We start from the raw sequence: 56,048 nt of genomic DNA, 5'->3' as shown, positions 1-56,048 counted from the left end.
TGACGGCGATGCTCATTGCGCCACTTCTGATGGCGATAGCCGTGCGTCGAGTAGCGCTTGCGCGGGTGCTGCCAGCCCTTGTCTCCGCGGTACTCTGCCCGGTGGTCGCCACGATAGCCACGGCGGTCGTCGCGATCGGCCAGTGAATGGCCGGCGGTGATTAGCATGAGGCTTCCCAGGGCAATGGCGAACAGGTTTTTCAGTGTCATGGCGCAACTCCTCTTGTGTGAATGCACAGCTCCACACTAGCGTGCTCAACCTGAACACAGCCTGAATGACCATGGCGCAATATCCCGCCGGCGTTCAGCCTGCATTCAGCTTCGCGGCGTTATTCTGCTTTCGGAATGGTCCCGAAGGAGAGAGACATGAAGCGGACACTGGCAGGATTGCTCGCACTGTTACCCGCCGTTGCACTGGCCGACCGCCAGAGCAGTATCGTGGAGGCGAAGGTGGTGTCGGCAGAGCCGATTGTGCGTGTCGTCAGCGAGCGTATCCCACACGAAATCTGCCGCGAAGAGCGCGTACGGGTGGTCGAGCGCGGCTCGCGCTCAGCGACTCCGGGTATTGTCGGTGCGGTGGTCGGCGGCACCGTGGCGGGTGTTCTCGGTCGCAACAGTCGCTATCAGCCTGTGATTGCCGGTGCCGGCGCCGTGGTCGGTGCCTCGGTCGGAAGTGATATCGGCAGGCGCCGCCACCACGATTCCTATTACATGACCGAGGAGGTCTGCAGTGTGGAATATCAACGGCGCGAGCGGGAGGAGATCGATGGCTATCGCGTGCGCTACCGCTATAGCGGTAACATCTACGAAACCCGTACCGAGCGTGAGCCGGGAAGGACGATTCCGCTTCGCGTCGAGATACAGCCGCTGTCCTGACCGGATCATGCGCCTGAAGGAGGCCTACACTGTCTCACCGAGAGCTTCGCCGCGCGCCGTTGGCCAGTCTGCTGGTGGCGCTGTTGCTGCTTGCGCCGCCTCTGGCGGCACAACCGGTAGTGCCTTCATGGTTGCGCGATGTCCTCGAGGCGCGTGGCGAGGCCGCCGGGAATCGCGAGGGTCGACGGGATGAGCAGCGGCATAGCGACCGCAGACGGCAAGGCGAGGATGATCCAGACGGTGTCCGCGACGACGCTGCCCGCAGCCGTGCGCTGGACTGGCGCGCTGAACCCCGGGAGCCCCGTCTCGACGCGCGCTCGGCTGCGCGCCGTGCGCAGGATGCCCATGGCGGTCGCGTGCTGGGCGTGAAGCGCACAGGTGACAGCTACCGCGTGCGTCTCCTGCTCGATGAGGGGCGCGTGACCACAGTCACCATCCGCGAGTAGTCGACCATGCGCATGCTGCTGGTAGAGGACGATGACCGTCTGCGTACACGGCTGGCCGACCATTTTCGCGGCAACGGCTGGGCCGTGGAAGAGGCAGAGACCGTGCGCGACGCTGACTTCATGGCCCATGAGGTCCCCTGCGATGTGGCAATCGCCGATCTGGGACTGCCCGATGGATCCGGCGTCAGGTTGATTTCGGGGTGGCGTGCCGCCGGCATCGATTTCCCGGTCATGATACTGACTGCCCGCGCGGACTGGCGGGACAAGGTTGAGGGGCTGGAAGCGGGGGCCGACGACTACGTGACCAAACCTTTTTATCTGGAGGAGGTAGAGGCGCGGGTGCAGGCGCTGCTGCGGCGGGCTGTCGGCCGCCGCACGGCGGCGGTGAGCTACGGCGCACTGGCAATCGATTTCAGCGCGCGACAGGTCACGCTGGAGGGCCGGACGGTGGAGCTTACCGCCTTCGAGTACAACACCCTGGCCTATCTGGCGCATCGCGCCGACGCGGTCGTCTCGCGTAGCGAGCTTGTCGAGCACCTGTATGAACAGGATCATGACCGCGACAGCAACGTCATCGAGGTGTTTGTCGGCCGCCTGCGACGCAAGCTCGACCCCGACGGTGCGCTGCAGCCGATACAGACCGTGCGCGGTGCCGGTTATCGCTTCACCCTTGAGCCCTCAGCTCCGTGAGCCGTCTACCCCAATCGCTGGCGGCGCGCCTGCTGCTTGCCTCGGCGCTGCTCCTGCCTCTGTGTCTTGGCGCCACGAGCTGGTCCCTTGAGCGCGCTCATCGTCTGGCCGCCGAGGCCGCACAAGCGGAACGGCTGCAGCTGCACCTGATGACGCTGCTCGCGCAGGCCGAATTCGACGACGCCCTGCGGCTGCCCACGCAGGTGCTGGAGTCACGCCTGACGCAGCCCGGATCCGGGCTCGTCGCCTACGTGACGACGGCTGACAACGCGCTACTCTGGTCTTCGCCGTCGGCGCTCATGCAGGAACCTGCGGAAATGCTGGCCAGTCTGCCTGCGCTGGCGCCGGGTCAGCAGCACCTGTCCCGCCACGCGGACCACCAGCGCCTGGTCTACCCGCTGATCTGGGAAACCGATGCGGGCGCCGAGGTGCCGCTGCGCTTTGTCGTCATGGAAAGCCTGGCCCCGCTGCGTGCCGATGTCGCGGCCTACCGCCGCAGTCTGCTGCTGTGGCTGGGCGGTACCCTGGTTCTATTGCTGGCGACGCAGCTCCTGGTCATGGCCTGGGGTCTGCGGCCGCTGCGGGACCTCGGTCGGGACATCGCCCGCATCGAACGCGGCGAACGGGACAACCTGCCGGGAGAATGGCCCCGCGAGATCCGTCCGGTCACCGATAACCTGAAGACACTGCTGCACAGCGAGCAGGCGCGCCGCGAGCGCATGCGCAACACACTGTCTGATCTCGCGCACAGCCTGAAGACACCTCTGGCGGTGCTGCGCAGTGCCGAAATCGACGAACGCGGACAGGCCGGCCTGGTGGCGGAGCAGGTGTCGCGCATGGAGGAGGTGGTGGAGTGGCAGCTGCAGCGAGCGGTAGGCAACGGTCATCGCCTGCTCTCGGCGGTGGACCTGTGCCAGCTGGTCGAACGCCTGCGGGGCAGCCTGCTGAAAGTCTATGCAGCGCGGGAACTGACGCTGGAAAATGCGGTTCCGCGGGAATGTCGATTCCGTGGTGACGAACGCGACCTGATGGAAGTCCTGGGCAACGTGCTGGACAACGCCTGCAAGCACGCCGTATCGCGGGTGCGCCTGTCGGCAGGGGTGTCAACCGAGGGGCTTGCCATCACAATAGAGGACGATGGCCCGGGAATCCCCGATGCGCTGCGCGAACATCTGACGGAGCGTGGTATGCGCGCAGACAATCGTCATCCCGGGCAGGGCCTGGGGCTGGCTGTCGCCGCTGATATTGTCGACGGCTATGGGGGCCGGCTGTTCATCCAGCGCAGCGATCTGGGTGGAACGGCCGTGGTATTGCTGCTAGGGCCGGGTCAGGGCTGAAGAAGCTCCGGGCGGCGTCCCGCCCGGAGTGTGTTCGACGCGGGGCCTCAGAAGTCGTCCATTCCCGGAGCGGGCATCGGCGCCGACTTTGGCTCCGGCCGGTCGGCAATCATCACTTCGGTGGTGATGATGAGTCCGGCGATACTGCCCGCGTTCTGCAGGGCACAGCGGGTCACCTTGGCCGGGTCGATGATGCCCATCCCGACCATGTCACCGTAGTCACCGGTCTGTGCGTTGTAGCCATAGCTGCCGGACTGCTCGCGCACCTTGCCAAGCACCACGCTGGGCTCCACCGCGGCGTTATTGACGATCTGCCGGAAGGGCTCCTCCATGGCGCGCAGCGCGATGTTCACGCCGATGGCCTGGTCGTGGTTGGCGGTCTCCACTTTCTCCCTGATCGCATCGGCGATGCGCACCAGGCTCACGCCACCGCCGGGCACAATGCCTTCCTCGACAGCGGCACGGGTCGCGTGCAGGGCATCGTCCACCAGGTCCTTGCGCTCCTTCATTTCTACTTCCGTGGCGGCGCCGACCTTGATGACCGCAACTCCGCCCGCCAGTTTGGCCAGGCGTTCCTGCAGCTTCTCGCGATCGTAGTCGGAGGAGGTGTTCTCGATTTCCGCGCGAATCTGGCCGACCCGGGCCTCGATGTCAGCCTTCGCGCCAGCGCCCTCGACCACGGTGGTATCGTCCTTGGTCAGGACAATGCGCTTGGCGCTGCCCAGGTCTTCGAGGCTGGCGCCTTCCAGGTTCAGGCCAACCTCCTCCGAGATCACAGTGCCCCCGGTCAGCGTCGCGATGTCCTGCAGCATGGCCTTGCGCCGGTCGCCAAAGCCCGGGGCTTTCACCGCCGCGACCTTGAGGATGCCGCGCAGGGTATTGACCACCAGCGTGGCCAGGGCCTCGCCCTCCACATCCTCGGCGACGATCAGCAGCGGCCGGCCCGCCTTTGACACTTCCTCCAGCAGCGGAATCAGATCGCGGATGTTGCTGATCTTCTTGTCGAAAAGGAGGACATAGGGGTTGTCCAGCTCCACCTGCATCTTTTCCTTGTTCGTGACGAAGTAGGGCGACAGGTAGCCGCGGTCAAACTGCATGCCCTCAACCACGTCCAGCTCGTTGTGCAGGGATTTGCCCTCTTCCACGGTGATCACGCCGTCCTGGCCGACCTTTTCCATGGCCTCGGCAAGGATGTCGCCGATGTCCGTGTTCCAGTTGGCGGAAACGGTCGCTACCTGTCCGATCGCCTTGTTGTCCGTGCAGGGCCTGGCCAGTGTCTTCAGTTCCTCCACGGCGGCGCGCACGGCGGCGTCGATACCGCGTTTGAGGTCCATCGGGTTGTAGCCGGCGGTGATCGCCTTGTGGCCCTCGCGCACCATTGCCTGGGCGAGCACGGTGGCCGTCGTGGTACCGTCACCGGCGACGTCGGCAGTCTTTGATGCCACTTCCTTGAGCATCTGGGCGCCCATGTTCTCGAACTTGTCCTTCAGCGTGATCTCCTTGGCGACGGTGACGCCGTCCTTGGTGATCTTGGGTGCGCCGAAGCTCTTGTCGAGGACCACGTTGCGGCCCTTCGGTCCCAGCGTTGCCCGCACGGCGTTGGCCAGCGTATTCACGCCGGCCAGCAGGCGTTCACGGGCGTCGTGTGAATAGTGAATGTCCTTGGCGCTCATGCGGCTTTCTCCAGGCTGTCCTGTTGTTCGATGACGGCGAGGATGTCGGATTCGCGGACGATCAGGACCTCTTCGCCATTGATGGTGTGCTCGGTGGATGCGTATTTCCCAAACAGTACGCGGTCACCCACAGAGACGGCGACGGGCTGCAGCTCCCCGCTGTCGAGGGTGCGGCCGGGGCCGACGGCAATGACCTCGCCCTGGTTGGGCTTTTCCGCGGCAGCGCCGGGCAGGATGATGCCGCCGCTGCTGGTGGTTTCCGCCTCGAGTTGACGCACTACAACCCGATCGGCAAGGGGTCGAATGCTCACGGTCAATTCCTCCTGATAGTGTCAGTACAGTTGCATTCAGAACGTCGGGGGTATCTTGAGCGACACCTCCCGACATGGCGATATGGACGTTGGCTGCAAGTTTTCAAGTGGGGTTCAGGAAAAAATTTTTCGGGGGGGATTTGACCGCAGTCGGCTTTTCCTTATATTGAAGCGAGAAGGTCAGGCACGAAGGAGGTGGCATGCAGGACTGCGATGCCCGGTTGTCAATATCCGAACCGTCTCTTGCCGCGTATTTCCAGCGGCGCCTTGAGGATTGCGCAAAGGAGGTCGATCCCCCACCGCAGGAGGATACCTGCTGGTACCTGAGCCAGCTGCTCGATCGCTTCGGCCGCTCTGAAGATTTTTTTGCCTGGGAGGAAGGCCGCTACGGGCTGCGGCCGCTGGCACTGCTTTACGGGGATGCGAGTGAGGCCCGGGACGACCGCGAGCGCTGCCTGCTTTTGCAGCAGCTGGGGGACATGGCCCTGTTCCTCGGTGCCCTGTTTCCCCTGCGCTACGAGCGGCGCGGTATCCGCCAGGATTACTTTATCGGCATGGGCGGAGGCGCCTACGATTATCTCGCGGAAAACGCGCGCCATGGTCGTCACATCTTTGCGGAACTTTCCGCGGCTTTCGCCACCATGCTGGAACTGGTTGCGCAGGCCTGCACCAGCGACGCCGTGCAGAGCAACGAGGACATTCTGTCACTCTACGAGAAGTGGCTCGAAACGCGCAGTCCCCTGCTAGCCCGCCAGCTGCGTGCTCTGGGCCTGGAGCCGGAGTCGCCGCTGACCCTGCAGTAGGCAGGTGGACCCACCGGTCAATCACGTGATCTGCTAGAAGCGCACGTCCCACTGCAGGCGCAAGCGGTTCTCAGAGCCTTCCCTCTGCAGCATGGGGTCCTCAAGATCGATGCGGCTGAATTCCAGCGACAGCTTGTTTTCATGACCGTCGATATACCAGTTGGCAACGCCGCTGATTTCCTCCGCGTCGTCACTGCCGCGATAATCACCCTGGTTGACGCTCGCGTAGCGCAGGCCGAACTCCAGCTGGGGCGGAACAGCCGGAAACAGGCCGTGAGGCAGCAGTCCAGCCTGAATGAAACCGCCCTCCAGCGTCGTGCGCCGGCGCGGATCCTCGAGGTCGAGGATGCGGTCGACCACTCGCTTGCGGTTGAGCTCGCCTTCCAGTGAGAAGCCGTTCCAGCGCACGCGGAGTTCCGCCATGGCCTGCTCCACGTCAAACTGTCCGTCCTGCGCCTGGTCACTGGGCGTGAAGCCGGGCAGGGAGCGGCAGCTGTTGGCGCCGGAGACGAAGCGGGTGCAGTCGCTGCGATTGGTCAGTGCGGCAATGGCGATATTGACCCGCGGTGTGCGGCTGAAGGCGAGGTCGCTATGTGCCCGGGCAATCGGTCCTCCCAGGGCATTCCACTGCAGGCGCGAGGTATACAGAAAGTCGTCATCATTGTTGTTGTCGGTGCCGCCGCGCCCGTTGAAGATGCCCAGCGTGTAGGACAGGTCGGCCGGCGAGCCCTCAAAGAGCCGACCGAAAAGCTGTGCTCCCTGCTGTCGGTTGGCGGTAAACAGGTCGTGGGCAATGGTTCGCTCGACAAACTGCTGGCGTCCCGAGGAAATCCAGAACTCCATGTTGTAGAGTGCCTTGCCGCGGCCGACCCACAGCGACGTACTGTCGCCGAGTTCCAGGGTCAGAAAAAAATCGCGAATGACACTTTCGTTCCAGTCATGCTCGATATGAAACGCCAGGCGGGGATCAATGACCTTGCCCGAGAGTATGGTGCGGATACGGTTCAGCGCATAGGAGCTGGCAGTGTCATCAAGGTCGGCGAGGTCCCTCGGGCTGTCGTCAAAGGGTGTCGAGTAACGCATCTGTGCCCGGTTCTGCAGGCCCACGCTGTAGCGACCGTCAACCGAACGCCAGCGAAGCTTACGCCCTTCGTAGCGGGCATTGACCGCAACGGCATCTGCCGGGGTCTGTTCCTGCACCGTCGCGACACTGCCTCGTTCCGGCTTCACGACTTCAGATACCACGGCAGTCGCATTGCCTGTGCCGTCTTCACGGGCCTCAAGGCGCTCAAGCCGCGCCTGCAGCTGACGGAGCTGCCCCGTCATGGCGCTTTGCTGGTCAATCAATGCCTGCGCGGAGATATACGTACCCAGCGGAATATGTCCGGCGGCATTTTTGCTGCTGACTTCGCCGGTTTCCGGGTTCAGGTACAGCTGCAAACCGTCAATCGGCGTGTCGGCAATGGAGACTGAGCAGAAGATGGTGAAAAAGCCGAACAACAGGGTTCGCATCGTGATTTCCCCCGTGGGATCGTGGTTTGCAGACCCTCGCAGGTATCCGCTGTCTGAGAGGACGCCAGTGTAGTGGAGAAATATGACAGCGATTTGTCACATGACATTATTGTGACAAAAACGTAACAGTTCATGAAGGGCGGGAGGGAGCGTTGGATTTGCGTTATCCTCAGCACGATGATGTCGGCACTTCATTGGCTCCGAGGACGCCCGGGCGGCGGCGACAGCCTGAGGGTGTGGCGCCAGTATGACTCTGGCGCTGCGCTTTCACTGCTGTGGTTGATATCCCTGCTGATTGCCCGCCCCGTCGATGCGCAGGCGGTCAATGGCGGGATGCAAGCGGGCATGACGGGCTCTTATCGGGCGCGCGTGGAACTTCTCGAAAACCCCTTCCGCCCCGTCGATACGCGCTCGGATCACCTGCTGGTGTCGCGCCTGCTGCTGCATGCAAAGGCGGATGCCGGTCCGTATCGCGCCGGGGTGGAACTGCAGGACTCCCGCGCCTTCTGGTTCAAGGCGGATACGCCGCTCGGCACGGACGACGTCAACGCGCTGGAGCCGTTGCAGGCCTATGTGGGACTGACCCACGGAACCCGGGGGCAGGGTGGCGAACTGGATATTCTCGCGGGCAGATTCACGCTGGACTACGGCTCCCGGCGCCTTCTGGCACGGAATAATTTCCGCAATACGTCCAACGCTTTCACCGGCGTGCGCGCGCAGTGGCAGCGCGCTGATGACTGGTCCGTTTCCGGGTTGTATACCTCCCCCAATGTCAGTCGGGCCAGCGATCGTCGCGCGTTGGAAGACAACGAAGTGAGCGTGGACGCACCGAGTCGCGACCGTTATTTCTGGGGCGTTACCCTGGACAATGTTTCTGCCGGCAGCAGCGGGCGAATCGATGCTTACCTGTTTGGTCTGCGCACGGCGGCCAGTGCCGGTGACCCATCGGATCGCCGCCAGCTGTTTACCCTCGGCGCTCGTGCCCGGGGCGACGTTGCCAGCTGGACCCTGGAGTGGGAAGGGGCGGTGCAGTATGGGCGTTCGCGCGATGGCCGGGCCCCGCAACCCTTCGACCTCGATCATCGTGCATGGTTTGTGCACGCCAGCGCCAGATTGCCCCTCGATGGCGCCTGGGAGCCGGGCCTGAGCCTGCGGTTTGACGCGGCCAGCGGTGACGAGGATCCAGGCGACGGCCGCAACCAGCGTTTCGACAAGCTGTTCGGTGCCCGGGCCTTCGAGCTCGGGCCCTCCGGATTCTATGGTTTGCTCACGCGCAGCAACCTGTTGTCGCCCGGTGCGCGGCTGGATCTGAGGCCGTGGCGTGCTGTGGATATACAACTCGGTTATCGCGCTGCCTGGCTGGAGAGTCGTCGCGATGTGCTGCCTGGATCGGGGCTGGGCGATGCGCGCGGCGCCTCCGGACGCTTCATTGGTCACCAGTGGGAGCTCTCCGCGCACTGGACCGATCCCTCGGGTTCACTGCAGATTGAAGCGGGGGTCACCTACCTCGACAAGGGCGGGTTCCTGAACTCGGTCCCGGGGAACCCGATGACGGGGAATACCGCCTACGGGTACACGCAGGCAACCTATACGTTCTGACATCAGGCCGGGACAGGCGCACGCTGCAGACAATAAATGCCGCCGCGAATCCAGGCGTTGCGCTCCTTGCGCAGGTCTATCACATCCTCTGCCAAAACCTGCATACCCGCCGACGTTGCACTCTGGCGGACATAATCGTTGCTGTGGCAGAAGCGGGCGCTGGACTGCAGCCTGTAGGTGCCTTCGCTCGCCAGTTCGGTGGTCAGCAGGAATCTGCCGCCATCATTCAGGCGCTGTGCAACGCTGTCGAACAGTGGCTGCAGATCGCCCACATAGGGCAGAGCGTCTGCACACAGCACCAGGTCGAAGGTCTCCTCCTGCTCGCTGAGGAAGTCCACGGCATCAATGGCAAACAGATGATCATAGATGCCTTTCGTGGCGGCCTTGTTCAGCATGCCCGCGGACAGGTCCAGCCCAACAAGGCGGGTAACCCGATCCTTGAAGGCAACGCCGGCTAGGCCGGTGCCGCAGCCGATATCCAGGGCATTGGCATAGTGACGACCCTCCTCGGGAAGGCCGTCGAGAAGCTGCCGCAGCTCCCGCGGCCCATCGTAGGCAAGATCCGATGTCAGATGCTGCTCGAAGCGCTCGGCGTAGCTGTCGAAAACGGCCCGGGTGTATTCCATCGGTGCACGGGTGCGCCGGTCGCCGCGCAGCGCCGCCAGCAGGTGGTTCGCCGAGGGCGCATCGGGTGAGAGCGCCAGCACTCGTTGCAGTGCCTCGATCGCGTCTTCCGTCTTGCCTCGGTTGACCAGGCAATTGGCGACGCCAAGCTGGGCGGTCGTGTCTGCCGCGTTCTTCTTCAGAAGCCTGCGGTAGAGTTGTTCTGCCTGCGCAAAGCGGTCGGCGAGGAAGTAGGTCTGTGCCAGGTTGCGATTGGCCTCGTCGAAGTCAGGATCGATTTCCAGCGCATTCTCGTAGCAGATGCACGCCTGCGCGGCGTCCTGCTGGTCGTGCAGCGCGTTGCCCATGTTGTTGTAGGCCTGGGGGTAGAGCGGGCGCAGGTTAAGCGCCTTTTTGTAGGCATTCACCGCCTCTCCGCTGCGTCCGCACTGGCGCAGGGCATTGCCGTGGTTGTAGTGAATCTCGGCGTCGCCACCGGTGGTTTTCAGCAATGCCTGGAAGCATTTCTCGGCATCGTCGAAGCGCCCCAGCTCGCCCAGAGTGGATGCCAGATTGTTGAGTGCCTCGGCGAAGCGTGGCTCCTCGCGCAGCGCCTGCTCGAAACAGGTCGCCGCCTCCTTCTTGTCGCCCAGTCGGCTGCAGATGACGCCGTGCAGATTGTGCAGCGCCGGTTGGTGGGGATGCAGCCGACACAGACGCGCCGCTTCGCTGCGCGCCCGGGGCAGGTTGGACTGCATCAGCGATGCCACCCGCTCGAAGTCTGCCTGGGTCAGCGCGGCGACCTCGCCACGGGTGGCCTGGAGGTCGCGCAGGGCTTTCCTCGCCTTCTTGTTCTGCGGCTGCTGCTGCAGTATCTGGTGGTACAGGCGTTTGGCCGCGTCCACCTGGTTCTGCGCCGCGAGCTGCCGGGCACGCTTCATTGCGTCGTCGGGGGAGAGGGTCTGTCTGGCCATGATTCGCTTGCTTGTGGTCCGAGGAAGATCGAGGTCTGCAACTTTATGCGCTGGGACCGGTCAAGTACAGTTGCCCGCACGAGCCGGTCAGTAAGGGTAGCGTGGTGTCAGCTCGCGCTTGCTGCCCTCACCGGAGCTCTCCCGCACCAGTCTGGGGACAAAATAGCCGGGGCAGCGCACCGCGAGTTCACCCACCAGTTCCCGGGCTCGCGTTTCGTCAACGGCAAAGTGCGCCGCGCCGCGGACCCGATCGAGAAGATGCACGTAATAGGGCAGCACACCGGCGCCAAAGAGCGCGCTGGACAGGCGCGACAGTGTATCCGCGCTGTCATTGACCCCTGTCAGCAGAACCGACTGGTTGAGCAGGGTGACACCTGCCTCCCGCAGGCGCCCGGCGGCGGCAGCGACAGTGGTGTCGACCTCGTTGGGATGGTTGCTGTGCAGCACCATGACCGTGGCTATCCCGGGGCGACAGATGGCCCTGAGCAGTCCGGGTGTGACCCTGTCGGGAATGACGACCGGCAGGCGTGTGTGGATGCGCAGGGTGGTGACGTGTGGCACGGCGGCGAGGGCGTCCATCAGCGCTGAGAGGGTGTCGTCCCGCGCCACCAGTGGATCGCCGCCGCTGAGTATCACCTCGGTAATGCTGGTGTCGGCGCGGATATAGGCAATGGCGTCCTGCCACTCCCTGCGACTGAGCTGGTTCTCGCCGTAAGGAAAGTGGCGTCGAAAGCAGTAGCGGCAGTTCACGGCGCAGCCACTGGCCACGGTCATCAGCAGTCGTCCGTGATACTTGTGGATGATCCCGGGCACGGGGTTGGCAGCACCGGTCTCGCCCACGGGATCGTCGCTGTAACCGGGGTGAGGCGCGTTTTCCGCGCTGCCCGCCAGCACCTGGCGAAGCAGGGGGTCGTCGGCGTCACCGGGCTGCATGCGCCCGACAAAGGCCCGCGGCACCTTCATGGCGAAGTCGTCATCTGCCTGTGCGGAAAATCCCAGCCGCGAAGGCTCAAGACCCAGCGCAGCGGCGAGCTCCGCGGGACTGCGTATGGCATCGCGAAGCTGCTGCTGCCAGCTGTCGTCGGCCTTTGTCTGCAGGGGAATCAGCGTCATGCTCAGCGGGCCAGGCGGTCGCGCAGACTGAAAAACAGCATGCCCGCTACCAGTCCTGGCCAGCGCAGGAGCGTGCCGCCGGGAAAGCGCGGCGATGGCACATCCGCCATGACATCAAAGCGTGAGGCGTGTCCGGATATGGCTTCAGACACCAGTTTGCCTGCCAGCGTTGCAATCGGTACGCCGTGACCGGAGTAACCGTGGGCGTAATACACCTGCGGCGACAGACGCCCGAAATCCGGCATCCGGTTCATGGTGATGGCGAGCGTTCCGCCCCAGCCGTAGTCGATGCGCGTGTCCTTGAGTTCCGGGTAGATCTTCAGCATGTGGGGACGCACGAAGTTCCTGATATCGGCCGGGAAGCGGCGGCTATAGGTCTCGCCGCCACCGAACAGCAGTCGGTTGTCGGCGGACAGCTTCCAGTAGTTGACGACAAAGCGGGTGTCCGTCATCGACGTGTTGTCGCGGATAAGACGGCGGGCGGTGGCTTCTGGCAGCGGCTCCGTTGCCAGCATGTAGTTGTTGATCGGCATGATGCGACCGGCAGTGCGCGGCTCGAGGCGGTCGAGATAGCCGTTGCAGGCCAGCAGGAGAAAATCCGCCGTGACGCTGCCTGCTGCTGTCTGGACGACAACGTTCTCGCCTTCCCGGTAGCCGGTCACGCGGCTGTTTTCATGCAGCGACGCACCGAGCGACTGCGCCGCCGCCGCCAGTCCGAGAGCATAATTCAGGGGATGCAGATGGCGCGCGCCGGCATCCAGCGTTGCGCCGTGAAAGCCCCTGGCAGAGGTCCGCTCAGCCAGCGCTGTTGCGTCGAGATAGCGGATGTCCTCGTAGCCGTAGGCCGTCTGCAGGTGTTCCGTTTCTTCGGCCAGTTCTCTGGCATCGCCGGCGCAGCTGGCGACGTGAAGATTCCCCGTCCTCAGCTCGCAGTCAATCGCAAATTCCTCGACCAGGTCGCAAACCGTGCGCACGCCTTCCAGCCCCAGGTCCCAGAGGGCGCGCGCCCTCTGCATGCCCACCAGTTTTTCCAGCGCGTGCTGGCCGGCGCGCTGGCCGGTGCCGACATGGCCGCCGTTGCGTCCGGAGGCGCCCCAGCCAACGCGATTGGCTTCCAGAACAATCACGCTGTAGCCGAGCTTGCGCAGATGGATCGCGCTGGACAGTCCCGTGTAGCCGCCGCCGACAATACACACATCGGCGCGGGTGCTTTCGGTGAGGGCGGGAAACTCAAGCTGGCGATTGGCGCTCGCGGCGTACCAGGAGTCGACGTGGGCTGGGGCGTTTGACATGGCGTTAGCATAGCGATGGCCGTGATGCGCACAGGATACCACTCTGCGCGCGGCGCGACTTGCCCGCTTCTCGTCTGTGCTGCGATACTGCTGTGAATGCGCGGTCGGACCCCCCCATGGAAGACGATAAACAGATCATCAGGAACTGGATCAAGGAACACCAGATATCGGAAGTGGAGGTGCTGGTTCCCGATCTGACCGGCAACGCCCGCGGCAAGTTCATTCCCGCCCACCAGTTTCTCAATGACACCTACCCCAAGCTGCCGGAGAGCATTCTCGTGCAGACGGTGACCGGGGAGTATTCCGACGAGCACTGGGATTTTGTCGAGCCGACAGATACCGACATGCTGCTGAAGCCGGACGTCAGCACACTGCGCGTGGTGCCCTGGGCGCGGGAACCCACCGCTCAGCTCATCCACGACTGCTACACCATGGATGGCAAGCTGCACCCGCTGGCGTCGCGCACCATTCTGCGCAAGGTGCTCGACGCCTACGCGGCACTCGGCCTGAAGCCGGTGATCGCGCCGGAGGTGGAATTCTACCTGGTCAGTCGCAATACCGACGCCGATATCGAGCTGATTCCCCCGATCGGTCGCTCGGGCCGCCGCGAGTCCGCGCGGCTGTCCTACAGCATTGACGCGGTTTCCGAGTTCGAGGATTTCGTCGAGGATATGTATGAGTATGCGGACGCGCAGCAGCTGCAGGTCGATACGCTGATTCATGAGAACGGCGCGGCGCAGATGGAAATCAACTTCCGCCACGGCGACCCGATGAGCCTCGCCGATCAGGTATTCGTGTTCAAGCGCACGGTGCGTGAAACCGCCTTCAAGCACGACATGTATGCCACCTTCATGGCCAAGCCGATGAAGATCGAGCCCGGCAGCGCGATGCACATTCACCAGAGCCTGATCGACATCAAGACCGGTCGCAACGTGTTCGCCGACGAGAACGGCAAGTTCACCGATACGCTGCTGAGCTACATCGCCGGCCTGCAGCGCTACACGCCGGAGCTGATCAGCCTGTATGCCCCGAACGTCAATTCCTATCGCCGGCTGGCGCCGGACATTGCCGCGCCGATCAACCTGAACTGGGGCTTTGACAACCGCACCACGGCGTTTCGCGTGCCGCACAGCGAGCCGACCGCAACGCGGGTGGAGAATCGCTTCCCCGGGGCCGATGCGAACCCCTACCTGGCCATTGCCGCGAGTCTGGCCAGTGGCCTGCTCGGCATGCAGAAACAGCTGCAGCCCTCCGAGCCGCACAGCGGCACGGCCAACGAGGATGATGTTGAAGTGGCGCGAACGCTGGAGGAGGGTCTGCGCAACCTGCGCATGACGCCGGAGCTTTGCGACCTGTTCGGTGACCTGTTCCTGCGCGCCTACACCGCCGTCAAGCTGGACGAGTTCGAGGAATTCAACCAGGTCATTAGCTCCTGGGAGCGCGAGCACCTGCTGCTGCAGGTGTAGCGGGTCCGCATGCTGACGCGTTCGAGGCTGTACGCGGGGGTCAAGTACCTGACTTACAGTCTGCTGATCGTCAATGTCTATCTGTTTCTGGCAGAAGAGCTGAACGCACTGCAGCACACCTTCATGGATGGTTTTGGCGCCGGTGAGCTGGTTCAGATTTTCTCCACGACCATCGACACCGCAGCCTGGGTGTTTCTGCTGCTGCTGTTCGAGCTGGAGACATCGGTCCTCGAGGACCAGCGTATCCGTGGCTGGGTGCGGCATGGTCTCCACGGCGCGCGCATTCTCTGCTACATCGCGATTGTCTACGCATTCACCGGCTACTGCTCAGTGATGATGGCGCTCTACGATGTCAGTCCCTTGGCCGGAGCGCTGCCCTGTGAGCGGCTGGACGAGACATGGTCGGTGCTGGTGACGCTCGATCACTACACGCCGCTGAATGCGGCGAACTGCGCATCGCTTGGCAGCGCTGCCCTCCAGATCGGCGGTTTTTCCGTTCTGGCCTCCCCGGAGGTACTGCAGTCGGCCCGCTGGCTGGCATGGACCGACGTCATCAATGCCGGTGCCTGGATACTGGTGGTGGTGATCCTCGAGGTCGAGGTCCGGCTGCAGCTGCGGAGGGACCTGTCAGACCGCATTATGCGCACCACCCAGGTCTTCAAGTCGGGGATTTACGCGATCCTTTTCATGGCCGCCGCTTACTGGGGCGTGAAAGGCAGTTTTCTGGATTTCTGGGACGCCAGCCTGTGGCTGTTTGCGTTCATTTTCATCGAGCTCAACGTGTTCGACTGGCAGCAGGAGACCCGGGGCGAGACGCCCATGCACCGATCGAACGCCGTGGCCCGGTAGGCGCTGGCATTGGATACCGAACTTCTGCGAACCTTTCTCGAAGTGCGCAATACGCGGCACTTCGGACGCGCCGCCAGCAATCTGTTCCTGACCCAGGCGGCTGTCAGTGCACGTATCCGCCAGCTCGAGGCGGCGCTGGGCGTCACGCTGTTCGTGCGTGAGCGCAACAACATACGCCTCAGCAGTGAGGGCGAGCGACTGGTGCCCCACGCCGAGACCGTACTGATGGCGCTGGCACGGGCGCGCCGCGATATGTCGCTTGAGGACTCTGGTGCTTACCCTGTCCATCTGCTGGTGCGCAGCGGTATCTGGACGCCTGCGCTGCAGGACAGGCTGGATGCCCTGCTGACGGCGCAACCGGACCTGCTGCTGCGGCTGGACAGTCGGCAATCGGATGTTATCGCCCGCATACTTCTGGACCGCACTGCGGACATCGCGCTGATGTTCGAGCCGCCGGGTGTCCCCGAGCTGGAATGCGCCGCGGTCGGCGACCTTACGCTGCGCCTCTACAGTTCGCGTCGACGCGACAGCCTGCAGCGTGCCCTGGCCGGGAACTACGTTTACCTGAACTGGGGGACGGCCTTCGCGCGCTTTCACTCGCGGCGCTACGGTGAACACGCGGCGACGCGGCTGCAGACCAACATGATCGAGGTGGCTCGGGACCACATCACGAAACAGGGGGGCGCCTGTTACCTGCCGGAAAGCCAGCGGCGGGCACTGGTGGACAGCGGGCTGCATCCGGTGCCGGATGCACCCGTGTTTGAACGTCAGCTGCACATGGCGTGGCACGCCAGTGCGGTACGGCGGGACGTACTGGAGGGACTGGCTGAGAGTTTCTCCGGCCTGCGGATCTAGTGAGCCACGCCGCGTGACCCACTCGCAGACCGGATGCGACCTCCGGTCAGTAATCCTCCAGCTCGAGTTCGTAATCGCCCAGTTCCTCGCGCAGGCGTCTCTCTTCCAGACGCCTTTCGGCGCGACGTCGCTTGGCCGCCAGGCGCTGCTTTTCCGTTGAGAAGGGTGCCAGCGTCTCCAGGGTGTCATCCTCGACATCACCCAGTGCCGGTTCGTACATGTCGTCCATGCCATCGGCGGAGGACAGTTGCTCGCGATCGCCCATGAATCACCTCCCAATGATCTACCCGGACTGATTTCGCGGCAATATGGGGCAGGCTACCCGCCGAGTAAATCAAAAGTTTATTGCCGATACGATCAATATTGCTGATGGATGGGCGGCCCGGTGCCGTCCCTGGATTCCCTTGCCGCTGTGACGTCCCTGTCTGTGCTCGTCCATGAGCGCTCGGCCTGCCGGGCCACCGTAACGAGGGACAGCAATTTGCGTGCCGCCTGGGGTTGCAAGCCGCCGGCGGGCGGCTCCGCGCCATCCGGGATTCCCCTGCTGTGTCCGCTCTGGCTGTCGGACGCGACGGACAGGCCTGGTGGGCCACGTGGTAGGTTCGGTAACGCCCGGCCTCAGCCCCGGATCAGGAGAGGGCGTCGTGGATAGCGGCTGCAACCTGATCCGCGCTGCCGTCCGCCGCGTCCACCACGACATCCGCGTGGTGCTCATAGATCGGACAGCGCTCTGCATACACATCGGCGTAGGTCTGCGAGCCCTCTCTGGCGATGCCGCGCAAGGGATTGGCCGCCACTCGCTGCTCCAGCGTGGCGATGTCTGCCCGCAGATAGACTACCGGCCCTGCGGCTTTCAGGCGATCCATTACCGGGTCACTGAAGATCACGCTGCCGCCGGTGGACACCACGGCGTCCTCAAGGCCGACATCCAGCAGGACTTCCTGCTCGATCCGGCGAAATCCCTGGTTGCCATGCTGCTCCAGAATTTCCTGGAGCGATGCCCCCCGGCGTTGCTGTATGGCAAGGTCGGTGTCGCAGAACCCCAGCCCGCAGAGTTTGGCGAGAATCACGCCGACGGTGCTCTTGCCAACGCCGGGCATGCCGATCAGGCTGATGGTGCGGTGTGTGGTGAAGCGGTTACTCATGCGCTGGGCATCATTCCCGGGAATCGACAGCGACTGAGGATGGCAGCAGGCTTAATGGGCCCAGTCGCGCTCGGCCTTGAACTGTCGGGACAGGTACTCCATCTGGTCGGAGAGGATGCGTTCCTTGGCCAGGAAGTGCCACTCATAGGGGTTTGGCCGGAACGGCACGGCGAGCAGCGGCATGTGGGCTTCCTCCGGTGTCTTGTTGTCTTTCTGCCAGTTGCAGCGCTTGCAGGCGGCAACCACGTTCTCCCAGCGATCCCCGCCGCCGCGTGACACCGGAAGCACATGGTCGCGGGTGAGTTCGCTGCGCTGGAAACGGTTGCCGCAGTAAAGACAGCGCTGATCGTCGCGACGGAACAGCGTGCGGTTGCACAGCGGCGGCGAAAAATTGGAGACGATACGGCCGCCGAGGGCAACAATGGGCTGTACGTCCATGCGCGAGCGCTCGCCGCTGCAGCGCTGGACGCCACCGAAGACCGGCGGCAGGGGCTCCCCGATGCCGTAAACCACGTCGCCGCGGGCGTAAGCCGTGATGGCTTCGTGCAGACTCATCCAGCCGCGGGGCTGTCCCGCGAGATCCAGTTTCAGTATTGCTTGCATGGCAGGCAACTCGGAACGATTGCCTCAACGCTACTGTAATTGCTCGCTCAGTACAATCCATCACCGAAGTCCTTTGCTGGGGTCAGGTCCCATCGGGACCTGACCCCACAAGGGCGCGCCAGCGCCCCTCCGCCTGCACCACGCCGTCGGCAAGAATGCGGCCATGGAAGTCTGCACCCGGTGTTACCGGTCCGACCCCCTCGGGCGTGCCGGTCATGATGATGTCGCCGTCCTCGAGGGTCATGAAGCTCGACAGCGTTTCAAGGATGATTGCCGGAGAGTACAGCATCAGGGAGGCCTGACCGCGCTGTCGCTCCGTGCCGTCAATGCAAAGCTGCACTTCCAGCGACTCGATAGCGACGGAGAGGGGCATAAAGGGACTGAAAAGCGCGGCGCCGTCGAACGCCTTGGCCCTTTCCCAGGGCAGGCCGCGGGACTTCAGGCTCGACTGCAGCTCGCGGCGCGTGAGGTCGAGGCCGAAGCCGACCGCCGCCAGACGACCGCCAGTGACCATGAAGGCGATTTCGCCCTCGTAATGCAGCGGCTCGCCCTGCAGACTGGCGCGCAGCTCACCGCCAATTGCGGAATTTGGTTTCAGGAAGATCACGGGGCTGTCCGGCACCGCGTTGCCAAGCTCCTCGATATGGCGGGCATAGTTGCGGCCCACGCAGACAATCTTCGAGGGTGTTGCGATGCCGTCGCCGACAATGACCGTATTCATGTTTCCTCCACCGGGTGATCGTCAATCGGCCAGACCAGAGCCACGAGCCTGCCACTGGTCGCGGCATCAGGCTGCGCCTCCTCGTTGAGCACGCGCAGCTTGCCGTTGCCGTCGATCGAGAAGAGCGGGAGGAGATTACTGGCGTTTTTCTCGCGGTAGGCAGCCACGTCGAATTCGTCCGTCAGGTTTATCGTTTTTACCTCAGCGCCACGGGCCAGCAGGCTTGCCAGCTTCTGGTAGGTCACGTCGTCCTGGAACAGGCGCGGCACTCGGTATTCGTCGGCGAGCTTCTCGCGCTCTGAGGTCTCCCTGTCCTCGTCATTGCGCAGGCTGAAGACGCGGGTGGGGCCAAATTCCGTGCGATATTTCATGCAGGCAAGGGTATTCCAGCGCGGGCGCCGCGACATGGCAAACAGGCGGCCGATACCGACCAGCTCGAGGTAGCGGTCGGCGTGGGACGAGATGGGATCGCCGTAGTAGGTCTCGAGCCCCGCCATTCGCGCGCTGCGGATTTCCTCGTAGGAGGTGTCCGCCAGCTTCACCCGGAAGCCCTGCTGCTGCAGGGCATGGCCGACGGCACGCGCCACCGGGTTGGCGCCTACGATGAGCATACCGTTCGGCTCCGCCTCGGCAAGGCCGAGCCATCGCGTGGCCAGGCGCGCCGTGAGGCTTTGCAGGACCACCGTTGCGATAATCACCAGGAAGGTATAGGCCACCAGGTCCGTCGCGCCCGGGTATCCGGCGTCAGCCAGACGCAGCGCAAACAGCGACGATACCGCCGCGGCAACAATGCCGCGCGGTGCCACCCAGCTGAGCAGCGCTTTCTGTCGCCAGCTGTAGCTGCCGCCAAGGGTGGAGGCCCAGACCACGATCGGCCTGGCCAGCAGCACCACCGCCAGGACAATCACGCCGCTCCAGCCGGTGGCGAGAATGTCCATGGGATCCACCCGGGCACCGAGGACGATGAACAGCATGGAGATGATGAGTATCGACAGGCTTTCCTTGAAACTCAGTATTTCGCTGACGCCCACGTCTTTCATGTTGCCCAGCCAGATCCCCATGACGGTGACCGTGAGCAGGCCGGACTCGTGGGCGACGAAATCGCTGCCGGCGAACATCATCACCACCCAGGCCAGCGTTACCACATTGACCAGGTATTCCGGGACCCAGTGGCGGCGCAGCACGAAGCCCAGGGTGAAGGCGCCGGCAAAACCGGCGGCAAGGCCGACGCCGATGCTGCCGGCAAATACCTGCCAGGAGTCGGTGCCGGACACCAGGTACTGAAAGACCAGGACCGCCAGCAGCGCCCCCACCGGGTCGATCAGAATGCCTTCCCAGCGCAGCACCTGGCTGACGTCCGCTTTCGCCCGCATTGTGCGCAGCAGCGGATTGATCACGGTGGGGCCGGTGACCACCACCAGCGCGGCGAACAGGAAGGCGATTTCCGGCGAGAAGCCAGCCAGCCACCAGCAGCCCAGCGCCATGAGCAGCCAGTTCAGCAGCGCGCCCCAGCTGACGAGGTTGGTCACCGCCCGGCCATGGCCGCGGAGGTCGCGGAAGTTGAGCGTCATGCCGCCCTCAAAGAGCACCAGCGCGACACCCAGTGACACCAGGGGGAAGAGAAGATCACCGAACTGTTCGTCGGGGCGCAGCAGTCCGGTGACCGGGCCGGCGACAATGCCGAGGATGAGCAGGGCCAGGATCGACGGCTGTTTCAGGCGCCAGGACAGCCACTGGGCACCGACCCCGAGCACCAGTACCGCGGCCAGGATGTAGAGCAGGTTCTGGTCCACCGTCGGCTACGCCAGCGCCGGTGAGGCGGCCACCAGGTGCCGGCGCAGTGCCTCTGGAATGGCGCAGGGTTTGCGGCTTGTCTTGTCGACAAAGACCTGCGTGATGGTACCCCGCACCAGCCGCGTGCCGCTGCGCTGCTCGTGCATGTCAAAGCCCAGGGTGGCGCTGCTGTTGCCAAGGCGCTGGTAACCTACATCGACCCGCACCATGTCATCCATGCGGCACTCGTGCAGGTAGTCGCAGTTGATGTTCGCGGTAAAGACGAAGCAGGGTGCCTGCGCCGGGTCGATCCAGTTGAACCCGAGGCTGCTCATCAAGGCGCCGGAGGCCTCATCCGCGTACACGAGGTAGTTGGCGAAATACAGATGTCCCTGTGCATCGGTGTCGCGAAACCGTACCTTGATGGTTTCGCTGTGCATGACAGTGAAGCGTTGCGTATCTTCCACGACTGACCCCGTAAGCGGTTCGACTGCGTCCGGCGTTCATACTACATCACCCGCTGCCATCCCGCTCGGCCAGCGCCTCCCGCAGTCGTCGGTGCTCGGCTTCGTCAATGGGAAAATTGCGCATCATGGCGGCCGCGAAAAGCTTCAGAACAATGCTCGGTGCGGCGTACAGAATAGCCAGGGTGCGGACAATGCCGTCGCTGTTGTCGCCGCTGGCGTCGAAGCCCACGAGGTCGAGTAAGGGGAAAATGAAGCCCACGGCGAGCGCAAAGGCGAGCTTCGATGCCGTTCCCCAGAGGGCGAAGAAAAGGCCGGGCCGGCGTTTGTTGTTGTGCCAGTCGTCCCACTCGATCAGATCGCCATTGATCGCGTTGGGCAGGGCGAGGTCTGCGCCGATCATCAGACCGGTGCCGGCAACAATCAGAACGTAGTACAGGGTGTCACCGCTGCCAAGGAAGGGTGCGCCGGCAAAAAAGACACAGGAGCCGAGAACCGCAAGACACCAAGTGCGGTGCTTGCCCAGGCGGCGCGCGACCCTAACCCAGACCGGAATGGAAATGGCGCTGCAGAGGAAATACAGAAACAGGATCGGGCCGGCAATGCCGGGTTCCTCAAGGACATGAGTCACGTAGAGCAGAAACAGCGTGGCCGGAATGGCGTTGGCAACGCCGTTTACCAGGAAGGCCAGCAGCAGGCGCCGGAATGGCGATGGCGTGCGCATGAGATCCCAGGCGCCGCGCATGCTGTTGCCGCGGTTGGCGGCAGTACCGGCGTCGGGCACCCGCAGGGCTGCCAGCGGCACCGACACCGCAAGCCCGGCAATGACCAGCCAGGTGATGGCGGCGAGGGAGTCGCGCAGTGTGTCGTTGTTGCTGTTGTCAATGAGCAGCAGTGCCGCCAGTGTGCCACTCAGACCGAAAATGACCCGGGCACCGCTGATACGACTGCGCTGGTGGTAGCTCGCAGACAGTTCCGCCCCCCAGGCGTTCATGGGTACCACGTTCATGGTGCCTGCGATATAGACAGCCATGGCCGTCAGCACCAGGTAGCTGTTGCTGACGGATGCTGGCGGGTTGAACAGCAGCCACACGGAGCCCGCGATCAGTGGTGCGCTGGCGACGATCCAGCTCTTGCGGCGTCCCCAGTGGGCCGGTGTGTAGTCGGACAGATAACCCACCAGAGGGTCGGTGACCAGATCCCAGAGTCGTGCGATCAGCAGTATCGCCCCGACCGCGGTCAGGCTCATGCCCAGGGCCTGGGCATAGAACGTGGGGACCACCACCTGCAGCGCAATGAAGCCCGCAGCCAGCGGGAAAGCCAGGCTGCCGAAGGCGGCCAGGGTTATGGGATCCGGCACCTGGCCGGCGGCGCTGTTCGAGCCAGCGGGTGTGCGTATGTGTGAAGTCATCCTTTTAGTACGCGTCAGCCCGCGTTCGGACCATCGGGTGTGAAGCTGTTCAAACTTTGGTCATGCCACCAGCGGGAATGCGGGAATTCCCCGAAGCGAATCCCTACACTCACTGCACGACAGAAGGAGATGCCGTGTTGACCCTGCTTGCCCTGACCCATGCGCCCCCACTGAAACCCTTCGTGCCGCAGGATTTTGCGGTGCCCAGACAGGTAGCGATACCGGGATTCCGCCTTCAGGCTCTGACGCTGGATCACGCAGCTGCCGATTATGACGCCATCGTCAGCAGCAGTGAGCATCTGCAGGGACTGTTCGGTCGTGGCTGGCCAGCGGGGCTGACCACTGAGCAGCATCGCATCGATCTGGCCTGGCACCAGAAGGAATTCGAACGCCGCACCTCCTTTGCCTACGCGGTGCTGGCTGCGTCGGAGGATGTGCTGCTGGGCTGCGCTTACGTCAGTCCTGGTGACAGCAGTACCTTTGATGCAGAGGTTCGTTACTGGGTGCGAAGCAGTGAGCTTGCCTCGGGATCCCAGGAACGTCTGGGGGCGGCGCTGGCAGACTGGATCGAGGATGTGTGGCCCTTTATCAATCCTCGCTACCGGCCCAGGCTGCGGTCTTCCCGCGCCCGGTTGCACTGATAACGCAGCGACAAAAAAAGGGCGATCGCATGGCGATCACCCTCTCGGCAGCAGCCTGCACGCAACCGGCGTTACGGCAGAATGACGCTGTCGATGACATGAATCAGGCCGTTGGATGCCTCAATGTCGGTCGCCACCACATTGGCGTTGTCGACCATGACGCCGTCGTCGGTCACGGTAATGTCAACCATGCTGCCCTGAACGGTGGTAGCTTCACTCAGCTCCACCACGTCGCTCGCGTACACCTTGCCGGAGACGACGTGGTAGGTCAGGATGTCGGTCAGCTTCTGCTTGTTTTCCGGCTTGAGCAGGCTCTCCACGGTACCTTCGGGGAGCTTGTCGAAGGCCGCATTGGTCGGTGCGAAGACAGTGAACGGACCCTCGCCGGAGAGCACGTCGACAAGACCGGCGGCCTTCAACGCGGCAACCAGCGTTGAAAAATCATCATTGCCCACCGCGATTTCGACGATGCTGGGCTTGCCACCCATCATGCCTCCTTCTTGTTGATCTGCCTGGGCGCCACCGGCGAACAGGCTGGCCGCGAGGGCCACGGACGTCATCAGTCTGGTAGTCAGGTTCATGGGTATTCCTCTCTGTCATGGATGAAAGCAGGCCGGCTGTCGGCCGCTCAGCGCGATGGTCTGCACTTGTGATTGATACGAGAGGCTTTCGGCGCGCGGACCGCGACTGTCCGTCTTCTGCCCAGTTCTTTGCTCAGCGCGGCTGCGGTGGTCCCTTTAGCAGCGCGCGGCTGCCCGCCAGAACCGCGTAGAGGAATGCCAGCGGCAGCACAATGCTCTTGAGCAGGAGCGACATGGCCAGCGTCATGGCGCTGGCCGCGAAGTCATCCACGCGGGCCTCGAGTGCGCTCAGGCGGGCGCGCACTTCTGCGGGCGACACCGAGTTGCGCAGACGCTGCAGCCAGCCCTGTCCGGTCTGATCCGGATCGGCGGACTCCAGGGCCGCGAGTTCGCCGCGGAAGTGCTCCATCGCCGCCCGCTGGCGCTTATCCCGCTCGGCGAGGAAAGCCGCGTCAATCCAGCCGCTCGCCAGCGCACTCACGCCCAGGGCAAAGCGCAGGAACAGCGTTACCAGAAACAGGCGCAGCACGAGATTGGTCGCGACGCCATTGCGACGCGGCTGCAGCAGCGTGATCGCGGAAACGATTGCGGCAACCGTCAGCAGCAGGTTGAACGCCCGTTCTGCGGCCAGCAGCAGCAGAGTCTTCTGCAGCGCCAGCGATCCCAGGGCGAACAGGAACAGCGTGGAAATCCGCTCTATCAGATCATTAATCGGGTCGAGCACTTCACCTGCCGCTACCGTCAGCATGACCGCATGCACTTCCGTGCCCTGCATCACGGAGACCAGTGCATTGATCCCCCTGGCGCTGGCATACGCGGCGCCGGTGGCGAGCAGTGCGCTGTCCACGCTCTGCTCCGAGAGCCCGTCGAGCACCCCCATCCAGGCAAGTAAAGGCCCGAGCACGCAAAGAGCGAGGAGGCAGGTGCGGCGACTGTCGAGAGCGGTGAGGCGCATGGCGGAACGGCTGACGGCTGAAGAAACAGAGGCTAACATGCCGGTTTGACGCCGGCGTAGCAATGACCGGGAGTGCGAATGCGACAGGAAGGCACAGCAGCAGTGCAGCCGTGGATGCGCGATACCCTGCGCGAGGGTTACGCGCGCCTGTCGCGACGGGATTTTGCCGGCGCATCGGACTGCTGTCGGCGACTGCTCACGGCCAGGTCCGATCTCGTCGAGGGCCATTTTCTTGTCGGTCTGATCGCCGCCGAGACAGACAACATACGCATGGCGGTGCAGGCCTTTGGCTCGGTGACCCGGCTGCAGCCGGAGCACGGCGCGGCCTGGGCACAGCTGGCGCGGCTGTTCATGCGCTTGGGACATGTCAATCGTGCGGATGACGCCCTGGCGCAGGCAGTAGCGCACCAGGACGGCAATCCTGTGGTGCAGGACACCATCGCCGCGGTCCACACCCTGCTCGGCGACCCGACAGAGGCGTCGCAATGGCTGTCGCGGGCGCTGGAGCAGCAGCCGCGGAATCTCCGCTTTCTGCTCAATCGGGCCAACAATCAGATGTTCCTGGGGGAGTTTGCCGCGGCGCGGAGCACCCTGGCTCAGGCGCTCGAGGTCAGTCCGGACAATGCCAATGCGCACTGGCTGTTGTCGGGCCTGGCGCGTGCCCGTGACAGTGAGCACGTCGACCAGCTGCAGGCGCTGCTGCAGGAGGGCGCGCGCTCACCGCTGGAGCAGGCCTATCTCAACTATGCGCTGGGCAAGGAACTCGAGGATCTTGAGGACTGGTCTGGCGCGTTTGCCGCCTTTGCCCGGGGGGCAGAGGCGCGCCGCCGGAGCCTGGCGTACGATGAGGCCGCGGAGCGCGACATGTTTGCGGCACTGGAGCAGACCTTCACGGCGGAGTGGCTGGCATCGCGTCCCGACGGTCACCCCACCGGGGCACCGATTTTCGTGGTCGGGCAGCCGCGCACCGGCACCACGCTGATCGAACGCATCATCAGCGCGCACCCACAGGTGCACTCCGCCGGCGAACTGCGTCAGTTCGATGGCTCGCTGCGCCGCCTGCTCAACTGGACCGGTACCCGGCGCAACAGTGCGGAACTGGTGCAGCGTGCCGGCGATATCGACGTGCGCAGGCTGGGCGAGGCCTACATGAGCACCACGCGCAAGCTGCGCGGGCACCTGCCGCGCTTTGTCGACAAGCTGCCGGTGAATTATCGCTATCTGCCGCTGATTCTGGCGGCGCTGCCGGGAGCCCGGATCGTGCATGTTCGCCGCGACCCTATGGATGCCTGTTTTGCCAGCTTCAAGCAGCTGTTTGCCGACGCCTATCCGCACTCCTACCGCCAGGATGAGATGGCGCGTCATCACGCACGCTACTACCGGCTCATGGCACAGTGGCGATCGCGCTTTGGCGGGCGTTTTCACGACATTACCTATGAACAGGTCGTCGGTGATCCGGAGCCGCAGGCGCGAGAGCTGATGCACTTCCTGGGGCTGCCCTGGGACGATGCCTGCCTCGATTTCCATCGCCAGAGCTCGGCAGTGACCACCGCCAGCGTAGTCCAGGTCCGCGAGGCGGCGCACACGCGATCTGTCGGACGCTGGCGGCGTTACGAACAGCAGCTGCAGCCGCTGCGTCGCGGTCTGCAGGCGGAAGCCGTGCCGCTGGTCCTTGAGTAGTCGGCTATTGCTCTGTGCCCTGGCATTGCCGTGTTGTATTGCTCCGCGCTTTTTCGTAATCTCGGGAAAAAGACTGACCGGCGGCGTAGACAGGTAGCACGCGCAAGCGCGTCAAGCGCGTAGAGAGACACCTGCACGACTCGCCCCCCGGCCTTCCGGGGCAGATCAGAGTGACCAACGCCCGCAGAACAATTCGAAAGAGCGCGTGATGCCAGCCCCTGGGGCATCGCCAGAACGAGGGGGTAGTCCATGCCAGGCCAAAGTGTTTTCCTGCCCGATGTCCGGGCGTTCGCCGCTACGACAGACAGCGCACCCACACAGCCAGTTGACGGTTCACACTGTCCGCGCCAGCATCTGGTTCTCGCCGTTTCCACGGCCGTGATGTTGGGCATCGGCAGCAGTGGTACCGATGCCCAGCAGCTGGAAGAAGTCATTGTTACCGCGACCAAGCGCGCGCAATCGGTGATGGACGTACCGCTGTCGGTACAGGCGCTCTCCGGTGATTTCCTGCGCACGGTCAACCTCGATGACGTCAAGGACCTGGTGACATTCACCCCCGGCGTCACCGGCAATTCCAAAGACAGCTTCATGGACTCGATCGCGGTACGCGGCATTCTGACCAACGATTTCGGCAACGGGGGGGATCCCTCGCTGGGCGTGTACAAGAACGGGTTCTACCAGGGCCGCAACGGCGCCGCCGTGACCAGTCTGTTCGATCTGGAGCGCGCCGAAATACTGCGTGGCCCCCAGGGCTTCCTGTTCGGCCGCAACTCCATTGCCGGCGCCATGAATATCATCACTCGCAGGCCGACCCGCGACGAGGCTGACACCTATGCCGATATCCGCATCGGTGAGCGCGATATCTTGCGCGCCGAGGCCGCGACCAATGTCGACATCAGCGACGCGGTTTCCGTGCGTATCGCCGGCCTGCATTCACGGGAAGATGGCTACGTCACCAATATCCGCACCGGCCGGGACTACATCGAACACGACAAGACGGCGCTGCGCCTGACCGGCGTTTATGATGACGGTGGCGACCTGACGGCAACGCTGTTTGTCGAATACGAGGACCGCGAGCAGTCCGGCACCATGTATCGCGCCACGGGCAACGGACCCTCCTATGCCTTTCTGGAAAGCATTTACGGGACCCTTCCGGTGCCGGCCGATCCGCGTGATGTCAACATCGACGAGCCGCGCAGCCCGCCGGTGGATGAGGGCGAGATTTTCCAGATCGGCCTCGAACTCAACTACGACCTGGGCTGGGCAACCCTCACCTCCCTGACCGGTTACAAGGATCACGACTATTACTATTCGGAGGATTTCGACGCGACACCCCTCACCATTTTCAATTACGAGCAGGTGCAGTCGGGAGAGTACTTCGAACAGGAGCTGCGCCTCACGTCCGACACCGAAGGCATGCTGAGCTGGTATGCCGGTGTCTCCTATTACCGCGAGGACATCGACACCGAATTTCTCGGCCAGCAGGACGAGGATCTGTACTGCAACGTCTACTGGGGCAATGACTGCCAGGGCGTGTTTGACTACTACAACAATGCCTACGATGGCGCCTACGCCTACATTCTTTCCGATTACTGGGGCACCTATGACTGGCAGGCAAGTCCCGACGGACTGATCGATGACTGGAACCGTACCCGGGGAACCTTTCAGGGCTGGGCGGCCTATGTCGATCTGCAGTTCCAGCTGTCGGAGCAGTTCGATGCCAGCGTTGGCGTGCGCTATAACGACGATGAAAAGGAGATGTCGCAGGAAGTGCTGACCGCACGCAACCGCAGCCTGCTCGGGCAGGTGGTGCAGACCGGCTTCACCACGCCAGAGGGGCCGGTATCCGACACCCAGTCCTGGTCCAGGGCCACCTGGCGCGGTGTTCTCAACTGGCGTCCGGACAGCAACAACCTGCTTTACGCGAGCCTCACCACGGGCTACAAGCAGGGTGGCTTCAACAGCTTTTCGGTGACGCCGGGGGGGCCGTTCAGCGGCGTCGAGGCCTTGCCCGGCGTGCATCGTCCGTCCTCCTTCGACTCGGAGGAGGTCACGTCCTACGAAATAGGCTACAAGGGCAAGCACTTCGATGGTGCCAGCCAGATTCAGCTGACGGCCTTTGTCTACGAATACGAGGACCTGCAGGCAACCTGCAGCGAGCCCGGTTCGCCGGTAGTTGTGGTGTGCAATACCGGTACGGTGGATGGCCGGGGGGTGGAAGGCGTCTGGAACTACGGCTTCTCCGAGTACTGGAGCTTCGGCCTCGGGTTCTCGTGGTTCGACAGTGAGGGCAAGGGCATTCAGGATTTCTGCGCCAACGGCGAGGAATTCCTGGGCGATCGCAATGCCTGTGAGGGATCACCGCTGCCGGGCATTCCCGAATGGACCGCCTATACCACGCTCAACGGCAATCTGCCGCTGGACTCGGGGGAGCTGTTTGGCAACGTGTCGGCGAGCTGGGAAGACGGAGCGCCGGCAGACTGGGTGCCATTCACCCCCGAGACCGTTGCCGCCGGCATGCGCGACGTGGGCGAGTACACGGAGGTCCAGGCCATGGCGGGCTTCCGTTCGCCCACGGGCTGGGCGCTGGCGCTGTATATCGAAAATCTGCTCGACGATGAGTATTACGACGCGGGCAATGGGCCGACCTCTGCCGCCTCGCCCTATGTGCAATCGGACATCAGCCCCAGCCGTCCACGCACCGCGGGTCTGCGCTTTATGTGGAACCTGTGACAACCCTACCCCCGGCTTCCCGCTGATATGGCCCGCCGCCTCGATATCAGTCGTCGGGATTTCCTCGGTGGCCTTGCTCTCGGTACCGCCGCGGGCGCCCTGGCACCGGTGGAGGCGCTGGCGAGGTCGACTCCGGCGGGGGGATATCCGCCGGCGATCATGGGTATGCGCGGCAGTCAGCCGGGCTCCTTCGACGTTGCGCACGCGGTGGCCTGGGGAGGGCAGCGCTACCCGCGACCGTCGGAACAGACGGATGGAATGTACGACCTTGTGGTTGTCGGCGGCGGTATTTCCGGGCTGGCGGCGGCGCATTTCTACCGCGAGCAGGCAGCTGCCGGCAGCCGGATGCTTGTCCTCGACAATCACGACGACTTCGGCGGCCACGCCCGTCGCAACGAGTTCACGGTTGATGGCCGCCAGCTGATCGGCTACGGCGGCAGCCAGTCCCTGGACACGCCGGGCAGCTACTCCAGGGAAGCCGCCGGTCTGCTGCGCGCGCTCAGTATCGACCCGGAGCGCTTTTACGACTATTACGACCAGGATTTTCATGCCAGTGCCGGTCTCGGGCGCGGCGTGTATTTCGGCGCCGGGCGCTACGGTGAGGATCGGGTACTGCCGGAGCTCGATCTTTACGGCGGCCCCTCCGCGCGGGCGGGCAACGCGGCATTGCTCGCCCGCTATCCGCTTGACGATGCCGCCCGCAGGGACTGTCTAGCGCTGCTTTCAGAACCGGGCAACCCGCTGGCGGCCATGCCCCGGGATGCCCGCATTGCGGCACTGCGCGGCATGAGCTATCGCCAGTTTCTGCTCGATACCGTGGGCGTGCCGGAGGCGGTCTACCTGCTGTGGCGCGATAGCATCCGCGGCTGGTGGGGGGTGGGCTGGGACGCCATCTCGGCCCTGGAAGCCCAGCGCATGGGCATGCCCGGCACCCGGCACGTCGATCTGCCGCCGGTGCCGCAGCGCGAGCCGGAGCGCAACGAGCCCTATATCTTCCACTTTCCCGATGGCAATGCCGGCGTTGCCCGGGCGCTGGTGCGCAGCCTAATACCCGGGGCCGTACCTGGCAGCAGCATGGAAGACCTGGTGCTGGCCCGGGTGGATTACGCAGCGCTCGACCAGGCCGGGCAGCGCTGCCGCCTGCGCCTGAACAGCACTGCAGTGGATGTGCGGCATACGCCGGCCGGCGACGCGGTAGACGTCTGCTACGTGCGCGATGGTCGGGTTGAGCGGGTGCGCGCGAAGCACGTCGTCATGGCCTGCTACAACGCGATGCTGCCGCATATCTGCCCGGAAATGCCCGAAGACCAGTGCGAGGCCATTGCCTATGCCACCAAGGTGCCGCTGGTGTACATGAGCATTGCCGTGCGCAACTGGCGTCCCTTTGCGGAACTCGGCATGCACAGTCTTTCGGTGCCGCAGTCGAGCCTCATGCACGCCTTCGGGCTGGATTTTCCGGTGAGCATGGGCGCTTATCGCTTCGCGGATACGCCGGACCAGCCAACCGTGCTGCACGGGTCCTGGGTGCCGACAGTGCCGGACCGGGGACTGACGGCGCGGCAGCAGCACGAGGCGGGTCGCCGGCAGATCTACGAGACCACCTGGGAGCAGTTCGAGAGCGGAATCATCGAGCAGCTGACTGGTGCTCTCGGCGGAGCCGGCTTCGATCCTGCCCGCGATATCGCCGGCCTGACGGTGAATCGCTGGCCCCACGGCTACGCCTACGAGTACAACGAACTTTCCGATCCGGCGCACTACGGGCCGGACGAGGGACCGCACCGGCTCGGGGCGCGGCAGATGGGGCGCATTTCCGTTGCCAACTCCGACGCCTCCGCCTATGCCTTTGTCGACGGCGCCATCGATGCCGCCTGGCGCGCCACCCGGGAACAGCTGGGATGATGTCTTGAGCGAGAGCGGTGGCCTGCTGTCCCTACTGCCCACGCTGCTGGTGTTTGTCCTGGCCATCTGGAGCCGTCGGCCCATCGAGTCATTGATCTGCGGTGCGCTTCTCGGCCTGGTGATGCTGGAAGGGTCCGGCTTTGTGGCCGGCATGGCGGAGACCTCGCTGAGCGTGCTGACCGACGAGGACGTCGCCTGGGTGATACTGGTCTGCGGCTTCATGGGTAGCCTGATCGCCCTGCTGATGCGCACCGGGGCAACGGCGGCCTTCACGCGCAACCTGGGCAGCCGCATCCGCTCTGCCCGCGCAGCCCTCATGACCACGTGGGGCCTGGGCATTGCGCTGTTCGTCGATGACTACCTTAACTCGCTCGCGGTAGGGGCGGCCATGCGGGACATCACCGACAGGTTCCGGATTTCCCGGGAGAAGCTGGCCTACGTGGTGGACTCCACCGCCGCGCCGATCAGTGTGCTGATCCCGTTCTCGACCTGGGGTGCCTTCTTCGCCGGCATGCTGGTGGCCAACGACCTGGCGGCGGAGGGGCAGGGTCTCACGGTCTACATCTCCGCCATTCCCTACATGTTCTACGCCTGGTTCGCCGTGTTGCTGGTGCCCGTGGTGATTGTGGGTGGCCTGGGCGCCCTCGGGCCCATGGCGACCGCTGACCGGCGCGCGTGGGAGACTGGTGTCATGGTGCCGCCGGAGGCGCAGCACATCGAGGACGCGAACAAGGCGATCGTGCCCAAACCCGGACTGACGCCGCGGCTGTGGCTGTTTGTCGCGCCGATGGTGGCGCTGGTCGCCTGCACCCTGGTTTTCGACAATGATTTCCTGATCGGTATCTACCTCGCCCTCGGCGGCACCATCATCACGGTGCTGGCCCTGCGTCTGCTCGACCTGCACGACACCTTCGATACCGTGATTGACGGCTTTAAGACCATGATCGAACCGCTCGCCGTGCTCGTGGCGGCGTTCATTCTCAAGGAGGTGAACGATGATCTGGGTCTGCCGCGATACGTGGTAGAAAGCGTCGAGCCGCTGCTGACCCCGCAGACCCTGCCGGCAGTGATATTTGTCAGCATGGGTCTGGTGTCCTTCATGACCGGGTCCAACTGGGGCGTGTTCGTGATCGTGCTGCCCATCGTGGCCGCCCTGTCCCGGAACATGGGTGCGGACATGACGCTGGTGATCGGTGCCACCCTGTCCGCCAGTACCTTTGGCAGTCACGCCTGCTTCTACTCTGACGCCACGGTGCTTACCGCCCAGGCCACCGGATGCACGCCGCTGCAGCATGCGCTCACCCAGTTACCCTATGCCCTCATTGCGGCGGCCCTGACGGTCGCCGCCTATCTGTTGATCGCTTTTCTGTCATGACAGGAGATTGCCCATGATGACCTTCAGGCACGCACTTGCCGGGCTGACGCTGACGGCCCTGCTGCCGGTCCACGCTGGCGCCGAGGTGGTGAAGCCCGCCGAAATGAGCCGCGATGATCTCGCTGGCGGGATGTTCGACAGCCCCGACACGGTGGTCACAGAACGCGACGGCAAGCGGATCCTCGATATCACCTCGCTGCTCAGCAGTGACGGCAAATTTGCCTCCGGCATGTACCGCGCCGGCCCATCGCGTTTCGAGATCGATGAGCCCTATGGCGTAGACGAGTTCATGTTCTTTCTCGAGGGCAGCGTCACGCTGACATCCTCCGACGGCAGTCAGCAGGTGATTGAGGCGGGCGAGGCGGTCACCATACCGAAAGAGTGGACCGGGGTCTGGGAAACCGATGGCTACACCAAGATCTGGGTGATCTATTCTGAGGACGGCTCGGCGCTGGAGTAGGGGTATGGTAGGGTTTGAAAAAATGTGAAGCAGTCGCGGATTCGCGGCGCAGGGATAACAACAAATGATTGAACTGACAGTCAACGGCGAAAAGCACAGCACCGAGGCGGAGGGCGATATGCCGCTGCTGTGGTATCTGCGCGATATCGCCAACCTCACCGGCACCAAGTTCGGCTGCGGCGCCGGCTTCTGCGGCGCCTGCACGGTGCACATCGATGGCACGGCCCAGCGCTCCTGCAGCGTCCCGCTTTCCGAAGCGGCGAACCGCGAGATCACGACCATTGAAGGGCTGGCGGTGAACGGCGATCACCCGGTGCAGCAGGCCTGGGCGAAGCATCAGGTGCCCCAGTGCGGCTACTGCCAGCCCGGGCAGATCATGCAGGCCTCGTCACTGCTGAGCGACAATCCGGCGCCGTCGTCGGCGGACATCGACAGCGCCATGCAGGGCAATCTCTGCCGCTGCGGTACCTATCCCCGTATCAAGGCGGCGCTTCTTGACCTGGCGGAGAAAGCCTCATGAGTCGCTATCTCGATCTGTCGCGCCGCAAGTTCCTGAAGACCGGCGCCGTGACCGGCGTCGCGGTGTTCGCGCTGCCGCTGCTGACCCGACAGGGCCCCTCGGCCACGGCGGTGGCCGCTGAAGCGGCTGACGCCGACAGCGATGCGCGGTTGTTCATTGCCCTGCAGGCCGATGGCACGGTGGTTATCACTTGCCACCGTTCGGAAATGGGCCAGCACGCGCGCACCGCCGTGGCCCAGATTGTCGCCGATGAGCTCGAGGCTGACTGGGATCGCATCGCGATCGAGCAGGCCCTCGGCGACAAGCGCTACGGCGACCAGAATACGGATGGCTCGCGCAGCATCCGCTTCAATCTCGAGCGCCTGCGGCTTGCCGGCGCCACCGTGCGTCACATGCTGCGCGACGCCGCGGCCGAGCAGTGGGGGGTTGCGGCGGCAGACTGCCTGGTCGAGCAGCACAAGGCGCGCCACCTGCCCTCCGGCAGGACCCTCGATTTCGCCGATCTTGCCGCCGCCGTTGCCGACAGGCAGCCGCCATCCGCGGATGCGGTGTCGGTCAAGGCGCGCAAGGACTGGCGCTATATCGGCGAGGGCAAGCCGATTGTCGATATGGCGGACATACTGACGGGCAAGGGGACCTTCGCCGCGGACGTGCGCCTGGAGGACACCGTGGTGGCCATCATTGCCAGGCCGCCCGTGGTGCTGTCGAAAGTGCAGTCCGTGGACGCCGCCGAAGCGCGCAAGGTGCCCGGTGTGATCGACGTCATCGAGATGCCCGCGAACACGGAGGCCCCGGTGCAGTTCCGGCCGCTGGGTGGCGTCGCCGTCCTCGCCAGCAACACCTGGGCGGCGCAGAAGGGCTGCGAGAAGCTCGTGATTACCTGGTCGGATTCGCCGAATGACGGCTACAGCTCGGAAGCGTTCCGCAAGCAGATGGAGGCGGCTAACGAGCAGCCCGGAGACGTTCACTACAGCAAGGGCGATGTCGATGCCGCGCTGAAGGGCGCCGCGAAAACGCATACCGCGCAGTATTACGTGCCCCACCTGGCGCAGGCGCCCATGGAGCCGCCCGCGGCCAGCGCGCGCTTCGTCGACGGCGTGCTCGAGGTGTGGTCCTGCACCCAGAATCCGCAGGCCGACCAGAGCCTGATTGCCGGCATGCTGGGGCTCGAGGAGAGCCAGGTGCGGGTGCATGTCACGCTGCTGGGCGGCGGCTTCGGTCGCAAGTCCAAGCCGGATTTCGCCGCGGAAGCGGCCTATCTGGCTCATGAGACAGGACGCACAGTACGTGTGCAGTGGCGCCGTGAGGACGATATCCGCCATGGCTTTTACCACACCGTAAGCGCACAGCGCCTCGAGGCGGGTCTTGACGACGCCGGACGTCTCAAGGCCTGGCGCCACCGCTCCACCTTCCCCACGATCCAGTCCACCTTTGTCGCGGGGGCCGAGGAGCCGGGGTTCGAGACCGATCTGGGCCTGCGCGATCCACCTTATGCGCTGGAGCACATTCAGGCCGAGACAGGCCGCGTGCCCGCGCAGCTGCGTATCGGCTGGATGCGCTCGGTCGCCAACATCTACCACTGCTTTGCCAGCCAGTCGTTCATGGCAGAGCTGGCGGAGGCCGCCGGGCGTGACCACCGCGACTTCCTGCTCGAGGCCATCGGCCCGGATCGCCTGATCGACTTTGCGGCCGAGGGTTCGAAGTTTGCCAACTATGGCGGTGACACCGACGCCTATCCCTTTGACACCGCGCGGCTCAAGCACGTGCTGCGTCGCGCTACCGATCTGGCGGATTGGGGCCGCGACATGCCTGAGGGCTCAGGGCTCGGCCTGGCGGTCCACCGCAGCTTCCTGAGCTACGTTGCTACGGTGGTGGAAGTGACCGTCAGCGAGGACGGTGAACTGACAATCCCGAAGGCGTGGGTGGTCGTGGATGCCGGCACCGTGGTCAACCGCGACTCCGTGCGCAACCAGATGGAGGGCGGGTCGGTGTTCGGGCTGAGCGCCGCGCTGGATGCTGCGATCACCGTGGACAAGGGAGCGGTGCAGCAGTCGAACTACGATGATTATCAGGTGGCGCGCATGCCGCACAGTCCGGCGTCCATTGAGGTCGAAGTGGTCGACAGCGAGGCGCCGCCCGCCGGCGTTGGCGAGCCGGGAACCCCGCCCTTTGCGCCGGCGCTTTGCAACGCCATTTTCGCTGCCACCGGCAAGCGCATCCGCGAACTGCCGATCGGCAAGCAGCTCAGCGCCTGAGGTCTGTCTTTGCCTGAGCCTGCGCCCGGTCCCTTGATTCGAGGGCGCAGGCCGCACTCAGGCTGGCCCTCCTCAGACAGCCCCTGCGGGCCGCCGCCGTAGCTGCACCAGCTGCGCCATGATGGCAACGGCGATCTCCAGCGGTGTCTTGCTGCCGATATCGAGACCGACGGGCGCCTGCAGCCGGTCTATCTTTTCCTGCGGAATATCCAGCGCCTGCAGTCGCTGCAGGCGTTTCTCCGTGGTTCGCTTCGAGCCCAGGGCGCCGACGTACCAGGCCTCGCTCTCCAGCGCCTCCATCAGGGCCATGTCGTCTATCCGCGGGTCGTGGGTCAGGGTGATGACCACGGAAAAACGGTCGGCGGCCTGGGCCCGCACCACGTCGTCCGGCATGCCCGGCAGGCGCGGGACCTCGGGGCCGGTCCACTGCGCCAGGGTATCCGGCCGTGGATCGGTCACCAGCACCTCGTAATCCATGGCCAGCGCCAGCTCCGCCAGTGAGGCGGCCAGCTGCCCGGCACCGACCAGCAGCATGCGGTAGCGCGGCCCGAAGCTCTGGGCGAGCTGTATCGTATCCACCTCAAGGTCGGCAAAATGCGCCAGCGGCTGCAGCACTGTGTGTCCGTCGGCAAGACGCACCTGCCGCTGTATGCAGCGACGCTCGCCGATGGCATCGAGAAGGGCCTGCAGCCACTCGCTGTCATCGGCGCGCAGTGACTGTACGATCAGGTCGAGCTGGCCGCCACAGGGCAGGCCGAGGCGGGCGTTTTCCTCGGCGCTGACGCCATAGCGGATGCGCTGGACGCGCTGTGCATCGAACTCCCCCGCCCGCAGTCGCTCGATCAGGTCCTCCTCCACACAGCCGCCAGATACCGAGCCGGCCTGGGTGCCGGTATCGGTACAGGCAAGCATGGCGCCGGCGGGTCGCGGGGAGGAACCGCTGGTGGCGACGATCGTGACCAGCCAGGCACGCGTCGGCGCCGCGCAGGCGGCCAGGGCAAAGGCCAGGACATCGCTGTCATGGGTGTGCATGCGCGGGCCGCTCAGCGCCGGCCGCGCTGTTCCAGACGACGGGCGAATTCCGCCATCACCAGCTGATACAGCTCATTGCCCAGATACTTGTCCTCCACGCCGCGCTCAATGCTCGGATTGTCGTTCACCTCGATCACGAACACGCTGCCATCTTTCTCCTTGATATCCACCCCGTAGAGGCCGTCGCCGACCACGCCGGCGGCCTTTACCGCGGCGCGGATGACCTTCTGTGGCACTTCGAAGGTGGGCAGGGTATCGAATCCACCGGAGCTTCCGCTGTTGCTGGCGTGGTTGTAGATCTGCCAGTGGTTGCGTGCCATATGGTACCGACAGGCGTAGATGGCCTTGCCCGCCAGCACGCCAATGCGCCAGTCGTAGTCCGTGAAGCAGTAGGCCTGCGCCAGCACCAGCGTGGTCTCCGCGAGGAGCCGGTCGATCTGCTCCCGCAGTTCCTCGCGGCTGTGGATGCGGAACACGCCCCGCGAAAAGGACCCCTCGGGCAATTTCAGCACGACCGGGTAGCCAAAGGCATGCTCGATGCGGTCAAGGTCGACTTCAGCGGAGCTGGCCACGACCAGGGTGGGCAGTGCAGGCACCCCCTTGTAGGAAAAGGCGTCGTGCAGGTAGATCTTGTTGCAGCAGCGCAGAATGGACTGCGGGTCATCGATCACGATCAGGCCCTCGCGCTCGGCGGTTCGCGCCAGGCGGTAGGTGTGATGGTCGATGGCCGTGGTCTCGCGCAGGAACAGGGCGTCGTACTGGAGAATCTGGTCACCCTGGGCCGGCGTCAGCGTTTCGGCGCGAATGCCGACCTCGGCGGCGGCGCGGATAAAGCGCTTGATGGCGCCGGCGTCACTCGGCGGGCTGGGTTCGTCCGGGTTGACCAGGATGGCCATGTCCCAGCGCAGGCGCTTGCTGTCACCGTAATTGCGCCAGAGACCGCGGGTGAACAGGTCGAGAGCCGCGAGGAATTCCCGCCGCTGCTCGGCGCTCAGCTGTGCGTAGCCCATGCGCTGCACGTGAATCCGCCCCGCCAGCTGTTCGCCGGGCAAGGTGACGCGCAGTATCGGCGCCGGAAAACGCTGGAAGATCTGACGGCCGAGTTTCTGCCAGTGTGCCTGTTCACAGGTGCCGAAGTAGAGCAGGGTTTCACGCGCGTCCCGGCTGCGCAGCGGTCGCAGCAGTGACTCCTCGGCATTGAAGCGCACGGCCTGGGGGGCGACATCGCCCATCGACGGGTCATCCCGCTCGCGCAGGTCATTGATGCAGCTGACGCTGGGCAGCACGCTGTGGCGCCGCGCCTCCGCCAGCAGTGAGCAGTAGTAGCCGCGGCTCAGATAGCGCGCGGTGTCGCACAGATTGATGACGCGGGTGCGCGGTTCGTCGGCCTTGGGATAGTCCGAGAGATATTGCTCGAAGCTGATCCAGTCGAGGGAGCTGTCCGGGTCGATAAGAGCGTCGTCGTCGACGACGACCAGTGTTGTACGCATTGGGGTCAAACCGTCATTGAAGGGTGGACGTGCCGTCAGCGTCGATTGTGCCACGGGCCGCGGCTGGTGGCAGCAACTACCGCCAGCCCCGCGCTAGCCGGTAGACTGCGGCTACTGTTAACAAGGGACGATTGCCATGGCGCAGCCAGACAGTGAGCAGCCGGACGGGCTCATTCATGCACTCCTGCTCGACGGGGCCGGCGCTGCGCGCACCCTGGAGTGGCGCGAGGTAGGCGCCTGGCAGCCGGAACAGGGCTGCCTGTGGCTGCATTTCAATTACGAGGCAGAGGCCAGCCGGCGCTGGCTCGATGAGCGCAGCGGGCTCATCGATGTGGCGGTGAATGGTCTGGTGATGGATGAGACGCGACCGCGGACAATCACCCGCGGCGACAACCTGCTGATGGCTCTGCGCGGCGTCAATCTCAATCCGGGATCCGATCCCGAGGACATGGTGTCGTTGCGCCTGTGGTGCAACGGGCAGAAAGTGATCAGCACCTGCCGGCGGCCGCTGTTGTCAACCCACGATATTCTGGAGCGTCTGCAGGACGGCGCCGGACCGCACAACGCCGCCGAGCTCCTGGTCGCCTGGATCGACGGTATCGTCGCGCGCATGGCGGATACCGTTGACGGCTTCGAGGACGCGGCGCTTGAGCTGGAAGACGTGCTGCTCACCGGCCAGCTGGGCAGCCTGCGCCATGATCTTGCCCATCTGCGCAAGCAGACCATTACCGTGCGCCGGTATCTGGCGCCGCAGCGCGAGGCCTTCAACCGGCTGACCGCCGAGGCGATCGGCTGGATCGACGACCTGAATCGCCTGCGGTTGCGCGAGATCACTGACCGTCAGATCCGTCACATCGAGGATATCGATGCGGTGCGCGAGCGCACGGCGGTGGCACAGGATGAAATGGTGGGGCGCCTCTCGGAACAGATGAACGAGCGCATGTACGTGCTGTCCCTGGTGGCGGCGATATTTCTGCCGCTCGGTTTTTTCACCGGCCTGATGGGAATCAATGTCGGCGGCATGCCGGGGGTGGAAGACGGATTCGCCTTCTGGGTCGTGGTTCTCCTGTGCGTGGGGGCGGCCGGATTGCTGATGGCCTGGTTCCGCTTCCGGCGCTGGCTATAGAACCTGCGCCAGCCTCCCCGGGGGGGGGCTGGCGCAGGGGCGTGAGCGGACTGGGTGCCTGGCCGTCTAGCGGAAGGACTTGGTCACGGTCACGCCGTAGGTGCGCGGCGGCATGTAGAACTCGGACGTGACGCCGGTGGGGTCGACAATCTGGTTCGACAGCTGCAGCTCATCGTCGAGGTTCTTGCCCCAGATGTCCACGCTCAGCGAGCCGTCCCCGCTGTACCAGGTAGCGTTGGCGTCGATCAGTGACACGCTCTCCTGGCGCTCGCGCTCACGGTTCTGCGGCCCGAAGAAGTAGTCGTCTTTCCAGCTGTAGCTGGCGCCGACGTCAATGGTGCTGCCACCGGACAGATTGAAGCGGTAATTCGCCGCCACGGTCAGCGCCTGGTCAGGCGCAAACGGCAGGTCATTGCCCGACAGATCCAGGTTGTTGGAGTTGATGAAGCGGTCGAAGGTCGCGTCGCTCCAGTTGTAGCTGGCGCTGACCGTGAGATTCTCCGTGGGTGCGATGTCGAAGCTGGCCTCAACGCCCTTGGATCTGGCCTCGGCATTCAGCAGCGTCAGCAGAAACTGGCTGTTGAGCTCGAAGATCTGCAGGTCGCTGTAGTCCATGTCGTAGTAGGACAGGTTGAACTGCGCGCGGTTGTTCCACCAGGCCGACTTCATGCCAACCTCGATGTTTTCCACGATCTCGGGATCCACCGGTTCGCTGGCCACCGACGCGAGGTTGGTCTGCGACTGGAACGCACCGCTCTTGAAGCCCTCGGAGTAGGTGGCGTAGAGCATGATGTCCTGGGTCGGACGATAGGCCAGGGACACCTTGTGCGTGACCTCCGACCAGGTGTCATTGGCCGATACCGGCGCCTCGAAGGGCGGCAGGATCAGCGGCACGCCGGAGGGGACGGTGCCGAGCAGGTCCAGTGAGTTCTGGGTAATGTCTTTCTTGTCCTCGGCCCAGCGCGCACCGTATGTCAGCGTCAGCTGCGGCGTGATGTCGTAGTCGACCTGGCCATAGACCGCCGCACTCTCGGTGGTATTGTCCTGGACAAACAGCACGTTGCCCTCGCCGGCCAGGCCCAGACCCTGCAGCAGCGTGCTGTACTGGGTGTAGAACTCCTCCTCGCGGTCAACCTCTTCCTTCATGTAGAAGACACCAAACACCCAGTTCAGGTTGTCGGTGGTATGCGACAGCCGCAGTTCCTGCGACCACTGGGAGGCTTTTTCATCCGAGGCATCGATAACGTTGCCCGGCGCCGTGAAAGAGCCCGGGGGCAGCGGTACGCCGGGTGGCGAGGGGGCATCCAGATCGTTCAGCGGTATTCCCGTAAGGTCGTCCATCACGGAGAAGTCACTGCTGCGCCAGGCAGTGATGGAGGTGAGCATGGGGCCACCGAGATCGTATTCGAAACGGGCCATGGTGCCGTAGACGTCGCGCTCCTGACCCGTCTCGAACTGGGTGGCGCAGTGGCGCTCGTCGGCCTGGGCTGCCTGCGGGATGCCCAGCTCCCAGAACGGGGTCAGCCCGGCGATGGCCTTGTCCAGGTTCTGGATGCTGCGGCAGCTGCCGTTGGTTTCGTTCTTCGCGTAATCGGCACCGAGCAGCAGGCTGGCGCGGTCGCTGATGTCGAACAGCAGCTGGCCGCGGACACTGAAGTTCTTCAGGTTGTCCAGGTCCTACCCGCTGCCCGCCGCACCGATAGAACCGCCGATCAGGCGGCTGGCGGAGAAGTTGCCCTCGGTATTGATGTCCTCCGCTGTGATCACGTTGCGCCCGAAGCCGTCGCGCTCACGACGTGAGAAAACCAGCTTGCCGGCCACGCGATCGGTCAGGCCGCCGCTGGCGAGGCCCTGGATGTGGCGCAGGCCGTCGCTGCCCAGTGAGCCGCGAACCCGCAGCTCGGTCTCCTGGGAGGGTCGCGAGGTGACGATATTGATGGCGCCGCCGTTGGTGTTCTTGCCGTACAGCGTGCCCTGGGGTCCGCGCAGGATCTCGATGCGCTCGAGATCGAACAGGTCGAATCCCACACCACCGGTGCGGCCGATGTAGACCTCGTCCAGGAACACCCCGACCGCGGGGTCACTGGCGGCGGAGTCCGAACTGTTGCCGATGCCGCGGATGTAGATCCGCGGTTCGCCGACGTTGAACTGATTGAAGGTCAGCCCAGGAGTGCGAAAGGCAACATCGTTCAGGTTGCTGATCTTGCCGACTTCGATGTCACTTCCGGAAAGCGCAACAACGGACAGTGGGACATCGTTGATGCTCTGGGTGCGCCTCTCGGCCGTCACCAGAACTTCTTCAAGCTGTGGCTGCGCCGCCACCAGCGTGGCGGTGGCAAGCGGGGCCAGCGCCAGTGCGCTGAGCGTGCGGGCAATGGGGTGTTGACGGGTCATGGCAGTCTCCGGTCAATGCGTGGATTATTGTATGACTTGCATTATCGAACCAGAGCATAGTGTAGATGAGCCACTGTGCGATATAAAGGTGCACGCGCGGCTTATTGATGGGAATCTGTCGCTCGGCGCCCCGCTCGGCGCCCCGATCAGTGCGCCCCGGTCATCGTGTCGACATCGATCAGTTCATCGAAGGTGTCGGCATCCAGCGTGCCGTCGGCGAGCGCCGCCTCGCGCAGGGACAGCCCTTCGGCGTGCGCTTTCTTGGCGATGGCGGCGGCGCGGTCGTAGCCGAGGTGCGGTGCCAGCGCCGTCACCAGCATCAGCGACTGTTCGAGGTGCTGCTGCAGGCGCTCGCGGTTCGGTTCGGTGCCGCTCAGGCAGTGCCGGTTGAAGCTGCTGATCGCGTCGGACAGCAGCGCGATGCTTTGCAGCACATTGAAGATGATCAGCGGCTTGAAGGTATTCAGCTGCAGGTGTCCCTGCATGCCCCCGGCGGTGACAGCGGCGTGATTGCCGATCACCTGCGCGCACACCATGCACAGGGCCTCGCACTGGGTCGGGTTTACCTTGCCCGGCATGATGGATGAGCCGGGCTCGTTCTCGGGCAGACTCAGTTCGCCAAGCCCGCAGCGAGGACCTGAGGCCAGCAGACGGACATCGTTGCTGATCTTGTTCAGGCTGACTGCGAGGGTGTTCAACGCGCCCGAGAAAGCCACAAGAGCGTCGTGTGCGGCGGAGCTTTCGAACTTGTTGTCGGCACTGGTGAAGGGCAGGCCGGTGACCTCCGCGACCCGGCGCGCAAACAGGTCGGCGAAGCCGGGTGCGCAGTTGAGGCCGGTGCCGACGGCGGTTCCCCCCTGGCTGAGGGCGTGGATGTCCGTCAGGGCGCTGGCAACGCGTTGCCGCCCCAGATGAATCTGTCGCGCAAAGCCCGAGAACTCCTGGCCGAGGGTGAGCGGCGTGGCGTCCTGCAGGTGGGTGCGGCCGATCTTGTTGATCCGCCACCATTCGCGGCTTTTGTTTTCCAGCGTGGTCTGCAGGCCCTCCAGGGCGGGCAGCAGCCGGCCATGGGTCTCGCGGGCGGTGGCAATGTGCATGGCACTGGGAAAGCTGTCGTTGGAGGACTGGCCGCGGTTGCAGTGATCGTTGGGGTGCACCGGTTGCTTGCTGCCGAGCGTGCCGCCCAGCATTTCACTCGCCCGGTTGGCAATCACCTCGTTGGCGTTCATGTGGGTCTGGGTGCCCGAGCCGGTCTGCCAGACGGAAAGAGGGAAGTGCGCGTCCCAGCGGCCCTGCATGACTTCCGCGGCGGCTTCTGCCAGCGCCTGCGCAATCGCGGGCTCCAGCTCGCCGAGCTCGCCATTGCAGCGTGCGGCGCAGTGCTTGACGATGCCGAGCGCGTGTATCAGGGCGGCCGGCATGGTGTCGGTGCCGATGGCGAAATTGCCAATGGCGCGCTGGGTCTGCGCGCCCCAGTAGCGGTCTGCTGCCACCGCAATGTCGCCGAACGCGTCACTTTCAAGGCGCGTGGTGCCGCTGGATTCCGTGCGTCTCGCCATTGTCTCTGCTCCCTGCCCGCGGTTTTTCTGTCGCAGTGAATTTGTTAGTGTATGCGGGAATCTGTGGTTGCCGGTGCGTTCCCTTACCCGCCTCTTCCGGGTCACACCCGTCGAGAGTGTTCCCGCCGTCTTCCATGCTATCAGGCACGCAGACATTGAACAGGAGACAGTTCGCATGACACAGGCCAAAACCGGCGATACGGTAAAGATCCACTACAGCGGCACGTTGACCGACGGTACCCAGTTCGACTCCTCGGAGGGTCGCGATCCCCTGGAGTTTTCACTGGGCGCCGGCGCCGTGATTCCCGGCTTCGAGAAAGCCGTTGAGGGCATGGCGGTGGGAGAGAACAAATCGGTCACCATTGAGCCGGACGATGCCTACGGGCCGCGCCACGACCAGCTGGTGCAGCAGGTACCCAGCAGTGCGTTGCCCGACGACATCGAGCCTGCCATCGGCATGCAGCTGCAGGGGCAGAGCCCGGAGGGACAGGTGATGAACCTGACGGTGACGGGCATCGAGGAAGACGGCATTACCGTGGATGCCAATCATCCACTGGCCGGCGAGGCCCTGACCTTCGACATCGAGCTGGTGGAAATCGTCTAGGCGAGCCCTCTCGTCCCTGCGTCAGTCGCCCGCGGGTGACTGGCGCAGTTCGAAACACGGCGTGTAGCTATCCGCGTCCAGCTTCATGCGGCCCTGTGCCACGAAGCTCGCCAGCAAGCGGTTCAGGCGCTCCCCGATATCGGGGTCGCCGTGCAGCTGAAACGGTCCGTGGGCTTCCACCGCCTGGACGCCGAAATCCTTGACGTTGCCCGCCACAATTCCTGAAAAAGCGCAGCGCAATGCGCGCACCAGATCGTGCGTGGGCAGACTCGACTCAAGGCGCAGTTGTGCCATGTTGTCGTGTGTCGGCATGAAGGGCTGCTGCAGGGGTTCGGGTATCACCAGATCCCAGTTGAAGCTGAAGGCTTCCTTGCGCTTTACCCGATGGCGGCGCACTTCCTTTACCTGCTCTTTCATGCGTCTGGCTGCGGTTTTCGGGTCGCCGATGATAATCTCGTAATGCCCGGCGATGTCGTCGCCCAGCGTGCTGCGCAGAAAATCGTCGATCTCCTCAAAGTAGCCGGCACTGCAGGCCGGGGCGAGGAAGAACAGCGGCAGCGGCATGCCGGCGTTGGCCGGGTGCAGTTTCACCCCGAGGAGGAACAGGATCTCCTCCGCCGTGCCGACTCCGCCGGGAAACACGATGATGCCGTGGGCCAGGCGGACAAAGGCCTCCAGGCGCTTCTCGATGTCCGGCAGAATGACCAGCTCGTTGACAATCGGGTTGGGTGATTCCGCCGCGATGATACCGGGCTCGGTAATGCCGACGTAGCGGCTGTCGCGGGTGTTCTGCTTGGCGTGGCCGATAGCGGCACCCTTCATGGGTCCTTTCATGGCGCCGGGACCGCAGCCGGTCGCAATATCCAGGCCGCGCAGGCCGAGCTGATAGCCGACCTGCTTGGTGAAATCGTATTCCTCGCGGGAAATCGCGTGGCCACCCCAGCAGACCACCAGTTTTGGCGGCACGTCACTGCGCACGATATTGGCGTTGCGCAGGATGCGGAAAACCGCATCCGTGATGCCGGCGGAGCTGTGCAGGTCAAAGGCGAGCTGGTTCTCTATCTTGTGCTGGGTGAAGACGATGTCGCGCAGGGCGGCGAACAGGTGGTTGCGTATGCCCACGATCATGCGGCCGTCGACAAAGGCCTCCGCGGGAGCGTGCATGACTTCGATCTTCAGGCCCCGGGACTCGGCGACCACGCGCAGATCGAAATCCCGGTAGCGCTGGTATACCGCACGGGCGTCGTCGGTATGCCCGCCGGTGTTGAGTACGGCGAGGGCGCAGCGGCGGAACAGTTCGTGCAGATCGCGGTTGGCGCTGGCCAGGCTGGCCATCTCCTGCTGCGAGAGCAGGTCGAGGCTCTGCAGGGGCCGCACGGACGCGTGGGCGATGGTGTCGGGGCGGGGTTCAGTGCTGATTGTCATGGCGGGACAATAGCCGCAAGTGTGCCACTTTACCAGTGACAGATCAGGCCAGTCGCCGGCCGGGACGGGTCAGCGTCCGGGAAGCCAGCGCGCGAGGGCACGCTGCCACAGTGATCCCCGGCGCGGCGGCGGTGCGTCGCTCGCCTTGCGGTGTGCGGGCGGGACGCCATGTTCCGCGTACCATTGCTCCCACTCGTGCGGGGTCAGCGTTCGCGGCACATAGGACTCGTCGGTATGCTGCTCGGCCTGTCGCTGCAATGAGGTATCTGCCGATTCACCCGGACCGTCGACGATTTCCCGGATTCTGCGCTGCTGTCGTGTTTCCATCTTCCTGTTATAGCGCAATCGCGGATAAAAGGAAGGTCTGTCCCGTGTCCCGGGGCTGTTGACGTTGCGTCCGGAGGCGACCCCGAAAAGCCTTGCAAGTAGCCGGTGGCAAACCGTAAGGTGATGTGGTGGGATCACGTGCAATTCTGCAACGCTGTGCAGAGTGCGCGCCGAGGAACCGGATTTTGAGCGCCGGCACCGGCTGTGTGTCGGCAGGCAAGAGAGAGAAATGTTGACCCGGGAAGAGACACAGCACGCCTGGTCAAGTCTGCTGGAGGCGTCGGTCAGCCTGCGACGGGAGCTGCACCAGCTGCCCGAGCTGAGCTGGTCGGAGCACCAGACAGCGGCGCTGATACGGGAACGGCTAGACAGTCTGGGTATTCCCTGGCGGGCCTGCGCCGATACCGGCACCCTGGCGACGCTGGCGCCCGCCGCGGCGGGTCGCCACATTGCCCTGCGTGCGGATATCGATGCCCTGCCCATCACGGAAAACTCCGGCATGGCGTGGAGTTCACACCATCCGGGATGCATGCATGCCTGTGGCCACGATGGCCACACCGCAACCCTGTTCGCGGCGGCCCAGTGGCTGAAGGCGCAGGAAAATCGCCTGCCCGGCCCTGTCACGCTGCTGTTCCAGCCTGCGGAAGAGGGTGGGCATGGCGCCGACGCGATGATCCGCGAAGGGGCGCTCGAGGGCGTGGACGCCATTTTCGGCTGGCATAACTGGCCCGCCATTCCGATCGGGCACGCCGTCTGCCCGGACGGTGCCGTCATGGCGGGCAACGGCACCTTCCGGCTTGAGGTGCGCGGCCGGGGTGGCCACGCCAGCCAGCCGGAGCTGTGTCGCGACCCCGTGCTCGCTGCATCGGCCATTGTCCAGGCGATGCAGCAGGTGGTGAGTCGGCGCCTGCCGGCCCAGGGCGCGACGGTTGTCAGCATCACCTCGATCGATGCCCGCAGCGGCGTCACCGTGATTCCCGATACCGCGGTGCTCGAGGGCAGTTTCCGCATTACTGACCCCCGCGACCGCGAATCGCTGTCGGCCATGATTACCGAGGTGGCGGAGTCCGCCGCCAGGGCCTACGGTACGGAATGCGACGTGACCATCGACAAACGCTACGACCCCACGGTCAACCATCCGCAGGAGGCAGCAACCATGCGCAGTGCACTGGTGGATGAATTTGGCGCTGGCGCGCTGGACGCGCCGGTGCGGGTGCCGATCATGGCCTCGGAGGATTTCAGCTATTACCTGAAGCACATTCCCGGCGCCTTCGCCCTGATCGGCGCCGGCGACGGGCAGGAGCGCCACGAGGTTCCCTGCCACAGCTCGCGCTATGACTTCAACGACGCGCTCATCGCCCATGTCGCGCGGGTGTACGCGCGCCTCGCGGGAGCGCCGCTGCCAGGCTGAGCGGGAGCCGTCGCGGCAGACCGTCAGCCGCGGCCCCGATCATCTCACCGACATCATTCAACGACTTTCACACGATTATCAAGGAGATATCATGGACGCATTCACCAAGTGGGAATCCGAAATCCGCGGCTACTGCCGCCTATACCCGACCGTCTTCAAATCGGCCTCCAACGCGCGGCAGGTAGACGAGAACGGCAAGTCCTATGTCGATTTCTTCGCCGGCGCCGGGGTACTGAATTTCGGCCATAACAACCCGCGAATGAAGGAAAAGCTGATCGAATTCATCCAGAACGACGGCATTGCCCATGGCCTGGACATGCACACCACGGCCAAGCGCGAGTTTATCGAGCGCTTCGCCGCCACCATCCTCGAACCTCGCGGCTGGGACTATAAGATGATGTTCATGGGCCCCACCGGCACTAACGCCGTGGAAAGCGCCCTCAAGCTCGCGCGCAAGGTCACCGGACGGCAGACGGTCGTGGCCTACACCTCCGGCTTCCACGGTATGACCCTGGGTTCCCTGGCCGCCACCGCCAACAGCTATTTCCGCAACGCCGCGGGGGTGCCTCTGAATCACATACTGCGCCAGCCCTATGGCTGCGAGAAGCCCTGCATCGGCTGTACGCTAGGCTGCGGCATGGACTCCGTGGAGCGTCTGCGCGCCGAGTACGAAGACTCGTCCAGCGGCCTGGAGCCGCCGGCGGCCTTCCTGGTCGAGGCGATACAGGCCGAGGGTGGCGTGCACGTCGCCAGCGCGGAATGGCTGCAGGCCGTTGAAAAGCTGGCAAAAGACCTGGGCGCCCTGTTCATTGTCGACGACATCCAGGCCGGCTGTGGTCGCACCGGCAACTACTTCAGCTTTGACGGCATGGGGCTGGATCCCGACATCATCACCCTGGCCAAGGGCATTGGCGGTTTCGGCACACCGCTGGCCATGAACCTGGCCAAGCCGGAGCACGACAAGCACTGGCTGCCGGGTGAGCACACGGGCACCTTCCGCGGCCAGGGCCTCTCCTTCGTCGCCGGCGTGGAGGCGCTGCGCTATTTCGATGACGACGAGCTCATGAACGACGTCAAGCGCAAGGGTGAAGAGATGCAGTCGCAGCTGCAGGCCATTGTGGACAGCTACCCCGATCACACCTTCCAGGTGCGCGGCAAGGGCATGATGCAGGCGATTGACCTCGGTGATGGCGCCCTCGTGAAGGCCATTGCGGCGCGCTGTTTCGAGAACGGCACGCTGCTGGGCGGCTGTGGCACCGGCGGCTGCACTATCAAGCTGATTCCGCCGCTGACCATTCCCGATGCCGATCTTCAGGAGGGGCTGAACACGCTCAGGGAGGCCATTGCGACAGAGATAGGAGAGGCAAAAGCGGCATGAGACAGCGCGATGACATGACATTCCCTTTCGAGGAGTATGTGCGCCGGCTCACGGATCTGCGCGAGCGCATGGCCGCCAGGCTGCTCGATGCCGTGGTCATTACCGATCCGGAAAACCTGATGTACCTCACGGACTACCAGACCACGGGGTACTCGTTCTTCCAGGCGCTGGTGGTGCCGCTGGAGGATGAGCCCTTCATGATCACCCGGCACCTGGAAGAGTCCAACATCCACGCCCGCACCTGGCTGGAGAAGACCCGCCCCTACCCGGATACGGGTGACGCCATCCAGATGCTGGTGGAGGCGCTGCGCGAATTCGGCCTGTCCACCAAGAATATCGGCTACGAGCGCAACAGCTATTTCTTCCCGGCCTACCACCAGGACGCCATTCACACCACCTTCCTCGACGGTCGCCTGATCGACTGCTTCGGCATTGTCGAGGAGGGACGGGTGTGCAAGTCCGCGGTGGAAGTCGACGTCATGCGAAAGGCGGCGGCGGCCACGGAAGCCGGCATGCGCGCCGGCTTCGAGGCCTGCGCTCCCGGCGTGACCGAGAACGAGATCGGCGCCGCTATTTCCTCCGCCATGTTCCGGGCCGGCGGCGAGCCGCCGGCGGTAATGCCTTACGTTACCTCCGGACCGCGCTCGATGATCGGTCATGCCACCTGGGAAGGTCGCACGGTGCAGCCGGGCGAGCATGTCTTTCTGGAAGTGGGCGGCTGTTTTCGCCGCTACCATACGGCCATGATGCGCACCGTGGTCTGCGGCGAACTCTCCGAAGCGATGCACAGCGCCCAGGAGCGCATGAAGTTTGCGCTGGATGAGGTACACACGCAGCTGCGACCGGGTCTCACCGTGTCGGATGTCGACAATCTGGTGCGCAACATCATTACCGACAACATGGTCGGTGCGCGGCTGATTACCCGCTCCGGTTACTCCATCGGCATCGCCTTTCCGCCGAGCTGGGACGAGGGCTATATCGTCAGTCTCAAGCAGGGGGATTCGCGGGTGCTGCGCGAGGGCATGACGTTCCATATCCTGCCCTGGATGTGGGGTGTAGAGGGTGACAAGACGGTGGGCATCTCCGACACCATTCTGGTAACCGCTAAGGGCTGTGAGTCCTTCTTCACGCTCGACCGCGATTTCGTCGTCAAGCCCGATGGCGCGGCCGGGCAGAAAAACCGCGAACCGGCGACGGCGCTGAAGTCGGTGGAGGCTTCACGGGACGCCGCATCCTGAGTGACCTGCAGGCAAGGAGCCGCAAATCATGTTGAAAGTGATCGACCCGACCACGGGCAAGGACCTGCATGAGCGTCCGGTAGCAGACGCCGCGCAGGTGGAGCGTATTCTGGCAGACGCGCAGTCTGCCTATCGCTCCTGGCAGTACACCAGTTTTGACGAGCGGGCGCAGGTGCTGCGCGCCGTCGCCGCACTGATGCGCGAGGACGTGGAGACGCTCGCGCCGCTGATGACCGCCGAGATGGGCAAGCCCATGCGCGAGGCACGCGGTGAGGTGGAAAAAGCCGCCTGGTGCGCCGAGCACTACGCGGAGCACGCAGAGCGCTATCTGGCGACCCAGACCCTGGCCTCGGACGCGACCCGCAGTTATGTGCAGTACCTGCCGCTTGGCGTGATTCTGGGCATCCTGCCCTGGAATGCGCCCTTCTGGCTGGCGTTCCGCTTTGCGGCGCCCACGCTGATGGCCGGCAACGCCTGCGTCATGAAACACGACCCGCATGTGCCCGCCTGCGCCGAGGCGATCGCATCGCTGTTCGAGCGTGTCGGCGCGCCGGAAGGCATCTTCCAGAATCTGCCGCTGCAGACTCCCGAGGTCGAGGCGGTGATTCGCGACCGGCGGATCCGGGCCGTGTCCTTCACCGGTTCTGATCGCGGTGGCTCGGCGGTAGCGTCCATTGCCGCGTCGGAAATCAAGCCGGCGGTGCTGGAGCTGGGCGGATCCGATCCCTGTCTGGTGCTGGCCGATGCCGATCTCGAGCAGGCGGCGGATGTCATCACCCTGTCGCGCATCATCAATGCCGGGCAGAGCTGTATTGCCGCCAAGCGCATCATCGTCGAGTCATCCGTCTACGAGCGCATGCTCGAGCTGCTGTCGGAGCGGCTGGGTCGCCTGCAGCTGGGTGATCCCCGCGAGGAGGACACGGACGTCGGACCGATCGCGCGGGCGGACCTGCGCGATGAACTGCACCGGCAGGTGGAGAAAACCGTGGCCGCCGGCGCGCGCTGCCTGCTCGGCGGCACATTGCCGACCACACCCGGCTTTTTCTACCCGGTAACGCTGCTGGCAGATGTCACCAACGACATGGCCGCGGGCTGCGAGGAAACCTTCGGCCCCGTCGCCGTGGTCATGCGCGCCGACTCCGCCGAGCACGCGGTAGCGCTGGCCAATGACACTGACTACGGCCTTGCGGCCGGCGTGTGGACGACGGCTGAGCGCGGCGAAGCGATCGCGCGGGAACTGGAGGCCGGGCAGGTGGCAGTCAACGGCATCGTCAAGACCGATCCGCGCCTGCCCAGCGGCGGCATCAAGCGCTCGGGCTACGGGCGTGAACTCGGCCCCCACGGCATCCACGAGTTCGTGAATGCGCAGCAGGTGTGGGTGGGCCCGAAACAGTAACCTGCCCCGGCGACGGCTGCCGGGCCATGCGCCTTGCCGTCAGTCTCTCCGGCAGCTGGCCAGCAGGCGCAGCAGGTGCTCCGATCCCAGCCGCTTCAGATGCGCAATGTTGCGCCCGGGGATGGCGTCAGGCTCGGGGTGGTGAGCGATGGCCTTTTCCACATCGGCCTCGCGCAGCAGGTGCAGCATCGGGTAGGGCGAGCGGTTGCTGTAGTTTTCGGCATCGTCGCGGGCTGTACCTGCAAAGCGGTAATCGGGATGAAAGCTGGCGATCTGCAGCTCGCCGATCGCGCCACAGCTGTCCAGCAGTCCCTCCGCCAGGTCGAGAAACTGATTGTAGTCGTCAAAATCCTGCAGCACCCGCGGGTGGATCAGCAGGCTCGTAGCGACATCAGGGCAGGCCTGCAGGTGCTGGATTTCCGCCTCCAGCGCCTGCAGCAGCAGAAGCTCGGTGTCGGACGACGTGACGCAATAGCGGACGCGACCGGCCTCGACCTCGCGACCGGCAAAGGGACACAGGTTGAGGGCAATGACGACGCGCTGCACCCAGCGCTCGGTGTGGTGGCGGATAGCCTGTTCAGAAGCGGTCACAGTCTGGCCTGTTCATGGCGTGTGGGCCTGATGTCCGACATCAGCGATGGCGGCAGTTTACCGCGCAACGCGCTGTCGGGGAAAAGCGGCGTGCCCGGCGGGCAGGTAGCAGCGCATGCCGGTGCGAAAGACGGAGAGGATCTGTGAGCAGGCAGCCAGACGGGACACAGAACGCCGGGGATCGGGGCAACGGGCGGCGGCGCCTGGAGCCCGGCGCGCGTGGCCGCTGGTGGCGCCTGTTGTGGCTGTTCCCGATTGCCCTCGCGTCGGCCCTGCTGTTCGCCTGGCTGACCTGGATCAGCCCCTATGGCTACGAGGCGCCGGCGGGTCTTGCTGCGATCGACGCCGATCGTGAGCACCGGGTGTTTGTGTACGGCACGCTGCGCCAGCCGCTGGTGCGTCGCCTGGTGACGGGAAACTGGATCGAGACCCGGGAGGCCACCCTGCCGGGTTTCGCGCAGCAGGGGCTCGACCTTGAGCGCCGTCCAGGTGCCGTGACCGAGGGCGAGGTGTTCACGGTGGAGGCTCCCGTTCTTGCTCGCCTCGACCGCTACGAGCGACTCGGTATTCGCTATGAGCGGGTGCCGGCAATCCTGGCAAATGATGAAGAGGCCTGGGTCTATCGTCGCCTGGAAATGGAGTAGCCGCAGCGTTCGCTGGCGGGGCGATCAGCCTCGCTCCAGCGCCAGCAGGGCCGAAATATCAAAGGGTGGCGGGCAGGGGACGAGGTCTGTCTCCGCCTTCTGTATCGCGAGCATGGACATGCGGTCGGCAAGTTCATTGCCCTCGATGCCCGCGTGCCCGGGCACGTGCAGGACGGTGATCCGGTCGACGAGTTCCAGATAGACGGCGTGGGCATCCTGGATCAGGGCCAGGTTCATGATCGGCCCGGTCTTGCGGGTCCAGTCGCGGGATTTCCAGCCGAACGCCCACTTGGTGACGCAGTCGATGGCGTAGCGCGAATCGCAGTGAATGGCCGTTTGCCGGCCGCCCTCCACGGCACTCTTTGCCAGCTTCAGGGCGTGCAGCAGTCCCTGCAGCTCCGCGGTGTTGTTGGTCCCCGCCGGGTTGAACAGGCCGTACCAGAGCTCGCTCAGTGCGTGATCGCGGTACACGGCCAGGCCCGTTCCCGCCGGTCCCGGGTTCGGATCGCAGGCACCGTCGCAGTAGATGTCCACCTCGTGCCAGCGCGATGCTTTCGCCGTCACTTTGTCGCCAGAAGCCTGCGACTTCCTGTCTTTTGAGGCCTTTTTTGTGCCTGTTGACTTGCCGGGGCCGGACTGCAGCGCGGCTTCCGCCTCCGCGCGGCTGGCAAAGCTCTTGTAGCGGGCGCCGGCCACGCCTTTGACCTGTTTTTCTGCCTCCGGCCAGCTTGTATAGATGCCGGGTGCCATCCCGCGCCAGACCACATAGAACTTCTGTTTTGCCACAGTATTACCCGCTGCTTTGAGGCGCACTCGGTGTGAGTGGCTCGTGAATCCGCGGGAGTCTAACAGACTGGCGACTGCCGCCCGGCGCTGCGGCGTCAAGACCTTGTCAACCCGGGCCAGTCGTGTCAGGTTTCCGCTGCCGAAACGTTGTCCAAGGAGTCACACACATGCGTTCAGTCGATCCCACCCGCGAACAGTTCGACGCCTTCAAGGCGCTGCCCCGCGACACACCCATCAACATGCTCAACCTCATCCGCTTCAACGACAGCGCGGTGTACCCGGACGGTGAGCGGGTGACCGGCGCGCAGGCCTACGCCCGCTATGGAAAGCACAGCGGCCCGATATTCCGTAAACTCGGCGGTGAAATTCTCTGGCGCGGCAAGGGGGAATGTCTGGTTATCGGGCCGGCGGATGAGCACTGGGATGTTGCCTTTGTCGCACGCTATCCGTCCGCAGCCGCGTTCATGGCCATGGTCACGGACCCGGATTATCAGGCCATCGTGATTCACCGGCAGGTTGCCGTTGCCGACAGTCGGCTGCTGCGCCTTGCCTCCGAGGATGCAGGTAGCGGGTTCGGTGGCTAGGTCGAGAGGCCGCCGTCGGCAGATAAGCCCCCGTCGGTAGGGTATACTTGCAGCCTTGAAGAATGACTGACGCCAATGAAAGGAGTGATGCGATGAAGGCAATGCGTTTGGGAGTCTGGCTGAAGGTGCTGGTCCTGGTCGTCACCGGCTGGGCGGGCACGGCTCAGGCTGCGGTGATTGGTACGGCAGAGCATCTGCAGGCGGCGCAGCAGCGCACTGATGTCGCGCAGCTGCGCGAGTCGGTTGAACAGCAGCTGCTGCGGCTTGGCGTCACCAACGATGACGCGCTTGCCCGCGTGGCAGCGCTGTCCCGGGAAGAGCTGCAGCTGCTGGCGGACAAGATCGATGAACTCCCCGCCGGCGGTATTGTCGGCACGATAGGTGTGGTCTTTATCGTCCTGCTGCTTCTTGAACTCGTGGGTATCACGGATATTTTCACCGCTATCTAAGCGCTGTCTACTGATCCTGCTGCTGGCGATCCTCGCCGGCTGCAGCGGTCGGCAGATCGCCTTCCCCGAGCCGCCCGCCACGCAGCTCGGCGCCGTTCCGTTCTATCCCCAGGAGGCCTATCAATGCGGCCCCGCAGCGTTGGCGACGGTGCTGGGCTGGAGCGGTAGCGAGGTGGATCTGGCCGCTCTGGTTGCCAGCGTTTACCTCCCCGGCCGTCAGGGCAGCTTGCAGCCGGAGATTGTCGCCGCTGCGCGTCGCGCCGGGCGTATTCCCTATCCGATACCTGCCGACCCGGCGTCCATTGGTGCTGAACTCGCCGCGGGGCATCCGGTTCTGGTGCTGCAGAACCTGGGCCTGGCGTCCTCACCGCGCTGGCATTATGCGGTTGTGGTCGGCTACGACCCGGTTGACGGCAATTTCATTCTCCGCTCGGGGACTGAGCGGTCGCGTCGCGAGGATGTGCAGCGCTTCATGAGCAGCTGGCAGCGGGCCGATTACTGGGGGTTGGTGGTGTTGCCGCCGGGGCAGTTGCCAGCCAGCCAGCACGTTGTCGCACCCCTTGTGCGCGCACTTGCCGATGCTGAGGCGTTTTTGTCAGTACAGGACGCTCTGGCTACCTGGGAGCGCCTACTGGCGCAATGGCCAGATGACCCGGAAGTTCTCTTCGGCAGCGCCAACGCCCGTCGGAGAGGCGCCGATCCTGCCTCGGCAGCGTCATTGTTTCGCCAACTGTTGCGGCATGATCCCGGCCATGTTGCCGCACGCAATAATTTTGCGGACCTGTTGCTCAGTCAGGGCTGCGTACAGCGTGCCGGGCAGGTGATGGCGGGTATTGATGATGGCGCGGTTCCAGATTATCTGGCGGGCGCCATTACAGACACCCGGCGCAGCCTTCGTGAAGAGGCGCGACATCACCGCAGTGATGCCGACCGTTGTGCCGACTGGTGATGCCCCAAACAGAACATCAGCCGGTCTGCGTCAGCCAGCGGCTTTCGCGGCCCTGGCCGCCTCTTTCTCCGAGGTGGCGTCGGCGGACGCCAGCTGCCCGCTGGAGGACTCCAGGTGGGCGCGAATGAACCACTGGAACAGCTCCAGATCAGCGGACTGACCCAGGAGGAGATCCTCGGATACCGGGTCGATCTCGCCGAGCCTGGCAATGGCTTTGCGGTGATCGCCATTCACGCCGTCGTAAACGACGTCAAGTGCGGCCAGATGCTCTGTCGCAAGCGCGCGGCCCAGTGAATAGTCGGTCCAGCTGCGTCGCTCTGCCACTGACGCCGGTGTGCCCACCGGCTCTCCGCCCAGCGTTGCTATACGCTCGGCCGTGGCATCGACCATGGCCCGCACTGACTCTACCTGCGGGTCAAGCATTTCGTGGACTGCGATGAAGTTTGGCCCGACAACATTCCAGTGCACATGCTTGAGTGTGAGAGCGAGGTCGATGAGGGCGACCATGCGATTGTCGAGGATGCCCGCCACTTCACTGGCGGTGGATTTGTCCATTCCGGGTACGGTGAAATTCGTAACTGTCACGATTCCTCCCTGATTGAAATGTAAAACTACGCTAACGAAGTTTTCCGGCAATTCCAACCCGGGCTATCGCGTAACCGCCTCGTAAGGCGGCGGCACGCTGAACTGCTTGCTGTACACGTGGACACGCCGTGTCGCCTCGCCCGCGGGGGTGACCACCGGGAGGCCGGCGTTCACCCAGTCCAGAATACTGCCCTCGTAGTTGCGGGCCTCAAAGCCCGCTTCCATGAGCTTTTCCGCGTAGTCGGCGCTACGCACGCCAATAGTGCAGTAAGTAATTACTTTCGCTTCACGATACTGTTCAAGACGGGCTTCGAACTCGGTCACGCTGATCGCTCCCGGAATGATGGACACGGCGATCTCCTCTGGAGAGCGCACATCCACCAGTACCACATCGCCCTTCTGCGCGCCCTCTGCCATCAGCGCCTGCACTTCCTCCAGCGAGACAGATTCGACGTCAGGGGCTCTG

54 protein-coding genes (2 of these 54 running past the window's edge) are annotated in these 56,048 nt (G+C 64.3%); 27 read left to right on the top strand and 27 right to left on the bottom strand.

What is annotated here, in order from left to right:
• On the bottom strand, positions 1-209 hold the 5' end (the start) of the coding sequence (locus EV688_RS06470) for a hypothetical protein (protein ID WP_117315017.1). 241 nt of this gene lie to the left of the window's left edge; only the first 209 of its 450 coding nucleotides appear in the window; it begins with the start codon at positions 207-209; its stop codon lies beyond the left edge, outside the window.
• A gap of 156 nt (positions 210-365) precedes the next feature.
• Between EV688_RS06470 and EV688_RS06465 the strand changes: the two genes are divergently transcribed.
• The 4 genes from EV688_RS06465 to EV688_RS06450 are packed head-to-tail and all read left to right on the top strand — an operon-like array spanning position 366 to position 3,348.
• Complete coding sequence (locus tag EV688_RS06465; RefSeq protein ID WP_117315015.1) at positions 366-875, top strand: glycine zipper 2TM domain-containing protein; 510 nt, start codon at positions 366-368, stop codon at positions 873-875.
• A gap of 59 nt (positions 876-934) precedes the next feature.
• Positions 935-1,321 carry a hypothetical protein gene (locus tag EV688_RS06460; RefSeq protein WP_117315013.1) on the top strand — a complete coding sequence of 129 codons (387 nt, stop codon included), beginning with the start codon at positions 935-937 and terminating at the stop codon, positions 1,319-1,321.
• 6 nt (positions 1,322-1,327) lie between these two features.
• A complete protein-coding gene (locus EV688_RS06455; protein ID WP_117315011.1) occupies positions 1,328-2,011 on the top strand; it encodes a response regulator transcription factor in 684 nt (227 codons plus the stop codon).
• Positions 2,008-3,348 carry an ATP-binding protein gene (locus EV688_RS06450; protein ID WP_117315009.1) on the top strand — a complete coding sequence of 447 codons (1,341 nt, stop codon included), beginning with the start codon at positions 2,008-2,010 and terminating at the stop codon, positions 3,346-3,348. Before EV688_RS06455 ends, EV688_RS06450 begins: the two co-directional genes overlap by 4 nt.
• Before the next feature lie 47 nt (positions 3,349-3,395).
• On the opposite strand, the gene groL is transcribed toward EV688_RS06450, so the two are convergent.
• Both groL and EV688_RS06440 read right to left on the bottom strand, forming a co-directional pair.
• Positions 3,396-5,021, bottom strand: a complete 1,626-nt coding sequence (groL, locus tag EV688_RS06445; RefSeq protein WP_117315007.1) for a chaperonin GroEL — start codon at positions 5,019-5,021, stop codon at positions 3,396-3,398.
• The gene (locus EV688_RS06440; RefSeq protein WP_117315005.1) at positions 5,018-5,332 is read right to left on the bottom strand and encodes a co-chaperone GroES; all 315 of its coding nucleotides are present in this window, start codon (positions 5,330-5,332) and stop codon (positions 5,018-5,020) included. The genes groL and EV688_RS06440 overlap by 4 nt, the downstream gene beginning before the upstream one ends.
• Before the next feature lie 200 nt (positions 5,333-5,532).
• Between EV688_RS06440 and EV688_RS06435 the strand changes: the two genes are divergently transcribed.
• On the top strand, positions 5,533-6,135 hold the full coding sequence (locus EV688_RS06435; RefSeq protein WP_117315004.1) for a hypothetical protein: 603 nt from the start codon (positions 5,533-5,535) through the stop codon (positions 6,133-6,135).
• A 33-nt stretch (positions 6,136-6,168) separates the two neighbouring features.
• Here EV688_RS06435 and EV688_RS06430 read toward each other — a convergent pair whose 3' ends face one another.
• Positions 6,169-7,647 (bottom strand): porin family protein, encoded by a 1,479-nt coding sequence (locus tag EV688_RS06430; RefSeq protein WP_117315002.1) that lies wholly within the window; start codon positions 7,645-7,647, stop codon positions 6,169-6,171.
• Between the two features lie 234 nt (positions 7,648-7,881).
• Here EV688_RS06430 and EV688_RS06425 point away from each other — a divergent pair, with 234 nt between their 5' ends.
• Positions 7,882-9,246, top strand: a complete 1,365-nt coding sequence (locus tag EV688_RS06425; RefSeq protein WP_162883793.1) for an alginate export family protein — start codon at positions 7,882-7,884, stop codon at positions 9,244-9,246.
• A gap of 2 nt (positions 9,247-9,248) precedes the next feature.
• Here EV688_RS06425 and EV688_RS06420 read toward each other — a convergent pair whose 3' ends face one another.
• From EV688_RS06420 to EV688_RS06410, 3 genes are all read right to left on the bottom strand, one after another.
• Complete coding sequence (locus EV688_RS06420) at positions 9,249-10,823, bottom strand: tetratricopeptide repeat protein (RefSeq protein ID WP_117314998.1); 1,575 nt, start codon at positions 10,821-10,823, stop codon at positions 9,249-9,251.
• 87 nt (positions 10,824-10,910) lie between these two features.
• Positions 10,911-11,930, bottom strand: a complete 1,020-nt coding sequence (gene epmB / locus EV688_RS06415) for an EF-P beta-lysylation protein EpmB (protein ID WP_420867047.1) — start codon at positions 11,928-11,930, stop codon at positions 10,911-10,913.
• Positions 11,931-11,938: 8 nt separating this feature from the next.
• Complete coding sequence (locus EV688_RS06410) at positions 11,939-13,228, bottom strand: NAD(P)/FAD-dependent oxidoreductase (RefSeq protein WP_117314994.1); 1,290 nt, start codon at positions 13,226-13,228, stop codon at positions 11,939-11,941.
• A gap of 116 nt (positions 13,229-13,344) precedes the next feature.
• Between EV688_RS06410 and EV688_RS06405 the strand changes: the two genes are divergently transcribed.
• The 3 genes from EV688_RS06405 to EV688_RS06395 are packed head-to-tail and all read left to right on the top strand — an operon-like array spanning position 13,345 to position 16,398.
• Positions 13,345-14,694 (top strand): glutamine synthetase family protein, encoded by a 1,350-nt coding sequence (locus EV688_RS06405; RefSeq protein WP_117314992.1) that lies wholly within the window; start codon positions 13,345-13,347, stop codon positions 14,692-14,694.
• A 9-nt stretch (positions 14,695-14,703) separates the two neighbouring features.
• The gene (locus EV688_RS06400; RefSeq protein ID WP_117314990.1) at positions 14,704-15,543 is read left to right on the top strand and encodes a hypothetical protein; all 840 of its coding nucleotides are present in this window, start codon (positions 14,704-14,706) and stop codon (positions 15,541-15,543) included.
• Positions 15,544-15,552: 9 nt separating this feature from the next.
• Positions 15,553-16,398 carry a LysR family transcriptional regulator gene (locus EV688_RS06395; protein ID WP_117314988.1) on the top strand — a complete coding sequence of 282 codons (846 nt, stop codon included), beginning with the start codon at positions 15,553-15,555 and terminating at the stop codon, positions 16,396-16,398.
• Between the two features lie 46 nt (positions 16,399-16,444).
• Here the strand turns inward: EV688_RS06395 and EV688_RS06390 are convergent, their stop codons facing one another.
• From EV688_RS06390 to EV688_RS06360, 7 genes are all read right to left on the bottom strand, one after another.
• Positions 16,445-16,663: a PA3496 family putative envelope integrity protein gene (locus tag EV688_RS06390; protein ID WP_117314986.1), complete on the bottom strand. Its 219-nt coding sequence runs from the start codon at positions 16,661-16,663 to the stop codon at positions 16,445-16,447.
• A gap of 364 nt (positions 16,664-17,027) precedes the next feature.
• Positions 17,028-17,543: a shikimate kinase gene (locus EV688_RS06385; RefSeq protein WP_117314984.1), complete on the bottom strand. Its 516-nt coding sequence runs from the start codon at positions 17,541-17,543 to the stop codon at positions 17,028-17,030.
• 51 nt (positions 17,544-17,594) lie between these two features.
• Positions 17,595-18,146, bottom strand: coding sequence for an HNH endonuclease (locus EV688_RS06380; protein ID WP_117314982.1), 552 nt, complete (start codon positions 18,144-18,146; stop codon positions 17,595-17,597).
• Positions 18,147-18,228: 82 nt separating this feature from the next.
• Positions 18,229-18,867 (bottom strand): fumarylacetoacetate hydrolase family protein, encoded by a 639-nt coding sequence (locus tag EV688_RS06375; RefSeq protein ID WP_117314980.1) that lies wholly within the window; start codon positions 18,865-18,867, stop codon positions 18,229-18,231.
• Positions 18,864-20,660 (bottom strand): cation:proton antiporter, encoded by a 1,797-nt coding sequence (locus EV688_RS06370; RefSeq protein ID WP_117314978.1) that lies wholly within the window; start codon positions 20,658-20,660, stop codon positions 18,864-18,866. Before EV688_RS06370 ends, EV688_RS06375 begins: the two co-directional genes overlap by 4 nt.
• A 6-nt stretch (positions 20,661-20,666) precedes the next feature.
• The gene (locus tag EV688_RS06365; protein WP_240624218.1) at positions 20,667-21,107 is read right to left on the bottom strand and encodes an acyl-CoA thioesterase; all 441 of its coding nucleotides are present in this window, start codon (positions 21,105-21,107) and stop codon (positions 20,667-20,669) included.
• Between the two features lie 46 nt (positions 21,108-21,153).
• Complete coding sequence (locus tag EV688_RS06360) at positions 21,154-22,515, bottom strand: MFS transporter (RefSeq protein WP_117314975.1); 1,362 nt, start codon at positions 22,513-22,515, stop codon at positions 21,154-21,156.
• A 134-nt stretch (positions 22,516-22,649) separates the two neighbouring features.
• Here EV688_RS06360 and EV688_RS06355 point away from each other — a divergent pair, with 134 nt between their 5' ends.
• On the top strand, positions 22,650-23,156 hold the full coding sequence (locus tag EV688_RS06355; RefSeq protein WP_131917574.1) for a GNAT family N-acetyltransferase: 507 nt from the start codon (positions 22,650-22,652) through the stop codon (positions 23,154-23,156).
• Positions 23,157-23,227: 71 nt separating this feature from the next.
• On the opposite strand, the gene EV688_RS06350 is transcribed toward EV688_RS06355, so the two are convergent.
• Positions 23,228-23,737 (bottom strand): fasciclin domain-containing protein, encoded by a 510-nt coding sequence (locus EV688_RS06350; RefSeq protein WP_240624217.1) that lies wholly within the window; start codon positions 23,735-23,737, stop codon positions 23,228-23,230.
• Positions 23,738-23,870: 133 nt separating this feature from the next.
• Entirely contained in the window at positions 23,871-24,731 is an 861-nt protein-coding gene (locus EV688_RS06345; protein WP_131917572.1) for a hypothetical protein, read from the bottom strand.
• Between the two features lie 39 nt (positions 24,732-24,770).
• On the opposite strand from EV688_RS06345, the gene EV688_RS06340 reads away from it, so the two are divergent.
• From EV688_RS06340 to EV688_RS06310, 7 genes are all read left to right on the top strand, one after another.
• A complete protein-coding gene (locus EV688_RS06340) occupies positions 24,771-26,372 on the top strand; it encodes a tetratricopeptide repeat-containing sulfotransferase family protein (protein WP_117314969.1) in 1,602 nt (533 codons plus the stop codon).
• Between the two features lie 249 nt (positions 26,373-26,621).
• Positions 26,622-29,105 carry a TonB-dependent receptor gene (locus EV688_RS06335; protein ID WP_240624216.1) on the top strand — a complete coding sequence of 828 codons (2,484 nt, stop codon included), beginning with the start codon at positions 26,622-26,624 and terminating at the stop codon, positions 29,103-29,105.
• 27 nt (positions 29,106-29,132) lie between these two features.
• A complete protein-coding gene (locus tag EV688_RS06330; RefSeq protein WP_117314967.1) occupies positions 29,133-31,004 on the top strand; it encodes an NAD(P)-binding protein in 1,872 nt (623 codons plus the stop codon).
• A 4-nt stretch (positions 31,005-31,008) separates the two neighbouring features.
• Positions 31,009-32,379, top strand: coding sequence for a Na+/H+ antiporter NhaC family protein (locus EV688_RS06325; protein ID WP_240624215.1), 1,371 nt, complete (start codon positions 31,009-31,011; stop codon positions 32,377-32,379).
• A gap of 13 nt (positions 32,380-32,392) precedes the next feature.
• A complete protein-coding gene (locus EV688_RS06320) occupies positions 32,393-32,839 on the top strand; it encodes a cupin domain-containing protein (RefSeq protein ID WP_117314964.1) in 447 nt (148 codons plus the stop codon).
• Between the two features lie 64 nt (positions 32,840-32,903).
• The gene (locus EV688_RS06315) at positions 32,904-33,359 is read left to right on the top strand and encodes a (2Fe-2S)-binding protein (protein WP_117314962.1); all 456 of its coding nucleotides are present in this window, start codon (positions 32,904-32,906) and stop codon (positions 33,357-33,359) included.
• Positions 33,356-35,614: a xanthine dehydrogenase family protein molybdopterin-binding subunit gene (locus tag EV688_RS06310; protein WP_117314960.1), complete on the top strand. Its 2,259-nt coding sequence runs from the start codon at positions 33,356-33,358 to the stop codon at positions 35,612-35,614. The genes EV688_RS06315 and EV688_RS06310 overlap by 4 nt, the downstream gene beginning before the upstream one ends.
• 72 nt (positions 35,615-35,686) lie before the next feature.
• On the opposite strand, the gene EV688_RS06305 is transcribed toward EV688_RS06310, so the two are convergent.
• Both EV688_RS06305 and EV688_RS06300 read right to left on the bottom strand, forming a co-directional pair.
• Entirely contained in the window at positions 35,687-36,646 is a 960-nt protein-coding gene (locus tag EV688_RS06305; protein ID WP_117314958.1) for an XdhC family protein, read from the bottom strand.
• 11 nt (positions 36,647-36,657) lie between these two features.
• Positions 36,658-38,136 carry a RimK family protein gene (locus EV688_RS06300; RefSeq protein ID WP_117314956.1) on the bottom strand — a complete coding sequence of 493 codons (1,479 nt, stop codon included), beginning with the start codon at positions 38,134-38,136 and terminating at the stop codon, positions 36,658-36,660.
• 136 nt (positions 38,137-38,272) lie between these two features.
• Between EV688_RS06300 and EV688_RS06295 the strand changes: the two genes are divergently transcribed.
• Positions 38,273-39,262: a zinc transporter ZntB gene (locus EV688_RS06295; RefSeq protein ID WP_117314954.1), complete on the top strand. Its 990-nt coding sequence runs from the start codon at positions 38,273-38,275 to the stop codon at positions 39,260-39,262.
• A 66-nt stretch (positions 39,263-39,328) separates the two neighbouring features.
• Here EV688_RS06295 and EV688_RS06290 read toward each other — a convergent pair whose 3' ends face one another.
• The 3 genes from EV688_RS06290 to fumC all read right to left on the bottom strand — a co-directional run bounded on the left by EV688_RS06290 (position 39,329) and on the right by fumC (position 43,215).
• Entirely contained in the window at positions 39,329-40,681 is a 1,353-nt protein-coding gene (locus EV688_RS06290) for a TonB-dependent receptor (RefSeq protein ID WP_117314952.1), read from the bottom strand.
• Between the two features lie 258 nt (positions 40,682-40,939).
• Positions 40,940-41,656 (bottom strand): TonB-dependent receptor, encoded by a 717-nt coding sequence (locus EV688_RS06285; protein ID WP_117314950.1) that lies wholly within the window; start codon positions 41,654-41,656, stop codon positions 40,940-40,942.
• Between the two features lie 146 nt (positions 41,657-41,802).
• The gene (gene fumC, locus EV688_RS06280) at positions 41,803-43,215 is read right to left on the bottom strand and encodes a class II fumarate hydratase (RefSeq protein WP_117314948.1); all 1,413 of its coding nucleotides are present in this window, start codon (positions 43,213-43,215) and stop codon (positions 41,803-41,805) included.
• A gap of 175 nt (positions 43,216-43,390) precedes the next feature.
• Here fumC and EV688_RS06275 point away from each other — a divergent pair, with 175 nt between their 5' ends.
• Positions 43,391-43,819, top strand: a complete 429-nt coding sequence (locus EV688_RS06275) for an FKBP-type peptidyl-prolyl cis-trans isomerase (protein WP_117314946.1) — start codon at positions 43,391-43,393, stop codon at positions 43,817-43,819.
• Between the two features lie 21 nt (positions 43,820-43,840).
• On the opposite strand, the gene ppnN is transcribed toward EV688_RS06275, so the two are convergent.
• Both ppnN and EV688_RS06265 read right to left on the bottom strand, forming a co-directional pair.
• The gene (ppnN, locus tag EV688_RS06270; protein WP_117314945.1) at positions 43,841-45,244 is read right to left on the bottom strand and encodes a nucleotide 5'-monophosphate nucleosidase PpnN; all 1,404 of its coding nucleotides are present in this window, start codon (positions 45,242-45,244) and stop codon (positions 43,841-43,843) included.
• 69 nt (positions 45,245-45,313) lie between these two features.
• Positions 45,314-45,571, bottom strand: a complete 258-nt coding sequence (locus tag EV688_RS06265) for a hypothetical protein (RefSeq protein WP_117314943.1) — start codon at positions 45,569-45,571, stop codon at positions 45,314-45,316.
• 229 nt (positions 45,572-45,800) lie between these two features.
• Here EV688_RS06265 and doeB2 point away from each other — a divergent pair, with 229 nt between their 5' ends.
• The 4 genes from doeB2 (at position 45,801) to EV688_RS06245 (ending at position 50,994) form a co-directional block, all read left to right on the top strand.
• Complete coding sequence (gene doeB2 / locus EV688_RS06260) at positions 45,801-46,982, top strand: N(2)-acetyl-L-2,4-diaminobutanoate deacetylase DoeB2 (RefSeq protein ID WP_117314942.1); 1,182 nt, start codon at positions 45,801-45,803, stop codon at positions 46,980-46,982.
• Positions 46,983-47,073: 91 nt separating this feature from the next.
• A complete protein-coding gene (locus EV688_RS06255; protein WP_117314940.1) occupies positions 47,074-48,360 on the top strand; it encodes an aspartate aminotransferase family protein in 1,287 nt (428 codons plus the stop codon).
• The gene (doeA, locus tag EV688_RS06250; RefSeq protein WP_117314938.1) at positions 48,357-49,598 is read left to right on the top strand and encodes an ectoine hydrolase; all 1,242 of its coding nucleotides are present in this window, start codon (positions 48,357-48,359) and stop codon (positions 49,596-49,598) included. The genes EV688_RS06255 and doeA overlap by 4 nt, the downstream gene beginning before the upstream one ends.
• Before the next feature lie 28 nt (positions 49,599-49,626).
• Complete coding sequence (locus EV688_RS06245; protein ID WP_117314936.1) at positions 49,627-50,994, top strand: NAD-dependent succinate-semialdehyde dehydrogenase; 1,368 nt, start codon at positions 49,627-49,629, stop codon at positions 50,992-50,994.
• Positions 50,995-51,033: 39 nt separating this feature from the next.
• Here the strand turns inward: EV688_RS06245 and EV688_RS06240 are convergent, their stop codons facing one another.
• Complete coding sequence (locus tag EV688_RS06240; RefSeq protein ID WP_205686487.1) at positions 51,034-51,585, bottom strand: DUF1415 domain-containing protein; 552 nt, start codon at positions 51,583-51,585, stop codon at positions 51,034-51,036.
• 143 nt (positions 51,586-51,728) lie between these two features.
• Here EV688_RS06240 and EV688_RS06235 point away from each other — a divergent pair, with 143 nt between their 5' ends.
• Entirely contained in the window at positions 51,729-52,229 is a 501-nt protein-coding gene (locus EV688_RS06235; RefSeq protein WP_205686486.1) for a gamma-glutamylcyclotransferase family protein, read from the top strand.
• 24 nt (positions 52,230-52,253) lie between these two features.
• Here EV688_RS06235 and EV688_RS06230 read toward each other — a convergent pair whose 3' ends face one another.
• The gene (locus EV688_RS06230; RefSeq protein WP_117314933.1) at positions 52,254-53,015 is read right to left on the bottom strand and encodes a ribonuclease H1 domain-containing protein; all 762 of its coding nucleotides are present in this window, start codon (positions 53,013-53,015) and stop codon (positions 52,254-52,256) included.
• 167 nt (positions 53,016-53,182) lie between these two features.
• On the opposite strand from EV688_RS06230, the gene EV688_RS06225 reads away from it, so the two are divergent.
• The 3 genes from EV688_RS06225 to EV688_RS06215 all read left to right on the top strand — a co-directional run bounded on the left by EV688_RS06225 (position 53,183) and on the right by EV688_RS06215 (position 54,997).
• Positions 53,183-53,599: a DUF1330 domain-containing protein gene (locus tag EV688_RS06225; RefSeq protein ID WP_117314931.1), complete on the top strand. Its 417-nt coding sequence runs from the start codon at positions 53,183-53,185 to the stop codon at positions 53,597-53,599.
• 92 nt (positions 53,600-53,691) lie between these two features.
• Positions 53,692-54,048, top strand: a complete 357-nt coding sequence (locus EV688_RS06220; RefSeq protein ID WP_117314929.1) for a PA2779 family protein — start codon at positions 53,692-53,694, stop codon at positions 54,046-54,048.
• On the top strand, positions 54,008-54,997 hold the full coding sequence (locus EV688_RS06215; RefSeq protein ID WP_117314927.1) for a PA2778 family cysteine peptidase: 990 nt from the start codon (positions 54,008-54,010) through the stop codon (positions 54,995-54,997). Before EV688_RS06220 ends, EV688_RS06215 begins: the two co-directional genes overlap by 41 nt.
• A gap of 30 nt (positions 54,998-55,027) precedes the next feature.
• Here EV688_RS06215 and EV688_RS06210 read toward each other — a convergent pair whose 3' ends face one another.
• A complete protein-coding gene (locus EV688_RS06210; protein ID WP_240624214.1) occupies positions 55,028-55,582 on the bottom strand; it encodes a Dps family protein in 555 nt (184 codons plus the stop codon).
• A 63-nt stretch (positions 55,583-55,645) separates the two neighbouring features.
• Positions 55,646-56,048, bottom strand: the 3' portion of a protein-coding gene (locus EV688_RS06205) for a rhodanese-like domain-containing protein (RefSeq protein ID WP_162883792.1). 98 nt of this gene lie beyond the right edge of the window; 403 of the gene's 501 nt are visible here — the last part of the coding sequence; its start codon lies beyond the right edge, outside the window — the gene reads right to left on this strand; the stop codon is at positions 55,646-55,648.

The organism is Chromatocurvus halotolerans (assembly GCF_004340525.1).
Classification (GTDB): domain Bacteria; phylum Pseudomonadota; class Gammaproteobacteria; order Pseudomonadales; family Halieaceae; genus Chromatocurvus; species Chromatocurvus halotolerans.
This window is presented reverse-complemented; position numbering and strand designations above follow the sequence as displayed.

Bases quoted from the DNA above. Each gene is read 5' to 3' on its own strand.
- ppnN (WP_117314945.1), bottom strand. From the start codon at position 45,244: ATGACAATCAGCACTGAACCCCGCCCCGACACCATCGCCCACGCGTCC.
- EV688_RS06295 (WP_117314954.1), top strand. From the start codon at position 38,273: ATGGCGCAGCCAGACAGTGAGCAGCCGGACGGGCTCATTCATGCACTC.
- EV688_RS06285 (WP_117314950.1), bottom strand. From the start codon at position 41,656: ATGACCCGTCAACACCCCATTGCCCGCACGCTCAGCGCACTGGCGCTG.
- EV688_RS06310 (WP_117314960.1), top strand. From the start codon at position 33,356: ATGAGTCGCTATCTCGATCTGTCGCGCCGCAAGTTCCTGAAGACCGGC.
- EV688_RS06335 (WP_240624216.1), top strand. From the start codon at position 26,622: ATGCCAGGCCAAAGTGTTTTCCTGCCCGATGTCCGGGCGTTCGCCGCT.
- EV688_RS06410 (WP_117314994.1), bottom strand. From the start codon at position 13,228: ATGTCAAACGCCCCAGCCCACGTCGACTCCTGGTACGCCGCGAGCGCC.
- EV688_RS06400 (WP_117314990.1), top strand. From the start codon at position 14,704: ATGCTGACGCGTTCGAGGCTGTACGCGGGGGTCAAGTACCTGACTTAC.
- EV688_RS06245 (WP_117314936.1), top strand. From the start codon at position 49,627: ATGTTGAAAGTGATCGACCCGACCACGGGCAAGGACCTGCATGAGCGT.
- EV688_RS06330 (WP_117314967.1), top strand. From the start codon at position 29,133: ATGGCCCGCCGCCTCGATATCAGTCGTCGGGATTTCCTCGGTGGCCTT.
- EV688_RS06345 (WP_131917572.1), bottom strand. From the start codon at position 24,731: ATGTTAGCCTCTGTTTCTTCAGCCGTCAGCCGTTCCGCCATGCGCCTC.
- EV688_RS06340 (WP_117314969.1), top strand. From the start codon at position 24,771: ATGCGACAGGAAGGCACAGCAGCAGTGCAGCCGTGGATGCGCGATACC.
- fumC (WP_117314948.1), bottom strand. From the start codon at position 43,215: ATGGCGAGACGCACGGAATCCAGCGGCACCACGCGCCTTGAAAGTGAC.
- EV688_RS06375 (WP_117314980.1), bottom strand. From the start codon at position 18,867: ATGAATACGGTCATTGTCGGCGACGGCATCGCAACACCCTCGAAGATT.
- EV688_RS06385 (WP_117314984.1), bottom strand. From the start codon at position 17,543: ATGAGTAACCGCTTCACCACACACCGCACCATCAGCCTGATCGGCATG.
- doeB2 (WP_117314942.1), top strand. From the start codon at position 45,801: ATGTTGACCCGGGAAGAGACACAGCACGCCTGGTCAAGTCTGCTGGAG.
- EV688_RS06360 (WP_117314975.1), bottom strand. From the start codon at position 22,515: ATGACTTCACACATACGCACACCCGCTGGCTCGAACAGCGCCGCCGGC.
- EV688_RS06380 (WP_117314982.1), bottom strand. From the start codon at position 18,146: ATGCAAGCAATACTGAAACTGGATCTCGCGGGACAGCCCCGCGGCTGG.
- EV688_RS06350 (WP_240624217.1), bottom strand. From the start codon at position 23,737: ATGAACCTGACTACCAGACTGATGACGTCCGTGGCCCTCGCGGCCAGC.
- EV688_RS06405 (WP_117314992.1), top strand. From the start codon at position 13,345: ATGGAAGACGATAAACAGATCATCAGGAACTGGATCAAGGAACACCAG.
- EV688_RS06465 (WP_117315015.1), top strand. From the start codon at position 366: ATGAAGCGGACACTGGCAGGATTGCTCGCACTGTTACCCGCCGTTGCA.
- doeA (WP_117314938.1), top strand. From the start codon at position 48,357: ATGAGACAGCGCGATGACATGACATTCCCTTTCGAGGAGTATGTGCGC.
- EV688_RS06275 (WP_117314946.1), top strand. From the start codon at position 43,391: ATGACACAGGCCAAAACCGGCGATACGGTAAAGATCCACTACAGCGGC.
- EV688_RS06430 (WP_117315002.1), bottom strand. From the start codon at position 7,647: ATGCGAACCCTGTTGTTCGGCTTTTTCACCATCTTCTGCTCAGTCTCC.
- EV688_RS06265 (WP_117314943.1), bottom strand. From the start codon at position 45,571: ATGGAAACACGACAGCAGCGCAGAATCCGGGAAATCGTCGACGGTCCG.
- EV688_RS06435 (WP_117315004.1), top strand. From the start codon at position 5,533: ATGCAGGACTGCGATGCCCGGTTGTCAATATCCGAACCGTCTCTTGCC.
- EV688_RS06455 (WP_117315011.1), top strand. From the start codon at position 1,328: ATGCGCATGCTGCTGGTAGAGGACGATGACCGTCTGCGTACACGGCTG.
- groL (WP_117315007.1), bottom strand. From the start codon at position 5,021: ATGAGCGCCAAGGACATTCACTATTCACACGACGCCCGTGAACGCCTG.
- EV688_RS06225 (WP_117314931.1), top strand. From the start codon at position 53,183: ATGCGTTCAGTCGATCCCACCCGCGAACAGTTCGACGCCTTCAAGGCG.
- EV688_RS06315 (WP_117314962.1), top strand. From the start codon at position 32,904: ATGATTGAACTGACAGTCAACGGCGAAAAGCACAGCACCGAGGCGGAG.
- EV688_RS06305 (WP_117314958.1), bottom strand. From the start codon at position 36,646: ATGCACACCCATGACAGCGATGTCCTGGCCTTTGCCCTGGCCGCCTGC.
- EV688_RS06320 (WP_117314964.1), top strand. From the start codon at position 32,393: ATGATGACCTTCAGGCACGCACTTGCCGGGCTGACGCTGACGGCCCTG.
- EV688_RS06420 (WP_117314998.1), bottom strand. From the start codon at position 10,823: ATGGCCAGACAGACCCTCTCCCCCGACGACGCAATGAAGCGTGCCCGG.
- EV688_RS06390 (WP_117314986.1), bottom strand. From the start codon at position 16,663: ATGGGCGATCGCGAGCAACTGTCCTCCGCCGATGGCATGGACGACATG.
- EV688_RS06220 (WP_117314929.1), top strand. From the start codon at position 53,692: ATGAAGGCAATGCGTTTGGGAGTCTGGCTGAAGGTGCTGGTCCTGGTC.
- EV688_RS06290 (WP_117314952.1), bottom strand. From the start codon at position 40,681: ATGGCCCGTTTCGAATACGATCTCGGTGGCCCCATGCTCACCTCCATC.
- EV688_RS06300 (WP_117314956.1), bottom strand. From the start codon at position 38,136: ATGCGTACAACACTGGTCGTCGTCGACGACGACGCTCTTATCGACCCG.
- EV688_RS06255 (WP_117314940.1), top strand. From the start codon at position 47,074: ATGGACGCATTCACCAAGTGGGAATCCGAAATCCGCGGCTACTGCCGC.